Origin of the sequence: Mameliella sp. MMSF_3455 (genome assembly GCF_030733205.1) — a bacterium.
GTDB lineage: Bacteria > Pseudomonadota > Alphaproteobacteria > Rhodobacterales > Rhodobacteraceae > Antarctobacter.
In genome coordinates this window covers 1-41,186 of sequence record NZ_JASHJL010000047.1, presented here as the reverse complement: position 1 = coordinate 41,186, position 41,186 = coordinate 1, and the positions used below count along the sequence as shown (strand labels likewise).

Annotated in this window: 37 protein-coding genes and 1 tRNA gene; 20 read left to right on the top strand and 18 right to left on the bottom strand. The window is 64.5% G+C overall.

What is annotated here, in order from left to right; all coding sequences use genetic code 11:
* Positions 1–89: 89 nt before the first annotated feature.
* The 6 genes from RBB42_RS23690 to chvE form a co-directional block, all read right to left on the bottom strand.
* Positions 90–1,007 (bottom strand): dihydrodipicolinate synthase family protein, encoded by a 918-nt coding sequence (locus tag RBB42_RS23690; protein ID WP_305971858.1) that lies wholly within the window; start codon positions 1,005–1,007, stop codon positions 90–92.
* A gap of 37 nt (positions 1,008–1,044) precedes the next feature.
* Entirely contained in the window at positions 1,045–1,971 is a 927-nt protein-coding gene (locus RBB42_RS23685) for a Gfo/Idh/MocA family protein (protein WP_305971857.1), read from the bottom strand.
* The gene (gene araD, locus RBB42_RS23680; protein ID WP_305971856.1) at positions 1,971–3,713 is read right to left on the bottom strand and encodes an L-arabinonate dehydratase; all 1,743 of its coding nucleotides are present in this window, start codon (positions 3,711–3,713) and stop codon (positions 1,971–1,973) included. Before araD ends, RBB42_RS23685 begins: the two co-directional genes overlap by 1 nt.
* A 45-nt stretch (positions 3,714–3,758) precedes the next feature.
* Entirely contained in the window at positions 3,759–4,994 is a 1,236-nt protein-coding gene (gene mmsB / locus RBB42_RS23675; RefSeq protein ID WP_305971855.1) for a multiple monosaccharide ABC transporter permease, read from the bottom strand.
* A gap of 11 nt (positions 4,995–5,005) precedes the next feature.
* A complete protein-coding gene (gene mmsA, locus RBB42_RS23670; protein ID WP_500862276.1) occupies positions 5,006–6,532 on the bottom strand; it encodes a multiple monosaccharide ABC transporter ATP-binding protein in 1,527 nt (508 codons plus the stop codon).
* 72 nt (positions 6,533–6,604) lie between these two features.
* The gene (gene chvE, locus RBB42_RS23665) at positions 6,605–7,651 is read right to left on the bottom strand and encodes a multiple monosaccharide ABC transporter substrate-binding protein (RefSeq protein WP_305971853.1); all 1,047 of its coding nucleotides are present in this window, start codon (positions 7,649–7,651) and stop codon (positions 6,605–6,607) included.
* 154 nt (positions 7,652–7,805) lie between these two features.
* Between chvE and RBB42_RS23660 the strand changes: the two genes are divergently transcribed.
* Positions 7,806–8,723 (top strand): LysR family transcriptional regulator, encoded by a 918-nt coding sequence (locus RBB42_RS23660; RefSeq protein ID WP_305971852.1) that lies wholly within the window; start codon positions 7,806–7,808, stop codon positions 8,721–8,723.
* A gap of 81 nt (positions 8,724–8,804) precedes the next feature.
* A complete protein-coding gene (locus RBB42_RS23655) occupies positions 8,805–9,701 on the top strand; it encodes a Hint domain-containing protein (RefSeq protein WP_305971851.1) in 897 nt (298 codons plus the stop codon).
* A 172-nt stretch (positions 9,702–9,873) separates the two neighbouring features.
* On the opposite strand, the gene RBB42_RS23650 is transcribed toward RBB42_RS23655, so the two are convergent.
* Positions 9,874–9,960, bottom strand: a tRNA-Leu gene (locus RBB42_RS23650).
* 356 nt (positions 9,961–10,316) lie between these two features.
* Between RBB42_RS23650 and lipB the strand changes: the two genes are divergently transcribed.
* On the top strand, positions 10,317–10,982 hold the full coding sequence (gene lipB, locus RBB42_RS23645) for a lipoyl(octanoyl) transferase LipB (RefSeq protein WP_305971850.1): 666 nt from the start codon (positions 10,317–10,319) through the stop codon (positions 10,980–10,982).
* A gap of 186 nt (positions 10,983–11,168) precedes the next feature.
* Here lipB and RBB42_RS23640 read toward each other — a convergent pair whose 3' ends face one another.
* The gene (locus RBB42_RS23640) at positions 11,169–11,549 is read right to left on the bottom strand and encodes a hypothetical protein (protein WP_306043534.1); all 381 of its coding nucleotides are present in this window, start codon (positions 11,547–11,549) and stop codon (positions 11,169–11,171) included.
* A gap of 56 nt (positions 11,550–11,605) precedes the next feature.
* Here RBB42_RS23640 and RBB42_RS23635 point away from each other — a divergent pair, with 56 nt between their 5' ends.
* Positions 11,606–12,190, top strand: coding sequence for a rhodanese-like domain-containing protein (locus tag RBB42_RS23635; protein ID WP_305971848.1), 585 nt, complete (start codon positions 11,606–11,608; stop codon positions 12,188–12,190).
* Positions 12,191–12,313: 123 nt separating this feature from the next.
* Here the strand turns inward: RBB42_RS23635 and RBB42_RS23630 are convergent, their stop codons facing one another.
* Together RBB42_RS23630 and RBB42_RS23625 are read right to left on the bottom strand one after the other, a co-directional pair.
* Entirely contained in the window at positions 12,314–12,481 is a 168-nt protein-coding gene (locus tag RBB42_RS23630; protein WP_305971847.1) for a hypothetical protein, read from the bottom strand.
* 276 nt (positions 12,482–12,757) lie between these two features.
* On the bottom strand, positions 12,758–12,964 hold the full coding sequence (locus RBB42_RS23625) for a hypothetical protein (RefSeq protein ID WP_305971846.1): 207 nt from the start codon (positions 12,962–12,964) through the stop codon (positions 12,758–12,760).
* Positions 12,965–13,409: 445 nt separating this feature from the next.
* Between RBB42_RS23625 and ctaD the strand changes: the two genes are divergently transcribed.
* A complete protein-coding gene (gene ctaD, locus RBB42_RS23620) occupies positions 13,410–15,083 on the top strand; it encodes a cytochrome c oxidase subunit I (RefSeq protein WP_305971845.1) in 1,674 nt (557 codons plus the stop codon).
* A 75-nt stretch (positions 15,084–15,158) separates the two neighbouring features.
* On the opposite strand, the gene RBB42_RS23615 is transcribed toward ctaD, so the two are convergent.
* Positions 15,159–16,721, bottom strand: a complete 1,563-nt coding sequence (locus RBB42_RS23615; RefSeq protein ID WP_305971844.1) for a hypothetical protein — start codon at positions 16,719–16,721, stop codon at positions 15,159–15,161.
* Positions 16,722–16,857: 136 nt separating this feature from the next.
* On the opposite strand from RBB42_RS23615, the gene RBB42_RS23610 reads away from it, so the two are divergent.
* Positions 16,858–17,352: a DUF2244 domain-containing protein gene (locus RBB42_RS23610; protein ID WP_305971843.1), complete on the top strand. Its 495-nt coding sequence runs from the start codon at positions 16,858–16,860 to the stop codon at positions 17,350–17,352.
* A gap of 10 nt (positions 17,353–17,362) precedes the next feature.
* Positions 17,363–18,304, top strand: a complete 942-nt coding sequence (locus RBB42_RS23605) for a hypothetical protein (RefSeq protein ID WP_305971842.1) — start codon at positions 17,363–17,365, stop codon at positions 18,302–18,304.
* Positions 18,305–18,382: 78 nt separating this feature from the next.
* Here the strand turns inward: RBB42_RS23605 and RBB42_RS23600 are convergent, their stop codons facing one another.
* Positions 18,383–18,844 carry a GatB/YqeY domain-containing protein gene (locus RBB42_RS23600; protein WP_043144328.1) on the bottom strand — a complete coding sequence of 154 codons (462 nt, stop codon included), beginning with the start codon at positions 18,842–18,844 and terminating at the stop codon, positions 18,383–18,385.
* 180 nt (positions 18,845–19,024) lie between these two features.
* Here RBB42_RS23600 and carA point away from each other — a divergent pair, with 180 nt between their 5' ends.
* Both carA and RBB42_RS23590 read left to right on the top strand, forming a co-directional pair.
* On the top strand, positions 19,025–20,176 hold the full coding sequence (gene carA, locus RBB42_RS23595) for a glutamine-hydrolyzing carbamoyl-phosphate synthase small subunit (protein WP_305971841.1): 1,152 nt from the start codon (positions 19,025–19,027) through the stop codon (positions 20,174–20,176).
* Between the two features lie 135 nt (positions 20,177–20,311).
* The gene (locus RBB42_RS23590) at positions 20,312–22,198 is read left to right on the top strand and encodes a glycosyltransferase family 2 protein (RefSeq protein ID WP_305971840.1); all 1,887 of its coding nucleotides are present in this window, start codon (positions 20,312–20,314) and stop codon (positions 22,196–22,198) included.
* Positions 22,199–22,206: 8 nt separating this feature from the next.
* On the opposite strand, the gene RBB42_RS23585 is transcribed toward RBB42_RS23590, so the two are convergent.
* Complete coding sequence (locus tag RBB42_RS23585) at positions 22,207–22,857, bottom strand: GntR family transcriptional regulator (RefSeq protein WP_305971839.1); 651 nt, start codon at positions 22,855–22,857, stop codon at positions 22,207–22,209.
* 101 nt (positions 22,858–22,958) lie between these two features.
* On the opposite strand from RBB42_RS23585, the gene RBB42_RS23580 reads away from it, so the two are divergent.
* The 3 genes from RBB42_RS23580 to RBB42_RS23570 all read left to right on the top strand — a co-directional run bounded on the left by RBB42_RS23580 (position 22,959) and on the right by RBB42_RS23570 (position 25,231).
* Positions 22,959–23,603: a pyrimidine 5'-nucleotidase gene (locus RBB42_RS23580; RefSeq protein ID WP_305971838.1), complete on the top strand. Its 645-nt coding sequence runs from the start codon at positions 22,959–22,961 to the stop codon at positions 23,601–23,603.
* Between the two features lie 124 nt (positions 23,604–23,727).
* Positions 23,728–23,934: a hypothetical protein gene (locus RBB42_RS23575; RefSeq protein ID WP_305971837.1), complete on the top strand. Its 207-nt coding sequence runs from the start codon at positions 23,728–23,730 to the stop codon at positions 23,932–23,934.
* 103 nt (positions 23,935–24,037) lie between these two features.
* Complete coding sequence (locus tag RBB42_RS23570) at positions 24,038–25,231, top strand: UbiH/UbiF family hydroxylase (RefSeq protein ID WP_305971836.1); 1,194 nt, start codon at positions 24,038–24,040, stop codon at positions 25,229–25,231.
* Between the two features lie 84 nt (positions 25,232–25,315).
* Here RBB42_RS23570 and RBB42_RS23565 read toward each other — a convergent pair whose 3' ends face one another.
* The 4 genes from RBB42_RS23565 to RBB42_RS23550 all read right to left on the bottom strand — a co-directional run bounded on the left by RBB42_RS23565 (position 25,316) and on the right by RBB42_RS23550 (position 28,030).
* Entirely contained in the window at positions 25,316–26,443 is a 1,128-nt protein-coding gene (locus tag RBB42_RS23565) for an aminotransferase class V-fold PLP-dependent enzyme (RefSeq protein WP_305971835.1), read from the bottom strand.
* Between the two features lie 136 nt (positions 26,444–26,579).
* Positions 26,580–26,921 carry a hypothetical protein gene (locus tag RBB42_RS23560; protein ID WP_305971834.1) on the bottom strand — a complete coding sequence of 114 codons (342 nt, stop codon included), beginning with the start codon at positions 26,919–26,921 and terminating at the stop codon, positions 26,580–26,582.
* Positions 26,922–27,119: 198 nt separating this feature from the next.
* Positions 27,120–27,578 carry an Lrp/AsnC family transcriptional regulator gene (locus RBB42_RS23555; RefSeq protein WP_305971833.1) on the bottom strand — a complete coding sequence of 153 codons (459 nt, stop codon included), beginning with the start codon at positions 27,576–27,578 and terminating at the stop codon, positions 27,120–27,122.
* A complete protein-coding gene (locus tag RBB42_RS23550) occupies positions 27,575–28,030 on the bottom strand; it encodes an Lrp/AsnC family transcriptional regulator (RefSeq protein ID WP_305971832.1) in 456 nt (151 codons plus the stop codon). The genes RBB42_RS23555 and RBB42_RS23550 overlap by 4 nt, the downstream gene beginning before the upstream one ends.
* Before the next feature lie 136 nt (positions 28,031–28,166).
* On the opposite strand from RBB42_RS23550, the gene ilvC reads away from it, so the two are divergent.
* From ilvC to RBB42_RS23525, 5 genes are all read left to right on the top strand, one after another.
* Complete coding sequence (ilvC, locus tag RBB42_RS23545; protein WP_305971831.1) at positions 28,167–29,189, top strand: ketol-acid reductoisomerase; 1,023 nt, start codon at positions 28,167–28,169, stop codon at positions 29,187–29,189.
* Positions 29,190–29,597: 408 nt separating this feature from the next.
* Complete coding sequence (locus RBB42_RS23540; RefSeq protein ID WP_305971830.1) at positions 29,598–31,004, top strand: calcium-binding protein; 1,407 nt, start codon at positions 29,598–29,600, stop codon at positions 31,002–31,004.
* Between the two features lie 132 nt (positions 31,005–31,136).
* A complete protein-coding gene (locus RBB42_RS23535; RefSeq protein ID WP_305971829.1) occupies positions 31,137–32,702 on the top strand; it encodes a calcium-binding protein in 1,566 nt (521 codons plus the stop codon).
* Between the two features lie 180 nt (positions 32,703–32,882).
* Positions 32,883–34,289, top strand: a complete 1,407-nt coding sequence (locus RBB42_RS23530) for a calcium-binding protein (protein ID WP_305971828.1) — start codon at positions 32,883–32,885, stop codon at positions 34,287–34,289.
* Positions 34,290–34,378: 89 nt separating this feature from the next.
* Positions 34,379–34,942, top strand: a complete 564-nt coding sequence (locus RBB42_RS23525) for a hemerythrin domain-containing protein (protein WP_305971827.1) — start codon at positions 34,379–34,381, stop codon at positions 34,940–34,942.
* A gap of 273 nt (positions 34,943–35,215) precedes the next feature.
* Here RBB42_RS23525 and RBB42_RS23520 read toward each other — a convergent pair whose 3' ends face one another.
* Positions 35,216–37,030 carry a serine protease gene (locus RBB42_RS23520; protein ID WP_305971826.1) on the bottom strand — a complete coding sequence of 605 codons (1,815 nt, stop codon included), beginning with the start codon at positions 37,028–37,030 and terminating at the stop codon, positions 35,216–35,218.
* Between the two features lie 171 nt (positions 37,031–37,201).
* Between RBB42_RS23520 and RBB42_RS23515 the strand changes: the two genes are divergently transcribed.
* The 3 genes from RBB42_RS23515 to glyS are packed head-to-tail and all read left to right on the top strand — an operon-like array spanning position 37,202 to position 40,896.
* On the top strand, positions 37,202–38,131 hold the full coding sequence (locus RBB42_RS23515; protein WP_305971825.1) for a glycine--tRNA ligase subunit alpha: 930 nt from the start codon (positions 37,202–37,204) through the stop codon (positions 38,129–38,131).
* On the top strand, positions 38,128–38,664 hold the full coding sequence (locus RBB42_RS23510; protein WP_371931784.1) for a DUF6446 family protein: 537 nt from the start codon (positions 38,128–38,130) through the stop codon (positions 38,662–38,664). Before RBB42_RS23515 ends, RBB42_RS23510 begins: the two co-directional genes overlap by 4 nt.
* A complete protein-coding gene (gene glyS, locus RBB42_RS23505) occupies positions 38,665–40,896 on the top strand; it encodes a glycine--tRNA ligase subunit beta (RefSeq protein WP_305971824.1) in 2,232 nt (743 codons plus the stop codon).
* Positions 40,897–41,186: the final 290 nt, after the last annotated feature.

Below are 41,186 nucleotides of genomic sequence, written 5' to 3'. Positions count from 1 at the left end.
AGGTCGTCTCTCCAGAGACCCACTCTCCCGCGATCAGATGACGACCGTGGGGGGTGAAGCTGCTTTTGTCCAGCATGTCGAGAACTCCTTTACTTGCCCCATTTCAGGGCGATGAGGTCGAGGTCGCCCGCGAGTTGCAGCAGGCGCTCCCGCGTGCGCGGGGTCATGGGTTTCAACGGGTGGCGGACGTGATCGGATCCAATCACGCCGCCTTCTTTCATCACCACCTTGCAGGCGCGCAGCCCGCACTGGCGGTTCTCATGGTTGATCAGCGGCAGGCACTTCGTCCATTGCGCCAGAGCGGTGTCCTTGTCACCCGCAAGATAGCTGCGGATGATGACACCAATGTGCTCGCACTGCAGGCCCGAGGTCATGGTGCCGGTGCACCCGGCGTCGAGGTCGGCCAGCAGCGTCACTGCCTCCTCGCCGTCGAAGGGGCCGACGATATCCTTGCCCCCGGCCTCGATCAGCGCCGCCAGCTTGTCGGCGGCAAAGGGCATTTCCATCTTGAAATAGCTGACGTTTTCCAACTCGCGCGCCATGCGCGCCAAGAGCGGCACCGACATCTGGCAGCCCGACAGGGGCGCGTCCTGCACCATGATCGGGATCGAGATCGCGTCGGACACGGCGCGGAACTGCTCGTAGATCCCGGCCTCGGACGGAACCAGCCCGACCCCGTGATAGGGCGGCATCATCATCACCATCGACGCGCCCAGTGACTGCGCGGCCTTGGCGCGGTCGACGACGATTTCGGTGCTGAAATGGCTGATCGTGACAATCACGGGGACGCGGCCCGCGACATGCTCCAGGCTGATGCGCATCAGCGTGGCGCGTTCCTCGTCCGACAAGACGAACTGTTCCGAGTAGTTGGCGAGGATGCAGATCGCATCCACGCCCTGGTCGATGATGCAATCCAGAACGCGGCGCATCCCCTCTTCGTCGACGCGGCCATCATCGTGGAAGGGTGTGGGCGCAACGGGGAGAATGCCGGTCAGGGGCGTTTTCATGGCAGGTCCTTTCTGGGTATCGGATGCGCGCAAGCGCTTATTCGTGGAAGGGGGCGACGGTCTCGCGTCGGCCCAGCAGGAAGGCATCGGCCACATGGCGCATGGGCGACAGATCCACGTCGCTGCCGCCCGTGGCGACAAGCTCGGCCATGCGGGCGTAGAGGCGCGGGTATTCACCGTCCAGCGCGGGGCCATCGGCGGTTTGCTCGACACCGTCGATGACCATGCGCGCGCCGCCGTCATGCAGTTCCAGCCGGCCCTTGTCGGTGTCGGCCGCGATGGTCCAGATCTGGTCGCCGTCCTGGCGCCAGTCAAAGACGGCGCCGACCTCCGCACCCGCCGGGTGAGCAAAGCGCAGGCTGGCCGCGATCGGCCCCTGCTTGTTCTCCGGCACTTCCAGAGTGGCCTCGCTCAGGTGGATGGCGTCGGGAAGGATCTCCGTCAGGATCGACAGCGCGTTGATGCCCGGATCAAAGACACCGAGGCCACCCGGTTCCCAGATCCAGTCCTGGCCGGGATGCCAGCGGCGCACGTCCTCTTTCCAGGTGATCTGCAACCGGCGGAGAGTCTTGTCCGCCAGCCAGGCCTTCGCGGCGCCCACCATCGGCGCCTCGCGCGAATGCCAGGTGGCAAAAAGCGAGACACGCTGCGCGCGCGCCATGTTGATCAGCCGGTGACATTCCGACAGCGAGGCGCCCGGCGGTTTTTCCAGCATGACATGGCGACCCGCCGCGATGGCGGCGGCGGCATAGTCAAAGCGCGGCACCGGCGGCAGGCAGAGCGAGACGACGCGAATGTCGCTCCGCCGCTCCAGCAGTTCGGCGAAATCGGTGAAGCTCTCGACCCCCTCGACGCTGCCCTTGCGCGAGACGGTGGCGGCAAGCTCCCAGTCCTGCGAGGCGGCGATGGCCGGTACGTGCTGATCCAGGGCGATCTTGCCGATGCCAACAAGTGCGATTTCCATCAATGCGAGTCCCTTCCCACCGGGGCGCCGCGGCAGCCCTTGAGAAAATCCAGGTCGGCGCCTGTATCGGCGCCCTCGACGTGCTGCTGGTGCAACCAGGCATAACCACTTGCCGGGCGTTCATGGGTCGGCGTCCATTCTGCCAGGCGGGCCTGCAATTCTTCGTCGGTGACATCCAGGTGCACGCGTCGCGCGGGCACGTCGACCTCGATCATGTCGCCGTTTTTCACCACTGCCAACGGTCCGCCTGCCGCTGCCTCGGGCGAGGTGTGCAGGATCACGGTGCCATAGGCGGTGCCGGACATGCGGGCATCGGAAATGCGGATCATGTCCTTGATGCCCTTTTTCAGAACCTTGGGCGGCAGGCCCATGTTGCCGACCTCGGACATGCCGGGATACCCCTTGGGTCCGCAGTTCTTGAGAACCATGATGCAGGTCTCGTCGATGTCCAGGTCGTTGTCGTTGATCTTGGCCTTGTAGTCGTCGATGTCCTCGAAGACGACCGCCCTGCCCCGGTGCTGCATCAGGTGTTTCGAGGCGGCAGAGGGTTTCAGCACCGCCCCCTTGGGGGCCAGGTTGCCCTTGAGCACGGCAATCCCGCCCTGGTCGGTCAGCGGCTTGTCGACCGGCAGGATCACGTCCTCGTTCCAGTTCCTGGCGTCCTTGACCTCGTCCCAGATCGTGCTGCCGGAGACGGTCAGCGCGTCCTTGTGCAGCTTGCCGCCCTCGCCCAGCCGTTTCAGCACCACGGGCAGGCCGCCGGCGTAAAAGAATTCTTCCATCAGGTATTCGCCCGAGGGCTGGAGGTTCAGGATCGTGGCAATGTCGCGCCCGCAGCGGTCCCAGTCGTCCAGCGTGATATCCACGCCGACACGGCCCGCAATCGCCAGCAGGTGCACCACCGTATTGGTAGAGCCGCCCACCGCGCCATTGGTGCGGATCGCATTTTCAAAGGCTTCGCGGGTCAGCACGTCCGAGGGTTTCAGATCGTCCTTGACCATCTGCACGATACGCCGTCCCGTCAGTTGCGCCATGACGCGGCGACGGCTGTCCACCGCGGGGATCGCGGCATTACCTGACAACGCCATGCCCAGCGCCTCGCACATCGACGCCATCGAGGAGGCCGTGCCCATCGTATTGCAGGTGCCGGACGAGCGGGTGACGGCGGCCTCGGCCTCGAGGAATTCGTCCTGCGTCATCTCACCGGCCTTCACCGCCTCGGAGAACCGCCAGAGGTGGGTGCCCGCGCCGACGCGTTCGCCCTGGAACCAGCCGTTCAGCATCGGCCCGCCGGTCACGACGATCGAGGGCAGATCGCAGGAGGCCGCCGCCATGAGCAGCGAGGGCGTGGTCTTGTCACAGCCCACCATCAGCACGCAACCGTCCATCGGCTGGCCGCGGATCTGTTCCTCGATCGACAGGGCGGCGAGGTTGCGGAACATCATCGCCGTGGGTCGGAAGGTGTTTTCCGAGGCGCTGAACACCGGCACCTCGACCGGGAAACCGCCGGCCTCCCAGATGCCTGCCTTCACCTTTTCCGACAACTCGCGCAGGTGGCCGTTGCAGGGCGTCAGGTCAGACCATGTGTTCAGGATGCCGATGATCGGGCGCCCGTCGAACAGGTCCTCGGGATAGCCCTGGTTCTTGAGCCAGCCGCGATGATAGATCACGTCCTTGGTGCTGCCGCCGTACCATTCCTGGCTGCGCAGCTTGCGGGGCCATTCTGCCGGTTTGAACGCCATCTGCTTGCCTCCTTCGCTTGGGGAGATGCGCCCGAAGGCGCACCGTCACCCCTGTTTCGATTTGTTGTAGACGTCGAAGATCACGGCAGCGAGCAGCACCAGCCCCTTGATCACCTGCTGATAGTCGATGCCGATGCCCATGATCGACATGCCGTTGTTCAGCACGCCCATCAGGAAGGCGCCGACCACCGCGCCGACGATCTTGCCGACGCCACCGGACATGGAGGCCCCGCCGATAAAGACCGCCGCGATCACGTCGAGTTCCAGCGCGAAACCCGCCTTTGGCGTGGCCGAATTCAGGCGCGCCGCAAAGACCATGCCCGCGATCCCGGCCAACACGCCCATGTTCACGAAGGCGAGGAAGGTCAGCCGCTCGGTCTTGATCCCCGAGAGCTTGGCCGCCTTTTCGTTGCCGCCCAGCGCATAGATGCGCCGGCCGGTCACCGTGCGCCCGGTGAAGAAGGCATAGATGATGGTCAGCACGCCCATGGTGATCAGCACGTTGGGCAGCCCGCGGAAGGTCGACAGCTTGAACAGGATGAAGATCAGCGCAATCGCGACAATGCCGATGCGGGCCAGAAAGAAGGCCTGCGGTTCGCCCGCCATGCCATAGGCCTTGTTCTGGGCACGCGCCTTGAGTTCCATCCAGACGATCAGCCCGGCGGCGACAAGGCCGGTGCACAGCGCCAGCACGTTGACCCGTTTCTGGCCCAGCAGGTCCGCGACGGCCTGGGACACGCCTTGGGGGAAGATGTCCGGCACGAACCCGTTGGCCAGCATCTGGAATTCACGCGGGAACGGGCCCAGCGACTGACCTTCGAGCAGCCACAGGGACGCGCCCCGGAACACCAGCATCCCCGCCAGCGTCACGATGAACGAGGGGATCTTCCAGTAGGCGATCCAATACCCCTGCGCGGCACCGATCAAGCCCCCGGCGACAAGGCAGGTGACCATGGTGACCGCCGTGGACATTTCCCATTCCACGATCATGACAGCCGCCAGCGCGCCGACGAACCCCATGACGGAGCCGACCGACAAGTCGATGTTGCCCGAGACGATGACGATCAGCATCCCCAGCGCCATGATGACGATATAGCTGTTCTGCAACAGCAGGTTGGTGACGTTCACCGGCTTCAACAGCGTGCCGTCGGTGACGATCTGGAAAAAGGCCATGATCGCGATCAGCGCGAACAGCAGCCCGTATTCGCGCAGGTGGCGGACGAGGTATTCGCCGATCCCCTGCTTTTCGGGCGCCTCGGCCCCATGCTCTGCAAAGTCCATCACAGGCTCCCTTATTCGGTCACGATGAGCGACATGATGCGCTCCTGGCTGGCGTCCTCGGCACTCAGTTCGCCGACGAATGCGCCCTCGTTCATTACGTAGATGCGGTCACACATGCCCAGGAGTTCGGGCATTTCCGAGGAGATCATGACCACGCCTTTCCCCTGCGCCGAGAGGTCGTTGATGATCCCGTAGATCTCGAACTTGGCGCCGACGTCGATGCCGCGCGTGGGTTCATCCAGGATCAGCACCTCGGGCTTGGCAAACAGCCATTTCGACAGGACAACCTTCTGCTGGTTGCCGCCCGAAAGGTTCATCACCCGCTGAAAGACGCCCGGCGTGCGGATGTTCAGCGCCTTGCGATAGTCCTCGGCCACGCGGGTCTCGGCGCTTTCGTTCAGCACCTGGCCGCGGGCCACCTCTTCGAGGTTGGCCATCGTGATGTTGCGCTGGATGGTTTCCTCGAGAATGAGGCCCAGCGACTTGCGGTCCTCGGTGACATAGGCCAGCCCGGCCTCGATCGCCTTGCTGACGGTGCCGACGTCCACCGGCTTGCCGCCGATCTCGACACTGCCCGAGATGTTGCGCCCGTAGGAGCGGCCAAAGATGCTCATGGCCAGTTCGGTGCGCCCGGCCCCCATAAGGCCCGCGATGCCCACGACCTCGCCCGCGCGGACGGCCATGTTGACGTCATGGATCACCTGGCGGTCGGCGTGCAGCGGATGCCAGACGTTCCAGTCCTTGACCTCCATCAGCACCTCGCCCGCGCGCCGTTCCCGCGCCGGGTAGCGGTGCGCCATGTCGCGGCCCACCATGTCGCGCACGATGGTGTCCTCGGTGATGTCCCGGGTCCTGGCATCCATCGTGGACACCGTGGAACCGTCTCGGATCACCGTCACCGAGTCCGCGACGCGGCGAACCTCGTTCAGCTTGTGGCTGATGATGATCTGCGTGACACCCTGCTGCTTGAGTTCCAGCATCAGGTCCAGCAGCGCCTGGCTGTCGCTTTCCGACAGCGCCGCCGTCGGCTCGTCGAGAATCAGCAGGCGCACTTCCTTGGACAGGGCCTTGGCGATCTCGACCAGTTGCTGCTTGCCCACGCCCAGCTTGTCGACCAGCGTGCTGGGCGGTTCCTTGAGGCCGACCTTGCGCAACAGGTCCTCGGTGCGCCGGTTGGTCTCACGCCAGTTGATGATGCCGCCGCGTGCGCGTTCATTGCCCAGGAAGAGGTTTTCCGCAATCGACAGCAGCGGCACGAGCGCCAGTTCCTGATGGATGATAATGACGCCCCTTTCCTCGGAGTCCGAGATATCCGCGAACTCGGCCAGCGCGCCGTCATAGTGAATTTCGCCGTCGTAGCTGCCCGCCGGGTAGACCCCGGACAGGACTTTCATCAGGGTCGATTTGCCCGCGCCGTTTTCCCCGACCAGCGCGTGAATCTCGCCTTCCCTTACGGTCAGGTTGACCGAGTCCAACGCCTTGACCCCAGGAAACTCCTTGGTGATCCCGCGCATTTCCAGTAGCGCCGTCATCCCCACTCCCCAATTTTCTGGTGGTTGCCAAGGCCCGCCCGCCGCGCATGGCGCCGGACGGACCCCGGGAGTAACCGGTTACTGGACCTGGTCCATCGTGTAGTAGCCGGAGCCGATGATCACGTCTTCCCAGTTCGACAGGTCGACCGAGACCGGTTCCAGCAGGTAGGAGGGCACGACCTTGACGCCGTTGTCATAGGTGGTGGTGTCGTTGATCTCGGGCTCGCCGCCTTTCAGCAGGGCCTCGACCATGCCCACGGTCACGCGCGCCAGTTCGCGGGTGTCCTTGAAGACGGTCGAATACTGCTCGCCCGCCAGCATCGACTTGATCGAGCGGATCTCGGCGTCCTGGCCTGTGACGATCGGCATTTCCAGGTCGCCCGAACCATAGCCCACGCCCTTGAGCGAAGAGATGATGCCGATGGACAGACCATCGTAGGGCGACAGGACACCGTGCACGCGCTCATCAGTGTAATGAGCCGACAGCAGGTTATCCATGCGGGCCTGCGCCACCGCACCGTCCCAGCGCAGGGTGCCGACCGTGTCCATACCCATCTGGCCCGACACGATGTTGATGGTTCCGTCGTCGATCAGTGGCTGCAGCACCGACATGGCGCCATCGTAGAAGAAATAGGCGTTGTTGTCGTCCGGAGAGCCGCCGAACAGCTCGACGTTGTAGGGGCCGTCGCCGAAACGCTCTTCGAGGCCGTTCACGAGACTGGTCGCCTGCTGCACGCCGACCTTGAAGTTGTCGAAGGTGGCGTAATAGCTGACATATTCGCTGTCGCGGATCAGCCGGTCATAGGCGATGACCTGGATATCTGCGTAATAGGCGTTTTCCAGAGCGCTCGACAGGGTGGTGCCGTCGATGGCCGCGATCACCAGCACGTCGACGCCGTTGGTGATCATGTTCTCGATCTGCGCCAGCTGGTTGGGAATGTCGTCCTCGGCGTACTGCAGGATGGTGTCATAGCCTGCGGCCTTGAACTGTTCGACCATCGACTCACCGTCAGAGATCCAGCGCGACGAGGATTTCGTCGGCATCGCGATGCCGACGGTTTCGGCAACGGCGCCATAGCTGGACAGCGCCACTGCCGCCGAAGCGAGCAGAAGTTTCATGTTCATTGGTAACCTCCCAAGGTCGGCGTGCCCTCCTGCGGCGACGCCTTATCTGTGTTTCGGACCCAGTGGATCCGAGCGCGACCGTAAATCGAGACTGTATACCTGTAAAATTCCGATTATGCTGGCTTGCATATCAAAAACGTTATGAGCGAACGTGATGGACATCGCCCGGCGGATCAAACCCGCGCACCTGGACCTGGTGCTGAAAATCGCAGAGACACAGCAGTTGCAGCTGGCCGCACAGGCGGTCGCGATCTCTCAGCCTGCCGCCTCGCGCATCCTGTCCGAGATCGAGACCAATATCGGCAGCCCGCTTTTTGTCCGCCACCCAAAGGGCATGGTCATGTCGCAGGCCGGAGAGGTCTTTGTCCGCCATGCACGGGTGATCCTGGCTGAGGTGCGCACGCTGGAGGACGAATTGCGCCACATCCAGTCCGGCGCCCTGGGCGAGGTCCGGGTGGGCTCGGTCACCGGGCCGGCTGTGGGCGTCCTGATGCCCGCTGTGCAGGCGGTGCATCAGGACAGCCCAGATCTGGAAATCAGCGTTGACGTGGCGCCCTCACGCGTGCTGATCCGCGACCTGGAAGAAGGGCGCTATGACTTTGTGCTGGGGCGCATTCCACCGGGCCACGACAGCCGGCTGTTCCACGTCCACCCTGCCCGGACCGAGGTCGTCGCCCTGCTGGTGCATGACACGCATCCGCTGGTATCGCGCCAGAACGTCGAAATGTCCGAGCTGACCGGCTATCCTTGGGTGATGCAGGAACGCGGCATGCCGATCCGCGAGTCGGTCGAATCCGCCTTTCACACCGCCGGGGTTCCGATCCCGCCAAGGGTGCTGAACAGTTCATCGCTTCTTGTGGCGCTCGCGCAGGTCGCGCGCGTGCAGGCCATCCTGCCGCAATCGAACGAGGTCAAGGAACTGCTGGTGCATTCCGACATCGGGGCAAACCTGACCGCCCTGAAAATGCGCCGTTCGATCGTCGTGCCGCCCTATTTCGTCCTGCGCGACGGCAGCCGCAAACTGTCGCGCGCCGCCGAGCGTCTGTTGCAGGAGGTGCTCTCCCGAATCTGACCCGGAAACGCCAAATACCCCCATGTTGACATCCACCGACCCAGACGCGACGACTGGGTCAAAGTGAATGGAGGCAATGTCTTGGCCAGTTTCAAAGCAGATTTCAGTCAGCAATATTCCGGGACCAGTGGCGTCGTTTCGAGTGATTCCTACAGGCCGTACAACGAAGTCCTCGATGACGGCGAAGGCGATGGCACCTTCGAAGTGGGCGACTCGATCTGGGGCACCACCAATCCGTTTCAGGGAACCGTCGAGGTTGCTCTTGTCGCGGGTGGGACAATGCGCCTGCCGGTCAGCAACAACTCTATTGCCGGCGTTACCCGCCTCTGGTTTCCGGAGTCGATGTCTCCCCACGACTTCGTTATACCGGCCACGCTCGATTATGCGACGTTCAACACCTCTGCTTACCCGACATGCTCTCTTGAGGGGACGGCAATCGACACGCCGGATGGTGCCATCGCCGTGCAGGACCTGGACATCGGACAGGTGATCGACACACCGACCGGGACGACCGTCATCAGATGGATCGGTCGCCAGACCGTCTTTCCCCGGTTCAATCCCGCAGAGCGGGTCCGCCCGGTGCGGATCGCGGCAGGGGCGCTTGGTTCCGGATTGCCGCGGCGCGACCTGCTCTTGACGGCGGATCATGCCCTGCATCTCGATGGAATGCTGGTCAATGCCTCGGCCCTGGTCAACGGCGAAACGGTCCGCTGGGAGCCGATCGAAACCGTCGGAGACCGCTACACCGTCTATCATGTCGAGACCGAGGGGCACGAGTTGATCCTTGCGGAAGGCGCCGAGGCCGAAAGCTACATCGATTACGTCGCCCGCCGCGCTTTCGACAACTACGATGAATACCTGGCCCTCTACGGCGAGGACGCGTCGATCACCGAAATGAAGAGGCCCCGCATCTCCTGCGCACGGCTCTTGCCGCAATCCCTGGTCGATCGGATTTCCGGCACCTCCCTGGTCGCCTGAGCCGATCCGGCGACTGCGGAGGGATTTGTGCGGGCTGGACCGGCCGCCCTGCCCCGGCGCGTGCGGTTCCGTGTTCGGCTGGCGAAACAGGAAGGCCGCCCAAGGCAGCCAATGTCGAGCGCCTCGCGACAACATGCCGACGCGCAAAGCGGAGTGTCATTTCAGGAGAGAATGGTGCGGTCGAGAAGACTCGAACTTCCACGGGAGTTACCCCACAGCGACCTCAACGCTGCGCGTCTACCAATTCCGCCACGACCGCACTGTCTTGACTTGGTGGGAGGGTCTCTAGCGAAGCGCGTGGACGATGTGAAGAGGAAAAACGACAAAAATCCATTCCGCGCGCCAACGCGCCTTGCCCGGCCCGCTGGTGGCGCTTTGCATCGAATGGCATTATGTGATCATCCACACCGTGCGGCGTTCCGGATGGACTTGGTGACCACGTTGGGGCCTGTTGTGCGCGTGGCGCTTGACGTCGTTCGACCAGGGTGGTCAGCGGTCAAGTCGGATGCATTGGCCGTCAGGCGGTCCTGACCGTGACAGGCAGGAAACGAACCGGTCAGCAGGGCGGATCAGCCCGGGTTTGAAGGAGGCGGGGGACGTGCCCCGTTGACAGGAATGGAATGGAAAATCAGCGAGGAACTGGTGCCCTACGAAGAGGCGCTTGCCTTCATGGAGGACCGCGCCAGTGCCATCGCAGAAGGGCGTGCGGAGGAGTGTATCTGGCTGCTTGAGCACCCGCCGCTCTATACCGCCGGCACCTCGGCCAGGGTCGAGGACCTGAAAGACCCCGACCGCTTTCCGGTCTACACCTCCAAGCGCGGCGGGCAATACACCTATCACGGCCCCGGCCAGCGCGTCGTCTATGTCATGCTGGACCTCAACAAGCGGGGCCGCGACATCCGCCGGTTCGTGCAGGATCTCGAGGCCTGGGTGATCGCCACGCTGGCAGAGTTCAACCTGGTCGGTCATATCCGCGAGGGCCGCGTCGGCGTCTGGATCGAACGCCCCGAGAAACCGCCGCTGGCGGACGGACGCATGGCGGAGGACAAGATCGCCGCCATCGGCATCCGCCTGCGCCGCTGGGTCAGCTTTCACGGCATCTCGATCAACGTGGAGCCCGAGCTGGAGCATTTCGAGGGCATCGTGCCCTGCGGAATCAGCGATTACGGTGTGACCTCACTGGTCGATCTCGGTCTGCCGGTAACGATGGATGACCTGGACGTGGCGCTCCGGGCGCAGTTCGACGCGGTCATGGCGCAGCCCGCCGAAGATCCGGCCTGATCGGGCAGACACGCCTTGCGGACGAACGGATCCGCGGGATGACGCGGACAAGGAAAAGGGGCAAGGACCGCTGTCCTCGCCCCTGGGGGCAGATCAAATTTCCCCCGCCAATGTCTTAAATGTCCAGGTGCTTGCAAATCGTTCCACGGTCCGGGCTACGGTGGCAGCACGCCCGGACCGGCTGTCTCAGGGCTTGCCCGAAAAGACGTGGAGCAGGATGTCTTCGCGGGCGATGCCTCGTTGTGTCAGTTCGGCGTCCGACAGAGCGCGCAACGCATCTATGCGGGCGGTGCGCTGGCGATAGCGGCGATCAAAGGGTGTCTCAAAGGCGCGCGCCAGGCGCTGGCGCAGGGTGGCACGGCTGGAAACGAAACTGTTTTCGAAATAGGCCATTTGAATTTCGCCCTCCGGGTGCAGCAGATGCCCCAAACCTAGATCAAAACGCGGCCTCCAGACAGTCTGGTAAGCCCCACCTAGGGAATTCCCGACCTGTTCTCTGGCCGAGCGCGCAGGGCGGTCTTCGCCGCACGATCCCACCGCCAATTCCCTTATGTTGATTGGGATCAAGGCCGGGTCCCGCCGCCTCCCGCAACCTATTCTCAGTGTCGAAGAGGAGGTTCAAAATGAAAGCGATCGTAACAGCAATAACCGCCGCCCTGCTGGCTTACCCGGCCCTTGCCGCTGATATCACATCCAGCGTCACCGCGGCGGATGTGCCGGAAAAGGAAAGGACCAAACCGGGTCTCTACCTGACCTCTCAGGAAGCCGCGACGGCGCTTTCGGCAAATCCGGACATAGTCTTTGTCGATGTGCGGGATCCGGTCGAGGTGATGTTCGTCGGCCATCCCGATCCGGTCGATGCCGTGGTGCCCTTTCGCTTTGTGTCCTACACCTACAACGCCAAGCGCGGCGCCTACGGCATGGACCCCAATCCCGCCTTCGTCGATGAGGTGAACGCGGTGATGGAGCGACTTGGCCGCAGCCCGTCCGATCCGGTCTTTGTCAGTTGCCAGACCGGCGGTCGCACCGCGCGCGCGGTCGATGCACTTACCGCTGCGGGATATACACAAGTCTACGCCCTCTTCGAAGGGATCGAAGGCGACCTGAACGCCGAAACCGGCCGCAGGGACATCAACGGCTGGAAAAATGCGGGCTTGCCGTGGTCGTACAAGCTGACGCCCGAGGTGGCTTGGCACCCGCCGCAATAACGCGCGCGGGTCACGGCCTGACTGTCCCGATCCTCAACCGTGCAGGCGAGGTCATGCTCACGCTACACGGGTTTCAGGGGGGCGGCGTCAGTCCGCGCCGGTAAAGACCGGAACAGGATGCGCTTACGGGCAAGGCCACGCGACCAGTTCGCGGTCGGACAGTTTTCGCAGGGCTTCGATTTCGCGGGTGCGCTGGCGATAGCGGCGATCAAAGGGGGTCTCAAAGGCGCGCGCCAGGCGCTTGCGCAGGGTGGCACGGTTGGAAACGAAACTGTTTTCACAATAGGCCATCTTGAACTCCCCCGGTTGGGTGATGCCGTGTGTGGCTGATGGGTTCAATCTAGGCGCTGGCGACCTGCCCCATAAGTCGGGAAAGCCGGATCGTCCGGAATACCGGACCCCGGTCCGGATTCGGGCGACAGGCAAGGGACCGGGCAGGCATTAATAAAGGGGGCGCACTCACAACGCCCCCTTGGACAATCATCGAAAGAACGGATGGGCGGGAAGCCCGAATAAGGATTGGTCATTGAAACCCTGGCGCCGCGTCAAACGGCGTCACGTCCGCGATCAGGCCTTGCCCGAAAAGACGTGAAAGAGAATGTCCTCGCGGGCAATTCCGCGCCGGGACAGTTCGGCGTCCGACAGTGCGCGCAACGCGTCGATGCGGGCGGTGCGCTGTCGGTAACGGCGGTCGAAGGGGGTCTCGAACAGGCGCGCGAGGCGCTGGCGGAGGGTGATGCGGTTCGAGACAAAGCCGTTGTCGAAATAAGCCATTTTCCAAATCCCCTTCGGTTGCAGCAGTTGCGCCGAACTTAGAAAAACACGCAGCCTCCTGACAGTCGGGTAAGCCATACCTAGGGTTTTCCCGACCCTGCCCCGGGACGTGGTCGGGGTGATCTTCGCAGGGCATACCGTGTGCTGACAGCCGTCCAACGCGGGGCCACGTTCTGACGGCTACGCCGGACGCAACGGCGGTCGAATGGCGTGTCCGGGAAGACCATGCGAAAACCCCGTTGAAAGGGGTCAGCGAGTGTGAGTGCGGGCCGATCCTACCCGCGTCCGGAGCCCCGGCCCAAGCCTCTGCGACAAAAAGGTTTGATCTGCGTCAAATCCGGCCATTGCCGCCCCTAGGGTCACATTCTAAAACGTGAATCGAACTTAGGGCCCGGACGGATTCCCGTTCCGTGTCCTCTGCATAGGGATCAGCAGGAGGCAAACAATGGCAGATGCAGCCATTCACGGCCACGAGCACGAAGACAACCGCGGGTTCTTTACCCGTTGGTTCATGTCGACGAACCACAAGGACATCGGGATTCTCTACCTGATCGTCTCTGCCTTCGTCGGGCTCATTTCGGTCGTTTTCACCGTTTACATGCGCATGGAACTCATGTCGCCGGGCGTTCAGTACATGTGCATGGAAGGCATGCGCTTCCTGCCGACGGCGGTCGAGAACTGTACGCCCAACGGCCACCTCTGGAACGTGCTGATCACCGGCCACGGCATCCTGATGATGTTCTTCGTGGTCATTCCGGCACTGTTCGGCGGTTTCGGCAACTACTTCATGCCGCTGCAGATCGGCGCGCCGGACATGGCGTTTCCGCGGATGAACAACCTGTCGTTCTGGCTGTATGTCGCGGGCTCCACCCTGGCGGTCTGCTCTGTCTTCGCACCGGGCGGCAACAACCAGCTTGGGTCCGGCGTGGGCTGGGTTCTTTACCCGCCGCTCTCGGTCAACGAAGGCGGCATGTCGATGGACCTGGCGATTTTCGCCGTCCACGTCTCTGGCGCGTCGTCGATCCTGGGCGCGATCAACATGATCACCACCTTCCTGAACATGCGGACCCCGGGCATGACCCTGTTCAAGGTGCCGCTGTTCTCCTGGGCGATCTTCGTCACCTCCTGGCTGATCCTTCTGTCGCTGCCCGTTCTGGCCGGCGCGATCACCATGCTGCTGACGGACCGCAATTTCGGCACGACCTTCTTCGATCCGGCCGGTGGCGGTGACCCGGTGCTCTACCAGCACATCCTGTGGTTCTTCGGTCACCCCGAGGTCTACATCGTGATCGTGCCCGGGTTCGGCATCATCAGCCACGTTATCGCGACTTTCTCGCGCAAGCCGATCTTCGGCTACCTGCCGATGGTCTGGGCGATCATCGCGATCGGCGCGCTGGGTTTCGTCGTCTGGGCGCACCACATGTACACCGTCGGCATGTCGCTGACCCAGCAGAGCTACTTCATGCTGGCAACGATGGTCATCGCGGTGCCAACGGGCGTGAAGGTGTTCAGCTGGATCGCTACCATGTGGGGCGGCTCCATCGAGATGAAGACCCCGATGCTCTGGGCCTTCGGCTTCCTGTTCCTCTTCACCGTCGGCGGCGTGACCGGCGTGGTGCTGAGCCAGGCGGGCGTTGACCGTGCCTACCATGACACCTACTACGTCGTGGCGCACTTCCACTACGTGATGAGCCTCGGCGCCGTCTTCGCGATCTTCGCGGGTGTCTACTTCTACTTCCCGAAGATGAGCGGCCGGATGTACTCCGAGTTCTGGGGCAAGATCCACTTCTGGATGATGTTCATCGGTGCCAACCTGACCTTCTTCCCGCAGCACTTCCTGGGCCGTCAGGGCATGCCGCGCCGGTACATCGACTACCCCGAAGCCTTCGCCACCTGGAACTACATCTCCAGCTGGGGTGCGCTGCTCTCCTTCGCATCGTTCGTGCTGTTCTTCGGGATCATGTTCCACGCCCTGACCCGTGGTGCCCGCGCCTCCGAGGCAAACCCGTGGAACGAGTACGCGGACACGCTGGAATGGACCCTGCCCTCGCCGCCGCCGGAGCACACCTTCGAGCAGCTGCCGAAGCAGGAAGACTGGGACAAGAGCCCCGCCCACTGAGGGACGCTCTCACCTGAAACGCAAAAGGCCCCTGCATCTGCCGGGGCCTTTTCCTTTGGTGCAGGTGAAAGCGGATCAACCGCCGTCGCGCCATTCATAGACGTAGCGATAGCAGCCCAGCGGCTGCAACGTGACCGTCATCTGAAACCGGCCATCCTTGTAGCGCGCGCCCTCGGGCGGCGCGAACGTGCCGCTCCATGCGGCCGAATGTGCCTGGTTGTAGGCGGTGCCGATGAACCCGTCGGCACGATCCTTCACGATGTCGACACTCCCACGAGAGCCCTTGGCACAGTTTTCGCCCTCGGTGCCGAAATGGTAGAACAGCCCGCCATGCCCCCAGCCGGCGGCATAGTCCCCCTGAACGGTGGCAGAGAGCAGCACATCCTGCCCCGGGACAAGGTAAGGAGGTGGCGCAGCCCAGGTATATGTGACGACATAAGCGCCCCATGCATCGCCACAGCGTGGCTTGCTGCGGGAATACTGTCCGCGCCCGGCGCCGACCGACCCTTTCGGATCGTAGCAGCTGTTGTTGTCGGAAAAGGTTGTCATCCCTGCCTCCGAAACCATCGCCCAATGCCCGCCCTGCGGCGCGCCCGGGCGCGGATCATTCCGCACCGGCGGCAAAGCCGGATCGGCCAGGCTCATGCGCTGCGCAATCTCGGCACACCGGCCCTCGATGATCGGCAGGACGTAATGCGACAGCGCGAGGCTCTGCAGCCGCGCCTGCGCCACCTCCTGCAGGTCGATGCCGACCTCGCGATTGCGCTGTGCCTCGATCCGGGACAGGGCCGCGTCATAGGCACGATCAGCGACGGCCTTGGCGTCGTCGCGGAGGTTCTCGATGATGCGCAGCCGCTCATCGTTGCCGATATCGCGCTCGGGCACCGCGCCCTGCACGTCCGGCGGGCCGAATATCTCCTCGTAGGATTTGCGGAACCGCCGATCCGCCTCGGCATGGGCCGCTTCTCGCGCGGCCAGCGCGGCCCTCGTCGCGTCCGCAGCGCGCAGCATCTCGGCCTCGATCTCTGCCACGTTGCGATCGGCCTTGTCGCGCAGCATACCCTGCGCCCGCAGCACGACATTGCCGTCCCAGCCATTCATAAGCGCGTGCTGCACCATCTCCTGCACCCAGCGGGCGCGGTTCTGGGCCACGCGTTGCCGGTTCGCCTCCAGGATCGCCTCCGGGGTCAGCGCCAGCTTGCGCCCGGTGTTCGCACCATCCAGCACAACCTTGGTCCAGCCCGAGGCGATGAGCGACAGGAGATCCCATTCGTCCGGCATCTTCCAGATTTCCAGCAGCGACATGGCGTAGTCATCGAAAAGCACATCCATGTCCGGTGGCAGATGCGCATCCAGGTAAAGCGCCGTCATTACCGCCCGGGCGCACTCGTCGCCCCCGGTCATGTCAAGAACCTGCTGCAATTCCACCAGGTCCGCGCCGTGATAACGATCGAGGTCGCGCACCCCCGGCATGACCCAGCCCCGGGCCAAGGCACGCGCGACATGATCGTCGATCTGGCGCCGGGCATCGACCACATCGGCAAGCGCCACGCCCCCCGTCAGGACCAGTGCAAGGGCGGTGGTGGTCAGTCCGCGCGCCCATTGCCGCCGTCCCCGCCTTTGTTCCGAAACGCACATCCTGCCATCCTCCCGGTTCTGTGACACCGACCTTAGCAGTTGCCCGGGAACCCGGACTTTGACCCACAACAATTCTGCTGTATATCGCAGTGTGACGTGCACCCGGGGTGATGCCGGGAACCTTTCCGACGGAACAATGCCTTACCACTGGACAACGCCCCCACGCGAAGCTTCACAGGTCCTGCAGCTCTGGCCGCACAATTCGCTGTCGGCCGAGGGCTTTGCCGCGATGATCCTGGGCTTCTTTCTCTTTGCCTCGGTGCCGCTCTACAGCGTTATCGGGACGGCGGTGCTGTGGGGGCTCCTGCCCTTCATGCTGACGGCGACGGCGGCGCTCTATTATGCGCTGCGCCGCAACCAGCGCGACCGCCGCATCCTCGAGGTGCTGACCGTCACGCCCGAGGTCACGCATCTGATCCGCACCAACCCCAAGGGCGACACGCAGGACTGGGAAAGCAACACCTACTGGGTCAAGGTCGCCTGCCACGAGTCCGGCGGGCCGGTCCCCTATTACGTCACGCTCAAGGGCAATGGCCGCGAGGTCGAGATCGGCGCTTTTCTCAGCGAAGACGAACGCCGCGCCCTGTTCAACGACCTGACCGACGCGGTGCGCCGCGCGGCCAATCCCTGAAGGCGAAAGCATGGCGCAGGTTCCCGCTACCCCGAAATGGCACCGGGCCGCGTTGCGGCTGTCGGTGGCCCTGAACCGCGAAGGCTGGATCGAGCGGTTGACCCCGGCCCCGAGCGAGGCCGCCGCCCTGCGTCTGCGCGATGCCCTGGCAGCCCGCGTGCCACCGCTGCGCAAGCGCGTGGTTTTCCTGATCCCGCTGGTGGGGCCGGACCATGTCGGCGACTGGGAGGCGGTGAGCGACAGGCTCTCGGCGACACTGGACTGTTTCATCGCCCAGGACGACCCAAACTGGCAGGCGGTGATCTGCTGCCAGGAACGCCCGCCCCTGCCCGACGACCCGCGCATCACCTTCCTGCCCTTCTCGGCGCCGGAGCCCGGCAATGACAAATGGCTGAAGCTCGCCGCGCTGACCGCGCATCTTGACGACATGGACCTGCCGCCCGCCTATGTCATGAGTTTCGACGCCGACGACCTGCTGCGGCAGGGCAGCGTGCGCGAGATGCTGCGCCGCCAGGCACCCGGGGGCTATCTTGTTCAATCCGGCTTTGTCATGGACGATGCGACCGGGACGATCGCCTTGGCCGACCGCCCCTCGCTGCGCGAGCCCATGCGCAAACCCTTCTGGAAACTCTGCGGTTCCTGCGCGGCGCTGGCCCATGATCCGGACCTGCAGCAAAGCACCGCCTTCCTGCAGGCGATGACCCAGCACGAACACCGCATGTTCCCCTACCTCGCCGCGCTGGCCGGTCGGTCGCTGGCGCCGCTGTCACAGCCCTCGGTTCTCTACGTCCTGAACCACGGAGAGAATTTCGGCGCACGCCGTGGGCGGGTCAGTTTCAAGACCCGCTTCGTGGAACGCTTCAGGATCGACGATCCTTCGGAACTGGCCCTGATCGCCGATGGCTTTCCCGTGCCGGAGATCGCAGATGACCCGGCAGAGGCCACCGCCTGACCCCAATGGGTCTGCCCCCAGCACGAAAAAGGCCGCCCCGCAAGGCGGCCCTTTTTATCCCCGTCAAGTTCCCGACCGTCAGGCCGACAGACGATCCTTGACCCGGGGGCCGACGGATCCGAAATCCATCTGGCCGGTGTATTTCGACTTGAGCACCCCCATGACGCGGCCCATGTCGCGGATCGATTCCGCGCCGACCTCGGCCATTGCCGCGTCGATTGCCTTGGCGACTTCCTTGTCGTTCAACGCACGCGGCAGGAATTCCTCGATCACCTCGATCTCGGCGGTTTCGCGTTCGGCCAGGTCCAGCCGGCCTGCCTCTTCATAGCTCTTGGCGCTTTCGCGGCGCTGCTTGACCATCTTGCCAAGGATGGCCAGCACTTCGGTGTCATCGACCCCGGTTTCATTGCCTTCCCCGCGGACGGCGATGTCGCGATCCTTGATGGCGGCGTTGATCAGGCGCAGCGTCGACAGGCGATCCTGTGCCTTGTCCTTCATTGCCTGCTTGACCGCCGCGTTCACCTTTGCACGCAGTTCCATGACCTTATCCCCTCACGGTTCATGAATTTGTGACACTACTTCAGGACGCCCCCTGTTGCAAGCGCAGCATTTTGAGGCAACGTCTTGATAAACAACAATTTTTGTTTTCAACCAAGCACTTGACCAACGCCCCGGGCGGCCTTAGGTTCCGGCCAATTTGCCGCCATCCGGAGATCTGCCATGCCTGCCGCCCACGCACGCCCGACCGCTTGCCTTGCCCTTGCCGACGGGACGCTTTTCTATGGCACCGGTTTTGGCGCCACCGGCCAGACAACGGCAGAGCTCTGCTTCAACACGGCCATGTCCGGCTACCAGGAGATCATGACCGATCCCTCTTACGCGGGCCAGATCGTCACCTTCACCTTTCCGCATATCGGCAATGTCGGCGTGAACCCGGATGATGACGAGACCGGCGACCCGGTGGCGGCGGGCATGGTCGTGAAATGGATGCCGACGCAAAGCTCGAACTGGCGCGCGGCGCAGGAACTGGGTGATTGGCTGGCGGCGCGCGGGCGCATCGCCATCGGCGGCGTCGATACCCGCCGCCTGACCCGCGCCATTCGCCAGCAGGGGGCACCGCATGTCGCGCTGGCCCATGATCCCGACGGCAACTTCGACACAGAGGCGCTGGTTGCCGCCGCGCGCGGCTTCCCGGGCCTCGAAGGTCTGGATCTGGCGCTGGATGTCACCTGCGCGCAAAGCTATCGATGGGACGAGATGCGTTGGGCCTGGCCCGATGGCTACCAGCGCCAGGAACAGGCGCGGCACAAGGTTGTCGCCGTGGATTACGGCGCCAAGCGCAATATCCTGCGCTGCCTTGCTTCGGCCGGCTGCGAGGTCACGGTTCTGCCCGCCACGGCAACCTTCGACGATGTCATGGCGCATGAGCCGGACGGCGTTTTCCTGTCGAACGGCCCCGGCGATCCGGCGGCCACCGGCGCCTACGCGGTGCCGATGATCCAGCGGTTGCTGTCGGACACCAAGCTGCCGGTCTTCGGCATCTGCCTCGGGCACCAGATGCTGGCGCTGGCGGTCGGTGCCAAGACCATCAAGATGAACCACGGCCATCACGGCGCGAACCATCCGGTCAAGGACATGGACACCGGCAAGGTCGAGATCACCTCGATGAACCACGGCTTTGCCGTCGACAGCCAGACGCTGCCGCAGGGAGTGCTGGAAACGCATGTCTCGCTGTTTGACGGGTCCAACTGCGGCATCCGCCTGGCCGATCGCCCGGTGTTCAGCGTGCAGCACCACCCCGAGGCCAGCCCAGGCCCGCAGGACAGTTTCTACCTGTTCGAGCGCTTCGCCGCCTCGATGGACGCGGCCTGACCGCCCGTTTGTCGGAAAAACCGCGCCCTGTTAACCGTTTGGCGGCCTTTTGCTGCCAGGCGGCCAAGTTTGGTTAAGCTTTCATTTACCAAAACCATGTGAAGGTTCCGGTAACCGAGTTTACCGGGACGAGGCATGTCAGAACACCGCCTCCATCTGGCCGAGGCCAAGCTGGCCCAGGCAAAGGCCCGACGTGGCCAGCCCATCAGCCACATTCTGATGGAGGACGGCCGCGTTGCACCGACCGAGATGCTGGGCGCAATGGCCGAGGCCAGCCGCATCGGCCAGTCGGTGCCGCAGGTCGTCGTGGCCGAGGCCATCGCCTCACGCGAAGAGGTGCTGGAGGCGCAGGCGCAGCATTTCGGCGCCCTTGTCCTGCGTCGCCGCGACAGCCCGCCCGATCCCGCGGTGATCGACCTTTTGCCAGCCGGTTTCTGCCTCGAACACGGGATAATGCCCTGGATGCGGGTGGGCGACACGCTGCTTGTGGCCACGTCACGACCGGATGATTTTTCCGACCTGCAACCGCGCTTGCCGCCCGACATCGGCCCCGTGGTCATGGCGCTGGCGCTGGAGTCAGACATACATGCCGAGATCTCGGCCCGGGCCGGCGCGCAACTGGCAGCGGCCGCCGAGACATGGGTGCCCGACGAGGACAGCTGTCGCGACCTGAACCGGATGACTCCGCGCACCCGGATGCTGGCGATTGGCGCGGGCCTCGTCTGCCTGATGCTGCTGGTGCTGGCCCCGCGGCTCTTGTTCGGGGCCGCGCTGGGTCTGGCCCTGGGATCGCTGGTGCTGGCACAACTGATGAAGCTGGCGGCCCTCGCCGCCCTGCCCCGGCGCGCTCCGCCGGTGCACGCCACCCTGCCCGCCGATCCTCCGCTGGCCTCGATTCTGGTGCCTCTCTATCGAGAAGAGGACATTGCCCAGACCCTCGTCAAGCGCCTGTCGCGCCTGACCTATCCCAAGGCCCTGCTGGACGTCGTGCTGGTGCTGGAGGCCGGGGACCAATTGACGCGCGAGACACTGGCCCGCACCCGCCTGCCGCCCTGGATGCGCACGATCACCGTCCCTCCCGGCGAAATCACAACCAAGCCGCGCGCACTGAACTATGCCTACCGGTTCACACGGGGACAGATCGTCGGCATCTACGATGCCGAAGACGCCCCCGCCCCCGACCAGATCACCCGCGTCGTGGGTCATTTCGACCGCGCCCCGCCCGAGGTCGGCTGCCTGCAAGGCATCCTCGATTTTTACAACCCGCGCGCAAACTGGCTGTCGCGCTGCTTCACCATCGAATACGCCAGCTGGTTCCGCATCCTGCTGCCCGGCCTGTCCCGGCTGGGCTTCGTCGTGCCACTGGGCGGGACAACGGTGTTCTTCCGACGCGAGGTCCTGGAAAGGGTCTGCGGCTGGGACGCGCACAACGTGACAGAGGATGCCGACCTCGGCGTGCGCCTCGCGCGCCACGGGTTTCGGACCGAACTGATTTCCAGCGTCACACGCGAAGAGGCCAACAACCGTTTCTGGCCCTGGATCAAGCAGCGCTCGCGCTGGCTCAAGGGATACGGCATCACCTGGTGGGTCCATAGCCGCAACCCGCGCAGGCTCTGGCGCGATCTCGGCCCGAAACGCTTTGCCGGGGTACAGCTGCTTTTTCTGACGACACTGGTTCAATTCACCCTCGCCCCGGTTCTGTGGTCCTTCTGGCTGATCCTGATGGGACTGCCCCACCCGCTGGAGCCCCACCTTTCACGCCCCCTGATCCTGGGACTGACGACGCTGTTCCTCAGCGCCGAGGCGGTGTCGATCGTGATTGGCCTGGCCGCGCTGGCGCGCAGCCCGCACCGGGCGCTCTTTGCCTGGGTGCCGACGCTTTTCGCCTATTTCCCGCTGGGAACACTGGCGATTTACAAGGCGCTTTGGGAAACGCTGCGCAACCCCTTCTACTGGGAAAAGACGCAACACGGTCACTCGGCCCCGGACCGCCCCGGAGCGGACCTGCCGCCCGAGGGCTGAAGCCACGATCACACGGTCATGTGCTCGGCGTTGTCCTGCTTCAACCTGGTGATGAAAGCGGTCGAGATATGATCGCGCAGCGCCCGGTAGGCGGCATCCTCGTCCCGTTTGGAAATCGCGTCGACGATGGCCTGGTGCTCGCCCAACGCGATCTCGCCCCGCCCCTGCACCGCCAGCGAGGTCGTCGCCATCAACGCCATCGACCGATAAATGAGGTCCAACTGCTGCACCAGGTACCGGTTGTGCGAGGCAAGGTGAATCATCCGGTGGAACCGCCGGTTGGCCCGCGCCATCGTCGCAGGGTCGTTCAGCAGCGCGCGGTCCTCCTCGATCATGTCACGCAACACCCGGACCTCTTCCTCGGTCGCGTGCCGCGCCGCCAGTCGCGCGGCCAGCCCCTCCAGTTCCGACCGCACGGCATACAGCTCGGCCATCTGGTTGTGATCCAGCGAGGCCACGATCAGCGATCGCCCGTCCCGCGCCAGGAGCGACTGGGTTTCCAGCCGTTGCAACGCCTCGCGGATCGGCGTGCGCGACACGCCGAAACGCTCTGCCAGCTCGCTTTCGACCAGGCGGTCTCCCGGCTTGTAGATACCTGAATCGATGGCTTCGAGTATCATCGTGTAGGCATCTTTCTGTGCCGGCTTGACCTCGCTCATAGAACCCTCCCTGCGTCCACCGCGCAACGATAGCGCCAGCGGCACGGCAGGTTCAAGCTGTGCGGATTGCCGCGCGACCGACCAAAAGGTAGGCATGCGTCATGACCAAGGACAGATTTGCCCATGTGCGGGCCTGGGTCTTTGACCTGGACAACACGCTCTACTCTCCTGCGGTGCGCCTCTTCGACCAGATCGAGGCGCGCATGAACAGCTATGTGATGCGCGTGACCGGCGCGGCCCGGGACGAGGCCGCCCAGATGCGCCACGACTACTGGGCGCGCTATGGCACCACCCTGGCCGGGCTGATGACCCATCACGAGGTCGACCCCGAGGATTACCTGGTGGACGTGCACGACATCTCTTTCGATGCGCTGACGCCCGATCCGCATCTTGCAGAGCTGATCGCCACCCTCCCCGGCCGTCGCATCGTCTACACCAACGGCAGCGCGCCCTACGCGGCACAGGTGCTGAAGGCCCGCGGGCTGGACGCGGCCTTTGACGCGATCTACGGCGTGGAAGACGCGGGCTACACGCCCAAGCCCCGGCCCGAGGCATTCGAGCGCATCTTTGCCCGTGACGGTCTGGACCCGGCAGAGGCGGCGATGTTCGAGGACGACCCGCGCAACCTTGCCGCTCCGCATGCGATGGGGATGCGCACGGTTCATGTCGCGCCAGAGGCAGCGCCGGCCGACCATATCCACCATCACACCGATGACCTGACGGCATTCCTGCGCGGGTTGAAGTAGCACGCCGCCACGACCCGCGGGGGAATGATCCCCCAGTGCGTCATCCGGGATGCGACATTAAGCATCTGTTCGGCGGGCCCCGAAGTGTTATCTCAAATGACAGAAAAGATCAGGAGATGCGAATATGTCGAGTGCCGAAACCGCTGCCATCCAGGACATGCCCCGAAAGGCAATCTCGCCCGAGCAGATGGCCTACCTGATCGCCGCTTTGCTGGTCGGCGCAGGCGCCGCCATGACCGCGCTTTTCGGCCTTCCGGGGCTTGCGATGACGGCATTGGCCCTCGTGCCGGTGGTCTATGTGGTGCTGATCCTCATCTCCGTCGGCAAGTAGCCCCAGGACGCGCCCGCGACCGCAAACCGCGTCCCGCGCGACACCGGTCCCGATACACATATCCCCGCACCGGCCCCAGGGTCTTGGCCAAGGAGACGTGAAGATGGATTACGATATCGTCATTTCGGGCGGCGGCATTGCGGGCCTGACCGCAGCGGCGGGCTTTGCCTCCGCCGGCTTCTCGACCCTCTGCGTCGACCCGACACCGCCGGTGACAGAACGCGAGGCCGACGGCGCGGACCTGCGCACCACGGCATTCTTGCAACCGGCGCAGTCGTTCCTCGAGGAAATCGGTCTCTGGTCCCGGCTGGCGGACCACGCCATGCCACTGCAGGTCATGCGCATCGTGGATGCCGGCGGCCCAGTGGCCGAACCGCGCGTCACCCGCGATTTCGACGCCGCCGACCTCTCGGACAAACCCTTTGGCTGGAACCTGCCCAACTGGCTGCTCCGCCGGGAAATGGCGGCACGCCTGGGCGAACTGGCCAATGTCAATTTCCGTCCCGGTACCGGCACGACGGCGCTGTTCACCCGCGAGGGCGAGGCCCGCGTGACGCTTTCCGACGGCAGCAAGGTGCGCTGCCGGATGGTGGTCGCCGCGGACGGACGCGCATCCCCCATGCGGCAGGCGGCAGACATCGACGTCAAGACCACGCGGTTCGGACAAAAGGCACTGGCCTTCGCCGTCACGCATCCGATTCCGCATTGCAATGTCTCGACGGAAATCCACCGCACCGGCGGCCCCTTCACCCTGGTTCCCCTGCCCGACCTCGACGGCCGCCCCTGTTCGGCGGTGGTCTGGATGGAGGACGGCCCCAAGGCGCAACACCTCTTCGACCTGGACGCCGCGACCTTTCAGGCGGAAATGTCGGAACGCTCGTGTTTTCTCTTCGGTCCGCTGGAACTGGCCTCGCGCCGCACGCTCTGGCCGATCATCGCGCAAGAGGCAGAGCGGCTCTCCTCGCAGCGCCTGGCACTGGTGGCCGAGGCGGCGCATGTGGTGCCCCCGATCGGCGCGCAGGGCCTGAACATGAGCCTCAAGGATCTCGCCGCCCTGCGCGACCTGGCAATGAGCCGTCCCGAGGGGCTGGGGGATGCACAGATGCTGGACGCCTATCACCGTAGCCGCATCACGGATATCCGCGCCCGCGTTGCCGGGATCACCGCGCTGAACCGTATCTCGCAACTCTCGGCGCAACCGCTGCGTGACATCCGGGCCAAGGGGCTGGACGCCCTTTATGGCCTCAAACCGGTGCGAACGTCGCTCATGCAGATGGGGCTGGGCGCGCGCGGATAGGGGCAAGGGCGCGCGCCCGGTGTTTCTTTGGGCCGAAAATACCTCCGGGGGAGTCGCCAAGGGCGACGGGGGCAGCGCCCCTTCTTACAGGACCTCGTCCACCACCTTGCGCAACCGCGCCACCGTGGCCTCGACATCATAGAGTTTGTCCAGCCCGAACAGACCGATGCGAAAGGTCGAGAACTCCGGCGGCTCGTCGCATTGCAGGGGCACACCTGCCGCGATCTGCATGCCATGCGCGGCAAAGGCCTTGCCCGTCTTGATATCCGGATCGGCGGTATAGCAGACCACCACGCCCGGCGCGCCATAACCATCGGCGGCGACGGATTTCACGCCCTTCTCGGCGAACATCGCGCGCACCGCGTCGCCCAGCGCCCATTGCGCCGCCTTCAGCCTGTCAAACCCATAGGTGCGGGTTTCGGCCATCGTGTCCCGGAACGACCGCAGCCCGTCGGTCGGCATGGTGGCGTGGTAGGCATGGCCGCCGTTCTCGTAGGCCTGCATGATCTGGTACCACTTCTTTAGGTCCACGGCGAAACTGTCCGACGTGGTCTCCTCCAGTCGCGCAAGCGCGCGGTCCGACATCATCACCAGTCCGGCGCAAGGGGTCGAGGACCAGCCCTTTTGCGGCGCAGAGATCAGCACGTCGACCCCGGTTGCGCGCATGTCGATCCAGGCGCAGCCCGACGCGATGCAGTCCAGCACCATCAGCGCGCCGACCTCATGCGCGGCCTTGGCCAGCCGGGTCACGTAATCGTCCGGCAGGATCACCCCGGCCGAGGTTTCGACGTGCGGGGCAAAGACGACATCGGGGCGCGTCTCGGCGATCCTGGCCTCGACCTCCTCGATCGGTGCGGGGGCAAAGGGCGCATCCGGCGCGTTGCCGGTGCGCCGCGCCTTCATCACAGTGGTCTCTCCGGCGAAACCGCCGGCCTCGAAGATCTGCGACCAGCGGTACGAGAACCAGCCGTTGCGCACCACCAGCACGTCAGCACCGCGCCCGAACTGGCGGGCGACCGCCTCCATCCCGTAGGTGCCGCCACCGGGCACCAGCGCCACGCCATCGGCGGCATAGACCTCTTTCAGCATGGCCGAGATGTCGCGCATCACCTCCTGAAAGGCAGCGGACATGTGGTTGAGCGAGCGGTCGGTGAAAACGACCGAGAATTCTTCCATCCCGTCGGGATCGACTGTGTCAAGCAAGGCAGCCATAGGGTCCTCCATGTTTGCGCCAAGCTCTATCCCGCCCGGCGCGCGTCGAAAAGACCAACCATCGTGGCGGACATGAAAAACGGCGGCGCGAGGCACGCGCCGCCGTTCCCATGCTGTCGGGCCGAACCCAGCTGGATCAGTTGCTGACCAGGGCCTTGCGGGGCGTATGGGCCGCAACCACCACGACATCGCCGGTGCGGATGAACTTGAAGGCCGTGTCCGGCGCGTCCGGCAGGCCAAAGGTGACGTTGTCCCCGTCCTGCAGCAGCATGACCAGACGCGCGGGCTCGGCGGTGTCATCGGTGACATAAGTCGCGACCAGCTCGTAGCCGCCCTCTGCCTCGGTCCAGTAAAGGCTCATGTCGACGCCGGCCTCGTGCAGGGTCGCGCCGGCGGCCGGGGCGTCGAGCGTGACGGTCCCCGCAAGGGCAGCGGTCGAGGTCAGGGCAAAGGCGGCGGCGGTCAGCAGCTTGTTCATGAGGGTCCCCATGTTGGTCCTGGTTGCATGGTGGGTCCGCGTCGCACGGGCCCCGAAAATTCTGCGCCGCAGCATAGACCACATCGGCTTGCCTTCACCATGCGCGTTTCCGCATAGCCGCCATGTGGATTCCGACCAAGTCACTGTATGCAAAGGAATACTTTGGGGGCGCCTGTCCCCAAAGCCAATGAATTGCCTTCAGCCCAGCGGCCCGGGCCGCCGTTCCTCGCTGAGCAGCACGTTGGCATCCAGGTTCCCGACCCCCGGCAGCGTCATGATCCGCCGGCGCAGCACGCGCTCGAAATCCGGCAGGTCGCGCGCCACGACGCGCAGGCGATAGTCATAGGCGCCAAGAACATGTTCCACCGTCTGCACCTCCGGGATGGCGCTGACCGCGCGCTCGAAATCCTCGAGGCTGACGCGCCCCTTGGTGGCCAACTTGACCCCAAGGAAAACGGTCACGCCAAACCCCAGGGCCGCGGTGTCCACGTCCAGCCGGGTGGCGCGAAAGACACCCGCCTCGCGCAACCTCTTGATCCGACGCCAACAGGCGGGCTGCGACAGGCCCAGGTCCCGCCCCAACGCCCCGGCCGAGGCGGTCGCATCCTGCGCCAGCGCACGGATCAGCGCGCGGTCGGTCTCATCCAGGGCGATCATAGCGGCAGCGCCTCGCGGTCCTTGACGCGCGCGACATGCATCAGCGCCTCGATGTCGGCGATATGCGGCAGAGTCAGCAGCCGCTCGCGGTACAGCTGCTGGTAATGCGCCATGTCCCGCGCGATCACCGACAGCCGCACGTCCACCTGCCCCAGGAAGGTCTGGATCTCCAGCACCTCCGGGACCTCGCGTGCCGCCGCGATGAACTCGTCGAAGGCGCGCGGCTGGGTCTTGTCCAGAGTCACCCGCAAGCTGACCTCGACCTCGTAGCCCAGCGCGCGCCAGTCGATCACCCCGCGCAGCCCGTGCAGCACGCCCTTTGACCGCAGCCGCTCCAGCCGCCGCGCCAGCGTCGAGGCCGTGACCCCGGCCCGATCGGCCAGAGCCCCGCCGGCCATGTCCGGCTCTGCCATCATGTGGCGCAGGATGCGCCTGTCCGTATCGTCAAGCATGAATTCACCGCAAACGTGCAAGATGGCGAATGATGTTTCTTCTCTCTGGCAAATACTCATGAAAAACGCAAACACTCTCGCGCCGCCGGGCGTAGAGTGCAGGCCAGAACAACAAGACCAAGGAAGGAGCGCCGACATGCGCGTTTACTATGATCGCGATTGCGATGTGAACCTGATCAAGGACAAGAAAGTCGCCATCCTGGGCTACGGTTCCCAAGGCCACGCCCATGCGCTGAACCTGCGCGACTCGGGCGCCAAGAACGTCTGCGTGGCGCTCCGCGAAGGCTCGCCCTCGCGCGCCAAGGCCGAAGGCGAAGGCCTGCAGGTCATGGGCATCTCCGAGGCCGCGGCCTGGTGTGACGTGATCATGTTCACCATGCCCGACGAGCTTCAGGCCGAGACCTACAAGAAATACGTCCACGACCACCTGAAGGAAGGCTCCGCCATCGCCTTTGCCCACGGTCTAAACGTGCATTTCGGCCTAATCGAGCCCAAGCCCGGCGTCGACGTCATCATGATGGCGCCCAAGGGCCCCGGCCACACCGTGCGCGGTGAATACGTCAAGGGCGGCGGCGTGCCCTGCCTCGTGGCCGTCAACAACGATGCCTCGGGCAAGGCGCTGGAAATCGGCCTGTCCTACTGCTCGGCCATCGGTGGCGGCCGTTCGGGCATCATCGAAACCGACTTCAAGGAAGAGTGCGAAACCGACCTCTTCGGCGAACAGGCGGTGCTTTGCGGCGGCCTCGTGGAACTGATCCGCATGGGCTTCGAAACCCTGGTCGAGGCCGGCTACGAGCCGGAAATGGCCTATTTCGAGTGCCTGCACGAGGTGAAGCTGATCGTGGACCTGATCTACGAAGGCGGCATCGCCAACATGAACTACTCGATCTCGAACACTGCCGAATACGGTGAATACGTCTCCGGCCCGCGGGTCCTGCCCTACGCCGAGACCAAGGAGCGCATGCGCGGCATCCTGCACGACATCCAGACCGGCAAGTTCGTGCGCGATTTCATGACCGAGAACGCCGTTGGCCAGCCTTTCTTCAAGGGCACCCGCCGCATGAACGACGCTCACCAGATCGAGGAAGTCGGCGAGAAACTGCGCGCCATGATGCCCTGGATCTCGGCCGGCAAGATGGTCGACAAGTCCAAGAACTGAGGCATTGCCGTCAGGCCACCCGCACGGGCGGCCTGATCAACCTCTGGAAGAGCGCCCCGGCCAAGGGGCGCTCTTTTCTTTTTGTCCAGTGTTCTTCGGACAATACGGGCCTTTCACCTTGCCGCCCCATCGCACCTGGCGACGCGTGACCTTGGCAGCTACGGCGCAGGAAGTCGGGCAATCAAGTTGCCGTCGGGACCGGGCGGGCAGCAGCGAATTTCGCGCTTCGGCGCTCCAGGCTAGTCAGGATTTCCGGAAATTGCCGTCACGAAACATCGTGATATCGTGACTTGCGTGCACTTTTTTCGACGCACGCCTTTGAAAATATCATCGCGATCAAACCGACGGGCAGAATTTCACCCTCCGGTGCGATTTGAAATTTAACAACACCTTTTCAAGGATATAGAAATGGCTAGCTTTACTCTGGCGGGATTTTCCTCTCTCGCACGCAGCCTGACGGCTGCCGAATACGGGATCGTCACCAAGGACGCGGAGCTTGTCGTCACCAGCGGTGACGCAATCTCGGCAGACGGGTCTCATTTCCTCACGTTGAACGGTACCGTTCTGGCGCACAGCTCCAGTTCGTTCAACGCGCTGGATTTCGACGGCACCAGCATGCATGTCTTCATCGGCCCCAATGGCTTCATCTCTGCGGCGAACGGCGACACCCTGTCGATCAATGCCTCCAGCACCGTGCGCATCCAGAACGCCGGCACGATCCTGTCCGGCTCGGACGCGGTGGACGTCCGGCAGACCGACGGCGCGATCAACCTTACGATGTCGAACAGCGGCACGATCATGGGCGAATCCGACGGCGTCAATCTCGATGCAGGCTCGGGCTTTACCCGGTTCGTGAACACCGGCACGGTGATCGGTCAGGAAGGCTATGGGATCTGGATGAACTGGCAATTCGGATCGACCGGCAGTTCCTTGCTGCGCAACACCGGCACGATCACCGGCGATGACGGCAGCTACAACGCCAGTTCCGGAACCGGCTCAAACACCATCATCAACGACGGTGTCATGAACGGCGTCGTTTTCCTTCAGGACGGAGACGATGTCTACGAAGGCGGCGGCGGCAAGGTCTCGGGCACCGTGTTCGGTGGTGACGACAATGACCAGTTGTCCGGTGGCGCCTTCACCGACTCGTTCGACGGAGGGCTGGGCGATGACACCCTGGTCGGACGCGGCGGAGACGACCTGCTCGACGGCGACATCGGCGATGACTTCATTCTGGGCGGCGCGGGCAACGACGAGATCGACGGCGGCTCCAACAACGATACGATCAACGCCAATGCCGGCGACGATACCGTTCTGGGTGGGACCGGCAATGACCTTCTGGTGGGCCAGGATGGCAGCGACTTGCTGGACGGCGGCAACAACGATGACACCATCGACGGCGGCAACGGCGACGACATCCTCGAAGGCGGCAGCGGCAACGACATCCTGCGCGGCCGCAATGGCGAGGATGAACTGGCCGGCGGTCTGGGCCGCGACTTCCTGACCGGCGGCCAGGGCGCGGATGTCTTTGTCTTCCGCAGCACGGCGGAAACCGTCGTGGGTGCCAACCGCGACCAGATCCTCGACTTCGAACAGGGCGTCGACCTGATCACAATCGCGGGCCTGTCCCCGGGGGTCTTCGAGTTCCGCGGCACAGCGGGCTTCGCCCCCTCCGGCAACCCCGAGCTGCGCCTGTTCGAGACCGCCACAGGATCGACCATCGTGCAGCTCGACTCCAACGGCGACGGCGCGGTGGATGCAGAGATCCGCGTGGCGGGTGTGACCGGCCTGACGGCGGATGATTTCGTGCTCTAGGCGCGATTCAACCTGCGCGTGAAACAACCATTGACGGATGGTTGGTTCGCGGCAAAAGTTCGCGCCGGAACAGGTCCCTTGTTCCGGCGATTTTTTCGATCTCATTCGATCTATTTTCAGGAGAAATGAAACATGGCAGATTTCGGACTCGGCGCGTTTTCGACGACCGCACGCACCCTCGACGGCAGCGAATCCGGCTTTCTCGACCGCGATGGAACTCTCTACGTTGACGGCGACGCCGCCGTCACCGCCACAACCGGCACAAACTGGCTGAGCAATCACGGCTTTATCTATGCCTGGGGGGCCGGTCACCAAGGCGTCGATGCAAACGGCTCGGTCTTTGAAATGCTCAACGGGGTCGACGGGGTCATCGACGCCGAGAACCCCACCAGCGGCACCATCGACATCAACGTGACCATAGCTGCGAATGTCGTCAACCACGGCACCATCCATTCCACCAACAGCGATGCGATCAATTTTCAGGACAGCGATGGTGCGGCCCGCTTCAACCTGATCAATACCGGCAGGATCACCAGCAACGATAGCGAAGCCGTCGATGCAGATGTTGGCGAATCCTACATGTACCTCAGCAATGCCGGGCTCATCTCGGGCGAAAACAGCGGTTTGTCCCTCACCTCGGACGCCACGAATTCATTCACCCATATTCTCAACAACTCAGGCGTGATCGAGGGGCTGGCAAGCAGGGCCCTCGATTTCTCCTTCGGCAACACTGGCGATTTCCTGATCACCAACTCAGGCACGATCAGTGGCTGGTCCGAAGGGCTTCGCACCTCCCGCGATACCGATGTCCTTATCCTGAACTCCGGCCTGATCGAAGCGCGCGCCTTCGGCGGCGATGCCATCGAACTGAACGGAGGCGATGACGTGGTCCGCAACGTCGGCACGATCATTGGCGACGTGACCCTGGAAGACGGCAACGACTACCTCGACAACAACGGCGGCTTGATCAACGGCACTGTCCTTGCCGGCGCAGGCAACGACACGCTGGCTGGCAGCGACAGTTCCGACGATTTTCGGGGCGGTAGCGAGGCCGATACCATCGTCGGCCGGGGCGGCGATGACCTGCTGGACGGCGATAGCGGCGACGATTTCATCCTCGGCGGTGCCGGAAACGACGACGTTGACGCGGGCGCGGACAATGACACGGTGAATGGCAACGCCGGGGACGACTCGATCTACGGCGAGGGCGGCAATGACCTTCTGGTCGGTCAGGACGGCAGCGACCTGCTGGATGGCGGCGAGGGTCAGGACACGATGGACGGCGGCAACGGCGACGATACCATCGAGGGGGGCGCCGACAACGACATCCTGCGCGGGCGCGCGGGCGAGGATGAACTGGCGGGCGGCCTGGGCCGCGACTTCCTGACCGGCGGCCAGGATGCGGATGTCTTTGTCTTCCGCAGCGCGGCAGAGACGGTCGTGGGCGCCAACCGCGACCAGATCCTCGATTTCGAACAGGGCGTCGACCTGATCACAGTCGCGGGCCTGTCCCCGGGGGTCTTCGAGTTCAAGGGCACCAGCGCCTTTGCCCCCTCCGGCAACGCGGAACTGCGTCTGTTCGAGACAGCGACCGGGTCGACCATCGTGCAGCTCGACTCCAACGGCGACGGCGCGGTGGATGCAGAGATCCGCGTGGCGGGTGTGACCGGCCTGACGGCGGATGATTTCGTGCTCTAGGCCGTCGTCTAGTCGGGATTTCCGTAAGGTGTCCCCATACGGTTTGCCGAGTACGTTGCCGGCAGTGAACCGGCGGTCCCTGACCGCCGGTTCATCCAACTACAGCCAACCAAGTACGCGCGGTAAGATCTGCAAAGATCCGTCGCGATTTGAACCCAGTAAATCTTGCAGGAGCCTCGCATGGCCAGTTTTACCCTAACCGGATTTTCCTCCGTCGCCCGTACACTGACTGCGTCGGAATTCGGAATCGTCACCAAGGATGCCGAACTCGTTGTCACCACAGATGACGCGATCACCTCGGACGGCTCACATTTCCTGACACTGAACGGCACGGTCCTTGCGCATAGCGCCAGCTCCTTCCACGCCGTCAATCACTACGGGACCAGCCTGCATGCGTTCATCGGACCCGATGGTTTCGTGTCTGCGGCCAACGGCGACACATTCAGCGTCAACGCCAGCAGCACGGTCAGGATTCAGAACGCGGGCACGATCATGTCGGGTTCGGACGCGCTGGATGTACGAGCCACCGACGGCTCGCTCAACATGAGCATATCCAATACCGGCACGATCATGGGGGAATCCGATGGCGTCGTTTTGGATGGCGGCAGTTCCACGATCAGATTTGTGAACACCGGCACGATCACCGGGCAAGAAGGCTTTGGTGCCTTCATGAACTTTCTCAGCGGGACCACCGGCGCCACGCTGCTGCGCAACAGTGGAACGATTTCCGGGGAAGAAGGCAGTTTTACCTCCGATAACGGAACTGGTGTCAACACGGTCGTCAACGACGGCATCATGAACGGCGACATCTTTCTGGGGGTCAACGACGACGTCTATGAAGGCGGCGGGGGGAAGGTGTCTGGCACCGTCTTTGGCGAAGGGGACAACGACCAATTGTCCGGTGGTGCCTTTACGGACGTTTTCGACGGAGGATCGGGGAACGACACCCTGGTTGGCCGGGGCGGCGATGACCTGCTGGACGGCGATAGCGGCGACGATTTCATCCTTGGCGGTGCCGGAAACGACGACGTTGACGCGGGCGCGGACAATGACACGGTGAATGGCAATGGCGGGGACGACTCGATCTACGGCGAGGGCGGCAATGACCTTCTGGTCGGTCAGGACGGCAGCGACCTGCTGGATGGCGGCGAGGGTCAGGACACGATGGACGGCGGCAACGGCGACGATACCATCGAGGGGGGCGACGACAACGACATCCTGCGCGGCCGCGCGGGTGAGGATGAACTGGCCGGTGGCCTGGGCCGCGACTTCCTGACCGGCGGCCAGGGCGCGGATGTCTTTGTCTTCCGCAGCACGGCGGAAACCGTCGTGGGTGCAAACCGCGACCAGATCCTCGACTTCGAACAGGGCGTCGACCTGATCACAGTCGCGGGCCTGTCCCCGGGGGTCTTCGAGTTCAAGGGCACCAGCGCCTTTGCCCCCTCCGGCAACGCGGAACTGCGTCTGTTCGAGACAGCGACCGGGTCGACCATCGTGCAGCTCGACTCGAATGGCGACGGCACGGCAGACGCCGAGATCCGCGTTGCCAATGTCACCGGGCTGACGGCGGAAGATTTCGTGCTTTGACATCTGCCCCGGACCCTGTGCGTCCGGGGCCCCTGCCCTGTGCAGGGGTGCAAGTTGTTATGCAATAACACCCGCTCCATCTGGGGCGCATGACTTACGACATCGAGACCCGCAGCGGTCTGCCCACTGAAATGCAGACCCTGCTCCGGGTCCTGCCACGCGATGGCTGGCAGGCGCACCCGGGACTTGCCGACAGCACGCGCAACTGGATGCGCGCCCACCAGGGGTTTCGCCAGCTTGGCGAGATCCTGCAGGAGGATACAGAGGCCTTCCTGGACAAGGAACTGGACGATCAGGCCTATGCCGGGCGGCTGGCGCATTTCGGCAACCTGCTGGTGCGCAACCTGCACGGGCACCACAGCTGGGAGGACCGCAGGTTCTTTCCCGAGCTGGAAGAGGCCGACCCGCGGTTTGCCGCCGGGCTGGAGATGCTGGAAAGCGACCATGTCGCGCTGGATGACTTGCTGGATCGCTTCACGCGCTCTGCCAACCGGGTGGTGCAACTGTCCTCGCTGGAGCCGCGCCAGATGGGTGAAGAGGCCCGACCGGTGCGTGACCTCTCGGAAACGCTGCGGGGCTTCCTGGCCCGGCACCTGACCGACGAGGAGGACCTCGTGGTGCCGATCCTTCTGCATCACCGCCTGCGGGGCTAGGCACCGCGCGGTGACCCAATCAAGCGTTAACCGGGATCGGGCAAAACCGCTCCCGGTCGACCAGCAAACCGGATCAGCGCCCCTCCCTCGGGGTCCGTACGATCTGCGCAGAACGGGGCGGAACACGCCCCCAGGGCCGGGATTGGCACCCCGGCGCTTGTAATCCGTTTCCGGCGGCCGCCGGCCTTGCATCCGCCCCAATGGGCAAAGGCACAAAGAAAACCGCCCCGGTCGACCGACCGGGGCGGCATTCGCGCTGCGTCGAGGGCAGGCTTACCAGCAGCTGACCAGCACGGTCATTTCCGCGGCAAGGTTGGTCAGGTCCTCGGGTGCCAGCGGGGTCAGCCCGCCGCGCGCCACTGGCTGGATGCCGTTGTTGCGCAGGAAGTCCAGGATCATCTCGCCCTTGGCGGCAAAGCTCACCTGTTCCGGCAGGACACGGCCACCGGGCGCCTGCTTGGGCAGCAGCATCCCCAACACCGTGCCACCGCTGTCGAAGACAGGGCCGCCCACGTCCCCCGGCAGCGCCGAGAGCGCCAGCCGCTTGACGCGGTCCTCGCCGCCGAGGCCCCGCAGGTCCTCCAGCGTGCCGAAGGTCAGTGTCGGTGCGGTCAGCACGCCGCCAAAGGAAAAGCCGGCCACCGCCACCTCGGATTGCAGGCGCAAGTCGCCCGAGCGGAACTGCGCCACGCGGCGCGGCGCCAGCTGTTCGACCGGGGTCAGCACCGCGATCCCCAACGCTTCGTCCACGGCAAGTACCCGCGCGTCATGCACGCCGTTCAGCGTCACGCGTTCGCAGCCTTCGACCAGGTCGGCAGAGGTCAGGACCGTGCCGCGCGCCTCGATGAAGAACCCGGTGGCGCTGGCCTTGGCTGTGCGCACCTTCAGGCCAGAGACCAGGTCGACGGCCTGGCCATCGTCGGTCACCTGTGCCGGGTCCAGCACGCCGTCGATGCGGGCATAGCTGTCCTGCATGATCTTCAGCACGCGGGTGCGGCGTTCCTCGTCGCCCGCGGGCCAGACCAGGCCAAAGCCCTTGATCTCGCCGTTCTGCAGGCCGACCTCGAAATGGCTCACGATGCGGTCATTCTGGCCGGTGATGGCAAAGCCGCGCGCATCGCGGCGGCGCTCGCCCTCGACCGGGATGATCTCCAGCGTCTGCATGATTTCATACAGGCCCGCCAGGTTGCCCGCGTCGCCGGGTTGGCTGACCAGGATCACCCGCGCGCCGAGGTCGCCCTTGGGCTTGTAGATCGCGAAGGGCGACTCGTAGCGGTCGAACTCGACCACGCCCAGCGGCAGTTCCATCGCGATGCCGGTGCGCGCATCCTGGACCAGTTCCATCCCCATGCCGTCCAGAACGGCATTGTACTGTCCCAAGAGAACCGCGCGCTGGCGCGTGCTCAGCACGCCGGTCGGGTCGAAATTGTTGGCCTCCTGCCAGCGCGACATGGACCCGCGCGTGCCGGGGCCAAAGGCCCCGTCTATGGCCCCTTCGTAGAACCCGGCCCATTGCAGGGCGATCTGCAGCGCGTCGCGTTCCGCGCGCGTCAGCGCACGTTCAGAGGCGCGGGCTTCCTGCAGGGTTTCCTCGGGGATCTCGGGGGCCACGGGTTCGGGTGCGGCGACGGGCGCCTCTGCCACCGGATCGGCCACCGGGTCCGGCTGTGGCGCGGGCTGTGGCGCCGGATCGGCGGTGTCCTGCGGCACCGGCACCACCGGGGCGCCGTCGTTGTTCACGCCGACCGGCCAGAACTGCTGGCCAAAGGTCTCGCGCGCCTCGATGTAGCTGTCCGCCGGGATGCGCCGCGCCTGCAACAGCTCGTTCAGCCGTGCCTCGGCCTGCGAACGGGTATAGGGGCCCAGCGCAATCCCGTACCAGCCACCGCCAAGGGCGAAGCCGTTCACATCGGGCAGACGGCCCGAGTAATCGCGCACGCTGTCCTGTGCGCTGGCCAACGAGGTGCGCGCCTCGACCTGGATGAAGACGATGTCATCCGCCGCCTGCGCCGAGGCACCATCCTGCACCAGCGCCGAAGCGACGACCAGCGCCATCGCGAAGAAGACCGAAATTAGTCTTTGTATCATGGGAGTTAGGGACCCTTTGGCTCTGAAATCTCAACCTTATCCACCGACCGAGTCTTATCAGAAGCCGGGGCACATGCACGCAAAAAGGGCGTGAAGCGCGCCCGTCCTATCAGATTGACCCCGCCCGCACAGCGCCCTAATCAGGCGCCAGCCGAAAAAAGGAGCCCTGACATGGCCGGGAGCCCGCAAAAGCCTCGCAGTTTCCAGGAAATCATCCTGCGCCTTCAGACCTACTGGTCGGGCAAGGGCTGCGCGATTCTGCAGCCCTACGACATGGAGGTCGGCGCCGGCACCTTCCACCCGGCGACCACCCTGCGCGCCCTCGGCCCCCGTCCCTGGGCCGCCGCCTATGTGCAGCCCTCGCGCCGCCCGACCGACGGGCGCTACGGCGAGAACCCGAACCGCTTGCAGCACTACTACCAGTACCAGGTGCTGATTAAACCCAGCCCGCCGGACCTGCAGGCGCTCTATCTCGGAAGCCTCGAGGCCATCGGCATCGACATGGCGCTGCATGACGTGCGCTTTGTCGAGGACGACTGGGAAAGCCCGACGCTGGGCGCCTGGGGGCTTGGCTGGGAAGTCTGGTGCGATGGCATGGAAGTCTCGCAGTTCACCTATTTCCAGCAGGTTGGCGGCCATGACTGCACGCCGGTCTCCGGCGAGCTGACCTATGGTCTCGAACGGCTGGCGATGTACGTCCTCGGCGTCGATCACGTCATGGAGATGCCCTTCAACGACCCCGACAGCCCGCAGCCGCTGACCTATGGCGATGTCTTTCGCCAGACCGAAGAGGAATATTCGCGCTGGAACTTCGACGTGGCCGACACCGAGGTCCTGCTGCGCCACTTCGAGGAGGCCGAGGCCGAATGCGCCCGCATACTCGACCAGGAACCGCAGGACCCCAAGATGGACCGCCGTATCGTCATGGCGCATCCCGCCTATGACCAGTGCATCAAGGCGAGCCACATCTTCAACCTGCTGGATGCGCGCGGCGTGATCTCTGTCACCGAACGGCAGAGCTATATCGGACGCGTGCGCGCGCTGGCCAAGATGTGCGCCGATGCCTTCACCCAGACCGAGGCCGGGGGGTACGCCGCGTGAACCTCGGCAAGCTCATGGCGGGTGCCATCGTCCTCTGCGGCCTGATCGCGGGGATTTCGATCTACTACCTGCAGGTCTACCACTTCTACGAGGACGTGGTGCCGACGGGCACCGATGACGTCATGCTGACCACACAGGACGGCAGCCGGACGGCAATCCCCTATGCCGATTTCCGGGGCATCGACGCCGACAGCTCGCCGATCCGCTACCGCGCTTGTTTCAGCACGACGCTGACGCCCGCCGCGGCGGCAGACATCTACCTGCCCTACGAGGGCGCCGAGCCGCGCAACGCGCCCGGCTGGTTCGATTGTTTCGATGCCGAAGCCCTGGGCGAAGAAATCGATGCCGGCACCGCCCGCGTCTTTACCGGCCACCGCAACATGGAATTCGGCATCGACCGCGTCGTGGCGATCACCGACGACGGCCGAGGCTATGTCTGGCACGAGATCAATGAATGCGGCGACAAGGCCTACGACGGCACGCCGCTGGGGGACGATTGCCCCGACCGCGACAGTTTCGAGAAGGATCAATAAATGCCCGATCTTCTGATCGAACTCTTCTCCGAAGAGATCCCCGCCCGCATGCAGGGCAAGGCGGCCCAGGACCTCAAGAAGCTGATGACCGACGGTCTGGTCGAGGCCGGGCTGACCTATTCCGGCGCCGAGGCCTTTTCGACCCCGCGCCGCCTGGCGCTGACCGTGCACGGGTTGAGCGCCGAAAGCCCCACCCTGCGCGAGGAACGGCGCGGCCCCAAGGTGGGTGCGCCGGACAAGGCGCTCGAGGGGTTCATGCGCGGTGCCGGTGTCACCCGCGACCAGCTGGAAGAGCGCGAGGAGAAAAAGGGCGCCTTCTACTATGCCACCGTGGTCACCCCGGGCCGCCCGGCAGCAGAGATCGTGGCCGAGCAGCTTGAAAAGACCATTCGCAACTTCCCCTGGCCCAAGTCGATGCGCTGGGGCGCCGGTTCGCTGCGCTGGGTGCGGCCCCTGCACCGTATCCTCTGCCTGCTGACCGACGAGGCCGGCGATCATCCGATCGACCTGGACATCGACGGCATCAAGGCCGGTCAGACCACCGAGGGCCACCGCTTCATGGGCAACGGGCCTTTCGAGGTGACCGGCTTCGAGGACTACGAGACGCGTCTGAAACGCGCCCATGTCATCCTGGACCCGCAGGCGCGCGCCGATACCATCTGGCATGACGCCACCAACATGGCCTTTGCCCGCGGGCTGGAGGTGGTCGAGGACCAGGGCCTCCTGCGCGAGGTCGCCGGGCTGGTGGAATGGCCCGTTGTCCTGATGGGCGACATCGCCGAGGAATTCCTGGGATTGCCGCCCGAGGTCCTGCAGACCTCGATGAAGGAACACCAGAAGTTCTTCTCGGTGAAGAACCCCGCAACGGGCCGGATCGAGAAATTCGTGACCGTCGCCAATATCGAGACCTCGGACAACGGCGCCACGATCCTCGCCGGCAACCAGAAGGTACTTGCGGCGCGCCTGTCGGACGCCAAGTTCTTCTGGGAAAACGACCTGCGCGTGGCGCAGTCCGAAGGGCTGTCCGCCTGGACGGAACGGCTGGGCAACGTGACCTTCCACCATGCGCTTGGGTCCCAGCGCGACCGCATCGCGCGGATCACCGCGCTCGCGCGCAGCATCGCGCCCGCCGTCGGCGCCGACCGGCACCTGGCCGGCGAGGCCGCGGATGTGGCCAAGGCCGATCTCTCCACCGAGATGGTCTATGAATTCCCCGAACTGCAGGGCCTCATGGGCCGCTACTACGCCGAGGCCGCCGGGCTGGATGCCTCCGTCGCCGCCGCCTGCGAAGAGCATTATGCGCCGCTAGGCCCCTCTGACGCGGTGCCCACCGCGCCGGTCTCCGTCGCCGTGGCACTGGCGGACAAGCTGGACACGCTGACCGGATTCTGGGCCATCGACGAGAAACCCACCGGGTCGAAGGACCCATATGCCCTGCGCCGCGCCGCGCTTGGCGTGATCCGGCTGGTGCTGGAGAACGGATTGCGGATCAACCTCGACCGGTTCATCGACGCGCAGCTGGTCCGTCACAAGATCGCGCTCAGGAACGGCGACCTCGACGACACCCAGATCGAGGAACTCGAAGAATTGGTGGAGGAGATCGCCGACCACGGCGTCTTCGGCGCTGCCTGGGCCGCCCTGCGGGACCGTCTTTCGACCGGCGGCAAGGAGATCGCCCCGGTCGTGGCCCCCGTCCCCGACCTGAGCGACGACCTGCTGGGCTTCTTCCATGACCGGCTCAAGGTCTGGCTGCGCGACCAGGGCATCCGCCACGACGTGATCGACGCCTGCCTTGCGATGCCGGGCACCGACGATCTGCGCCTGCTGGTCACCCGGGCCGAGGCGCTGTCCGAATTCCTCAAGACCGACGACGGCGAGAACCTGTTGCAGGGCTTCAAGCGCGCCAACAACATCCTGGCCCAGGCCGAGGAAAAGGACGGCGTCGAGTACAGCTTTGGCGCGGACGTGAAATTCGCCGAGACGGACGAGGAACGCGCGCTCTTTGCCGCGCTCGAGGCCGCCGAGACCCGCATCGCCCCGGCGATGAAGGACGAGGATTTCAGCGCCGCGATGGAGGCGATGGCCGGTCTGCGCGCGCCCATCGACGCCTTCTTCGAGGCGGTGCAGGTAAACGCCGAAAACCAGGTGGTGCGCCGCAACCGGCTGAACATGCTGGCCAGCATCCGCAACACCTGCCTGCAAGTGGCCGACCTGACGAAGATCGAGGGCTGAGCGGCGGTTCGGGCGCAGCCCGACAAAGGCGCCAGTGGCGCCTTTGAGCCGCGAACGGGCGGAGCCCCGGTCGACCTGACCCTGCGCCTATGGCGCCGGCAAGGACAGGCACGGGCGGAACTCGGGCCGCAGGCATCTTTCGACCAGCACAGGGGGCTCTGCCCCGTCTCCCCACGCTCTTTCCCCCGAGGGTCTTCGGCACTCCGTGGAAGCCGCGGCCCGAGTTCCGCCCGTGCCTGTCCTTGCCGGCGCCATAGGCGCAGGGTCAGGTCGACCGGGGCTCCGCCCGT

Coding starts and splice junctions, on each gene's coding strand:
- RBB42_RS23580 (WP_305971838.1), top strand. CDS start 22,959: ATGACCAAGGACAGATTTGCCCATGTGCGGGCCTGGGTCTTTGACCTG.
- RBB42_RS23625 (WP_305971846.1), bottom strand. CDS start 12,964: ATGGCTTATTTCGACAACGGCTTTGTCTCGAACCGCATCACCCTCCGC.
- chvE (WP_305971853.1), bottom strand. CDS start 7,651: ATGAACATGAAACTTCTGCTCGCTTCGGCGGCAGTGGCGCTGTCCAGC.
- lipB (WP_305971850.1), top strand. CDS start 10,317: ATGGAATGGAAAATCAGCGAGGAACTGGTGCCCTACGAAGAGGCGCTT.
- ctaD (WP_305971845.1), top strand. CDS start 13,410: ATGGCAGATGCAGCCATTCACGGCCACGAGCACGAAGACAACCGCGGG.
- RBB42_RS23515 (WP_305971825.1), top strand. CDS start 37,202: ATGGCCGGGAGCCCGCAAAAGCCTCGCAGTTTCCAGGAAATCATCCTG.
- glyS (WP_305971824.1), top strand. CDS start 38,665: ATGCCCGATCTTCTGATCGAACTCTTCTCCGAAGAGATCCCCGCCCGC.
- RBB42_RS23565 (WP_305971835.1), bottom strand. CDS start 26,443: ATGGCTGCCTTGCTTGACACAGTCGATCCCGACGGGATGGAAGAATTC.
- ilvC (WP_305971831.1), top strand. CDS start 28,167: ATGCGCGTTTACTATGATCGCGATTGCGATGTGAACCTGATCAAGGAC.
- RBB42_RS23550 (WP_305971832.1), bottom strand. CDS start 28,030: ATGCTTGACGATACGGACAGGCGCATCCTGCGCCACATGATGGCAGAG.
- RBB42_RS23600 (WP_043144328.1), bottom strand. CDS start 18,844: ATGGAACTGCGTGCAAAGGTGAACGCGGCGGTCAAGCAGGCAATGAAG.
- mmsB (WP_305971855.1), bottom strand. CDS start 4,994: ATGGACTTTGCAGAGCATGGGGCCGAGGCGCCCGAAAAGCAGGGGATC.
- RBB42_RS23530 (WP_305971828.1), top strand. CDS start 32,883: ATGGCCAGTTTTACCCTAACCGGATTTTCCTCCGTCGCCCGTACACTG.
- RBB42_RS23575 (WP_305971837.1), top strand. CDS start 23,728: ATGTCGAGTGCCGAAACCGCTGCCATCCAGGACATGCCCCGAAAGGCA.
- RBB42_RS23685 (WP_305971857.1), bottom strand. CDS start 1,971: ATGGAAATCGCACTTGTTGGCATCGGCAAGATCGCCCTGGATCAGCAC.
- RBB42_RS23560 (WP_305971834.1), bottom strand. CDS start 26,921: ATGAACAAGCTGCTGACCGCCGCCGCCTTTGCCCTGACCTCGACCGCT.
- RBB42_RS23590 (WP_305971840.1), top strand. CDS start 20,312: ATGTCAGAACACCGCCTCCATCTGGCCGAGGCCAAGCTGGCCCAGGCA.
- RBB42_RS23635 (WP_305971848.1), top strand. CDS start 11,606: ATGAAAGCGATCGTAACAGCAATAACCGCCGCCCTGCTGGCTTACCCG.
- RBB42_RS23615 (WP_305971844.1), bottom strand. CDS start 16,721: ATGTGCGTTTCGGAACAAAGGCGGGGACGGCGGCAATGGGCGCGCGGA.
- RBB42_RS23520 (WP_305971826.1), bottom strand. CDS start 37,030: ATGATACAAAGACTAATTTCGGTCTTCTTCGCGATGGCGCTGGTCGTC.
- RBB42_RS23540 (WP_305971830.1), top strand. CDS start 29,598: ATGGCTAGCTTTACTCTGGCGGGATTTTCCTCTCTCGCACGCAGCCTG.
- araD (WP_305971856.1), bottom strand. CDS start 3,713: ATGGCGTTCAAACCGGCAGAATGGCCCCGCAAGCTGCGCAGCCAGGAA.
- carA (WP_305971841.1), top strand. CDS start 19,025: ATGCCTGCCGCCCACGCACGCCCGACCGCTTGCCTTGCCCTTGCCGAC.
- RBB42_RS23585 (WP_305971839.1), bottom strand. CDS start 22,857: ATGAGCGAGGTCAAGCCGGCACAGAAAGATGCCTACACGATGATACTC.
- RBB42_RS23630 (WP_305971847.1), bottom strand. CDS start 12,481: ATGGCCTATTGTGAAAACAGTTTCGTTTCCAACCGTGCCACCCTGCGC.
- RBB42_RS23660 (WP_305971852.1), top strand. CDS start 7,806: ATGGACATCGCCCGGCGGATCAAACCCGCGCACCTGGACCTGGTGCTG.
- RBB42_RS23605 (WP_305971842.1), top strand. CDS start 17,363: ATGGCGCAGGTTCCCGCTACCCCGAAATGGCACCGGGCCGCGTTGCGG.
- RBB42_RS23525 (WP_305971827.1), top strand. CDS start 34,379: ATGACTTACGACATCGAGACCCGCAGCGGTCTGCCCACTGAAATGCAG.
- RBB42_RS23555 (WP_305971833.1), bottom strand. CDS start 27,578: ATGATCGCCCTGGATGAGACCGACCGCGCGCTGATCCGTGCGCTGGCG.
- RBB42_RS23535 (WP_305971829.1), top strand. CDS start 31,137: ATGGCAGATTTCGGACTCGGCGCGTTTTCGACGACCGCACGCACCCTC.
- RBB42_RS23610 (WP_305971843.1), top strand. CDS start 16,858: ATGCCTTACCACTGGACAACGCCCCCACGCGAAGCTTCACAGGTCCTG.
- RBB42_RS23570 (WP_305971836.1), top strand. CDS start 24,038: ATGGATTACGATATCGTCATTTCGGGCGGCGGCATTGCGGGCCTGACC.
- RBB42_RS23690 (WP_305971858.1), bottom strand. CDS start 1,007: ATGAAAACGCCCCTGACCGGCATTCTCCCCGTTGCGCCCACACCCTTC.